Here is a 57,671-nt window from a genome sequence, read left to right as displayed (position 1 = left end):
CGCGGCGCGGCGGCGCCCGCCGTTCGCATCGCCTATGGCGCGATGCCCGCGCACCCGGCCGCATTGGCCGGCGCCACCATGGGCACCACGTGGTCCGCGCGCATGGCGTTGCCCGCAGGCGTGGCCGACGCGGCGGCGCGGCAAGCCATCCAGGCCGCGCTGGACGAAGTGGTCGCGCAGATGAGCACATGGGAGGCGGACGCCGACATCAGCCGCTACAACCGCGCCGCGCCTGGCTGGCAGACGCTGCCGGCCGAATTCTTCCATGTGCTGCGCCATGCGCTGATGCTGGCCCAAGACAGCGGCGGCGCCTACGACCCCACCGTGGGACCGCTGGTCAATGCGTGGGGCTTCGGTCCGCACCAGCGCGCCTTCGAACCGCCCTCGCCCGCCGCCATCCAGGCGGCGCGCGAGCGCTGCGGCTGGCAACGTGTGCCGCTGGACGAAGACCGCGGCGCGGCGTGGCAGCCCGGCGGCGTGTATCTGGACCTGTCGTCCATCGCCAAGGGCTTCGGCGTGGACCGCGCGGCGATGGCGCTCGATGCCCTGGGCATCACCGATTACCTGGTCGAAGTCGGCGGCGAATTGCGCGCGCGAGGCAAACGCCCCGACGGACAGCCGTGGCGCGTGGCCATCGAGGTGCCGGACGCCAGCGACGACCATGCGCTGGCCTTGCCGCTGGAGAACTGCAGCATCGCCACGTCCGGCGACTACCGGCGCCACGCGGGCGACGGCGATGCGCGCTACGCCCATACCATCGACCCGCGCACCGGCCGGCCGGTGCGCCATGCGGTGGCGTCCGTGACGGTGCTGCATCCTGTCTGCATGCAGGCCGACGCGCTGGCCACCGTGCTGACGGTGCTGGGCGACACCGATGGACTGGCCTACGCGCGCCGCCATGGCCTCGCGGCGCTTTTCATTCTGCGCGGGGAAGACGCCTGGCGCGTCGTGGCCACGCCCCAGTTCGAGGCGCTGGCCCTTGCGCCCTGAATGCTGATGCCTCATACCCGGTTGATTGCAGCGGCGTGCGTGGTGCTGGCCTGGCTGCTGCTGTGCCTGTGGGCCTGGCGGCGCGCCCGTCGCCAAGACGCGCAACATGCAATGGCGCTGCAGGCCCTTGGCGCCCCCGCGCCCGAAGACGCCCTGCTGGTCGCCTATGCCAGCCAGACCGGCTATGCCGAATCCCTGGCCACGCAGACCGCGGAATCGCTGCGCGCCGGCGGCCTGACCGTGCGCGTCGCCTCGCTGGACCAATTGGATATTGCACGGCTGGCGGCGTACCGGCGCATGCTGTTCGTCGTCAGCACCTACGGCGAAGGCGATCCGCCCGACGCGGCGGCCGCCTTTGCCGGCATGATGCAAGCCACGCCGCACGGCGCCGCGCTGGCGGGCGCGCATTACGCCGTGCTGGCGCTGGGCGATAGTGAATACGCGCAGTTCTGCGGCTTCGGCCACCGGCTGGACGACTGGTTGCACGCGCACGGCGCGGCGCCGCTCTTCGACCTGGTCGAGGTGGACAACGACGACGCCGCCGCGCTGCGTCATTGGCAGCATCACCTGGGCTTGCTGGCGGGCCGCAGCGACCTGCCCGACTGGGAAGCGCCGGCATACGACACCTGGCGCCTGGCCGGCCGGACGTTGCTCAATCCCGATAGCCAGGGCGGCCCCTGCTACCTGCTGACGCTGACGCCGCCTGCCGGCAGCCCCGCGGCATGGCAGGCGGGGGACATCGCCGAGATCGGCCCCCGGCGCGAACGCGGCGGCGAATTGCAGGCGCATCGCGAATACTCCATCGCTTCATTGCCCGCTGACGGCGCCATCGAACTGCTGGTGCGCCAGATGCGCGGCGCGGACGGCGCGCTGGGGCTGGGCAGCGGTTGGCTCACGCACATTGCGCAGCCCGGCGACGACATCGCGCTGCGCGTGCGCGCCAACCGCAATTTCCATCCGCCCGAGGACGGCCGCCCGCTGATCCTGATCGGCAATGGCACGGGCTTGGCCGGCCTGCGCGCGCTCATCAAGGCGCGCCGCGCGGCCGGCCACCTTCGCAATTGGCTGGTTTTTGGCGAGCGCAATGGTGCTCACGACCGGTTCTGCGGCGACGAGATCGACGCGTGGTTGCAAGACGGCACGTTGGCGCGCGTGGATTGGGTGTTTTCGCGCGACCAGGCCGAACGCCGCTACGTGCAGCATTGCCTGCGCGAACAGGCCGGCGCCCTGCGCGACTGGGTGGACGCAGGGGCCGCCGTGTATGTCTGCGGCAGCCTGCAAGGCATGGCGGGCGGCGTGGATGCCGCGCTGCGCGAGATCGTGGGCGAGGACCGCCTGCAGGCGCTGCAGCATGCCGGGGGCTACCGGCGCGACGTGTACTGAACGCGCGCCGGATTGCCCGGACCGGTTACTGCAGCTTGATCTGCGCGCGGTCGATCACCGTCTTCCAGCGATCGCGTTCGGTGCTGATCTGCTCGCCAAACTGCGCCGGCGTGTTGCCCAACGGAAACGCGCCCGTCTCTTCCATCTTTGCGGCGGTCGCCGGGTCGCGCACCGCACGGGCAAAGGCATCGGCCAGCTTGTCGCGCACGTCGGCCGGCATGTTGGCCGGACCCACCACGCCGTACCAGGCCGTCACGTCGTAATCCTTGTAGCCTTGCTCGGCAAAGGTCGGCACGTCCGGCAGGCGCGGGTTGCGCGCCGTGCCGGTGATCGCCAGCGCCTTTAGATGATTGCTCTTGACGTAGGGCAGCGACGACGGGAAATTGTCGAAGATCACCGGCACCACGCCGCCCACCGTGTCGGTCAGCGCAGGCGCCGAACCGCGGTACGAAATGCTGTTCATCTTGCCGCCGATGATCTGCAGGAACCAGATCATGCCCAGGTCGTTCACGCCGCCCGCCCCCGCATTGGCGTAGCCGTCCTTGCCGGGATTGGCGCGCACGTGAGTCACGAATTCGGCCAGCGTCTTGGCCGGAAAATTCGGATTCACGCTGAGGATGTTGGGGCTGGTCACCAGGTTGCTGATGGGCGTGAAGTCCTTGACCGGGTCATAAGCCAGGTTGGGAAACAGGTGCGGCGCCGTGCCGTGCGTGCTGACGGTGGCCAGCCCCACGGTGTAGCCGTCCGGCTTGGCGCGCGCCGTGGCGGTCATGCCGATGGTGCCCGACGCGCCGGTGCGGTTTTCGACCACGATCTGCTGGCCCAGGATCTCGCCCGCCTTGGCGGCCGCCACGCGGCCGACGATATCCGTGGGGCCGCCGGCCGGGAACGGCACGATCAGAGTGATCGGACGATCGGGAAAAGCAGCATGGGCGGCCGGCATCGCGGCGGCCAGCGCCAGGACGGCGCAAGTCTTGCGGAACATGATGGTGGATCTCCTGGAACGGCTGTTGTTATGAAAGGGGTTGCGCCGCGGCCGGATCGCGGCGAAGGATGCGGCCGGGCCGCGGCATGTTCGGCGCGGTGGGATATACCGGTGTGCCATTGACCAGCACATGCGCCACGCCATCGGACGCCAGCGTCGGCGCCTCCCACGTGGCGCGGTCGATCACCGTCTCGGCATCGAACACCACGATGTCGGCCCACGCGCCCACGGCGATCCGGCCGCGGTCCGTCAGGCCGAAAACGCGTGCGGGCAATGCGGTCATCTTGGCCACGGCCGCCTCCAGCGTCACCAGACGGGCCTCGCGCACATATCTGCCCAGGACCCGCGTGAAGCTGCCCCACAGCCGGGGATGCGGATGCGCGTCGTTCGGCAGGCCGTCGGAGCCCACCATGCAGCACTCGTGCTGGAAGATGCGGCGCACTTCGTTCTCGTCCATCGCGAAGTAGATCGCGCCCGCCGGGCACAACCGTTCGGCCGCCGTCGTCTTGTCGCACCCCCAACGCGCGGCGATATCGCTCAGGTATTCGCCGTTGCACTCGGGATGCGGGACCGACCACGTGATGCGAATGTCGTCGATGGTGTCGGCGCGCTCGGGGATCAGGATGGTCGAGCTGCCGGGATACGGATAGATGTCCAGCGCCACGTCCACGCCCTCGGCACGGGCGCGGTCGATGTTGGCAAGCGTGGCGGCGCTTTTGCCCCAATTGCGCGGCATCATGCACTTGTGATGCGACAGCACGGTGGCGCAACCGGTGTTGCGGCCGATGCTCAGCACCTCGTCCACGGCGGCCTCGACCGCGTCGCCCTCGTTGCGGATATGGCTGGTGTGCATCGCGCCCCGTGCCGCCGCCACGCGGGCCAGGCCTTCCAGTTCGGGCGGTTGCGCCACGCCCCCTGGCTGATAGGCCAGGCCGGTGCTAAAGCCCACCGCGCCGGCGTCCAGCGCGTCGGCCAGCATGCGCTGCATGGATTCCTGTTCGGCAGGGGTCGGTTGCGCCGCAGGGTCGCGCATCGCGGCAAGGCGCAGGTTCGCGTGCCCCACCAGCGCGGCCACATTGATCACCGGCTGGCGCTCGCGCAATTCGTCGAAGTAGGCCTGCATGCTGGCGAATAACGGCGTCTCGCCCAGCAGCGCCAGCGCGGCCGCGGTATTGCCGGGCAGCGGTGCGGGCGCGCCGCTTACCCCACAGTTGCCCACCACCACCGACGTGACGCCCTGGCTGGTTTTCCAGGCAAGGTCCGGCTTTTCCACGAACATCAGATCGTCATGGCCATGCACGTCGATGAAGCCAGGCGCCACGATCTTGCCGGCAGCGTCCACGCGCCGGGCGGCCTTGACTGCCGACAGGTCGCCGATAGCCACGATGCGTTCACCCGCCACGCCCACGTCGGCGCGCTGGCGCGGACCGCCCAGCCCGTCGATGAGCCAGCCGCCTTCGATGATCAGATCCAGAGTGCCCTGCATGGTGTTCCTGCCTTGATGAAGGCCCTAGTATCGTCGGCGCGATCAATCTGGAAAAATTGTTTTTATTGATCCATCTATCGCGTTTTGAAATGCATCGTCTACCCAAGCACGTCACGTTGAAGCACCTGACCGCGTTCGTCGCGGTGGCGCAGGAATCCAGTTTCACGCACGCCGCCAAACGCCTGTTCCAGACGCAGTCGTCGGTTACCAGCCTGGTGCGCCAGCTTGAAGACGCGCTCGGCACGCAGCTCTTCGCGCGCACCAGCCGGCGCGTGCTGCTGACCCCGGCTGGTGAGGAATTCCTGCCGCGCGTCATGCGGCTGCTGGCCGATTTTGACGGCGTGATCGAGGACGTGGTGCGTTTTGGCGCGCTGGAACGCGGGCGGGTGGGCGTGGCCGCCGCGCCGTCCGCCATCACGCAGCTCATCGCGCCAGCGGCCGCCGTGTTCGCGGCGCAGTATCCTGCGGTGCGCGTGTATCTCAGCGACGACAACTCCGGCCGCATCCAGCGCAAGGTGGCCGCGCGCGAGGTCGATTTTGGCCTGACCAGCCGCTGGGCCGACGCGCCCGGACTGCAGTTCGACGCCTTGCTGGAGGACCGCTTTGGCGTGCTATACCGGCAGGACGACGCCAGCCTGCGCCCGGGCCGCGACGGCGCGATGCGCTGGTCCGATCTGGCCGGCCGCAAGCTGGTGGGTGTGGTGGATGAAACAGGGATCATGGCGCTGTTGCGCGCCCGCGCGGACCTGCCGATCGAGGCCGCGGCGCCGTTCTACGAAGCGTCCAGCACCACGTCGCAGGCGGCGCTGGTCAAGGCGGGAATGGGGGTGGCGCTGCTGCCGGCATTGGCTGCGCAGCGCGTCATGGAACCGGGCCTGGCCTACGCGTTGCTGGCGCGCCCGACCGTGGTGCGCACGCTGTGCATCATCCGCAACAAGGAATACCCGTTGAGTCCGGCGGCACAGGCATTGATCGCGGCCATCCACGACTACCTGCGAACGGCCCCACTCCCCCCGGGCTGCCGCCGACTATCTGCGGGGCGGCAGAAGCACTAATCGCGCCAATAGGTGTCTGACACCCTCACTTCGCGCGCAGCTTTTCCTCCAGCGCAGCCAATCCCGCCGCGAACACGTTCTGTCCCACGGCCTCGGCCACATCGCTGAGCCGCGCGCCTTCCACGCGGAAGTCGGCCCACCACTGCACCAGCGTGCCGCCGCCCTCGGTGATGGGGTGCAGCGATACGCCCGCGACGTAGTCGCGCATGGGCAGGTCGGTTTCGATGATCGAGTACCGCAGTGCGGTGTTGGGATCGTCCAGCATCAGCAGCTGCTCACGCACGAAGCCGGACGGCTTGAGCGTCAGGTGCCGCACCGAGCCCACGGCGTCGTGGCGGCCGCCCTCTTCCAGGCGGCTTTGCGCCACGCCGGGATGCCAGCCCCCAAGACCATTGAAGTCGCGGAACAACGGCCAGACCTTGTCCAGCGGCGCGTTGACGATGGCGGTGATGTGTACGGTGTGCGGCATACGGGCTCCGGCGGACGCGATGCGCGTCGAATCAGGGGGAAACTGCGGCAATGCGGATCAGAAGGTCAGGTTCTTGAATTCACGCGTGGCGGCCGTCAGGGCCTGTTCGGTCGGCAGGCGCTCCATCGAGCTGGCGCCGTAGAAGCCGTGGCAATGCTTGCAGGCGCGCAGCACGTACGCGGCATCCTCGGGCATTGCAATCGGACCGCCATGGCAAAGCACGATGATATCCGGGCGCACGGCCAGCGCGGCCTCGGCAATACGGTCGATGGCGCCCACGCAATCGTCCAAGGTCAGGGCAGTTTCGGCGCCGATGGACCCGCCGGTGGTCAGGCCCATGTGCGCCACGATGATGTCCGCGCCCGCGCGGGCCATCGCCACCGCATCGTCCTCGTTAAAGACATACGGCGTCGTCAGCATTCCCTTCTGGTGCGCCAGGCGGATCATGTCCACTTCCAGCGCGTACCCCATCCCCGTCTCTTCAAGATTGGCGCGGAAGTTGCCGTCGATGAGGCCGACGGTGGGAAAGTTCTGCACGCCGGCGAAGCCCTGGCGTTTCAGATCGTCCAGGAAGACATCGAAATCGCAGAAGGGGTCTGTGCCGTTCACGCCGGCCAGCACCGGCGTCTTCTTGACCACCGGCAGCACTTCGCGGCCCATGTCCACGACGATCTCGTTGGCGTTGCCGTAGGCCAGGAGGCCCGCGAGCGAGCCGCGGCCGGCCATGCGGTAGCGGCCCGAGTTGTAGATCACGATAAGGTCGATGCCGCCTGCTTCCTCGCACTTGGCCGACAGCCCGGTGCCCGCGCCCCCGCCCACGATGGGCGTGCGGGCGCGCACCATGGCGCGAAACTTGTCCAGCAGTTCGTGACGGTCAAAACGCGGCATGGCGGCAATCCTCAATGTGCGGCAATTTCAAGAAAGTGGTCGACCGCCGTTTTCGCGAACAGCGGATCGTTGATGTGGCAAGGCACGCGGATCAGCCGGCGGTCTGCCGTCTGCCGCAGGTTGGCTTCAAGCGCGGCAAACAGCGCGGCATCGGCCTCGGGGTCCCAAAACGCCTGGCCCGGCGCGTCCAGCGCGGACACGCCACCCTCGGGGATCAGGAAACGCACCGGCCCGTCGCAGCGGTTCAGCCGGTCGGCAATCCATTCGCCCTGCCGGGTGTTTTCCTCGGCGGTCGTGCGCATCAGCGTGACCTGCGGGTTGTGCGGGTAGAACAGCCGGCTGCGGTAGCGCTCGGGCACCGTGTCCATCGCGCCGAAATTGACCATGTCCAGCGCACCGCACGAGCCAACATACGGCGCGCCCGTGCGCGCCACCGCGCCGAAGCGGTCTTCAGTGCACGCCAGCACGCCGCCGAACAGCAGATCGCAGACCTCGGTGGTGGTCAGGTCCAGCACGCCCGCCAGCAGGCGGCTGTCCAGCAGCTTTTCCATCGACTGGCCGCCCGTGCCCGTGGCATGAAACACCAGGCAGTCGAACTGCGATTCCAGCAGTGGCGTGACCTGTTGCACGCAGGCGGTGGTGACGCCGAACATGGTGATGCCCACGGCGGGCCGGCCGTCGCCGGCGGCCGCATTCGCCGCCTGGCGGAACGCGCCGCCGATCGCCCCTGCCGCATTGGCCAGCACGCGGCGCGAAATTCGGTTCAGGCCCGCCACGTCGGTCACGGAATACATCATCGCGATGTCGGACGGTCCCACATAGGGTGCGACATTGCCCGAGGCCATCGTGGACACCATCACTTTGGGCGTGCCGATGGGCAGCGCGCGCATCGCGGGCGTGATGAGCGCGGTGCCGCCCGATCCGCCAAGGCCCAGCAGCGCGCCGATCTCGGCGTTGCCGGCGGCATAACGCTCGAACGCCAACGCCATGGCCGCGATGGCCGAGCCCCGGTCGCCGGTGAAGACCGCGCCAGCGCCCTCCGGATGGCTGCGCGCGATCTCCTGCGCCGAGACGTTGGCGGCGCTGGGCGCGCCCGAGGTCGACACGTCCACCGACACCACGTCCAGCCCGTCGCGCCGGAGCACTTCCACCACGTATTCGGCCTCGTGGCCCTTGGTGTCGTAGGTCGCGGCCACAAACACCCGCTGCTTGGTATGCGTCATGACTCCTCCGCGGGCGGCTACACTCCGTGCGCGCCTCGATATGTGAGGCCAAAGGCCTGTAGAATCCAGAAATGAGACGAAAGAATCATAATGAGACATCTGTCTCACGTCAATCCGACTCCCCTGTCCGCAAGGGGCACGCGTCCGCAGGCGGCGCCAAGCTGATCGCCCCGGCCAGCCCGCAGGCGGCCGCCAGCGGCGAACCGCCCCACGGGCCGCGCGCCCGGATGCGCAAGACGCTGCTCGAGGCCGCCCAGCAATTGATGGCGCAAGGCGTCACGCCGTCCGTCGCCGAACTGGCCGAGCACGCCCGCGTCTCGCGCGCCACCGCCTACCGCTATTTCCCCAGCCAGAGCGCGCTGATCGCGGCCGTGGTGGACGAAAGCCTGGGTCCCATCCTCGCCTGGAATTCCGATGCGCCCGACGCCGCGGCCCGTGTCGACGAGCTGCTGCGATTCGCCTATCCGCGGCTGGAGGCCCACGAAGCACCCTTGCGCGCCGCCATCCTGGTGTCGCTGCAACAGCACGCGCAAGCCAGCGCCGGCAAGGCCGACGCCGAGCCCCGGCTGGTGCGCGGCCATCGGGTCGACATCCTGAAACGCGCCATCGCCCCGCTTGCCGCCGACCTGACGCCGGCACAACAGGAGCGCGTCGCGCAGGCGCTGTCGCTGGTATACGGCACCGAGGTGTTCCTGGTGCTCAAGGACATCTGGAAACTGGACCTGCCCGGCGTCACCGACGTCGTGCGCTGGACCGCCAACGCCATCATCACCCAAGCCTTGGCCGAAGCCAAAGCCGGCAAAAAATAGGCCGGCCCGGACAGCGCACCAGATCCGCGTCCGCGCCCGCCGCTGTCATTCCCACGTCATTCCCCGCCCGCATAGTGGCGCGCTTCGCGGCAGTGCGTGTTGCACGCCGCCATGACGTTGGAGTGTTGTAGATGCAGTTCGAAGTATCCCGCCTGCGGCGAGCCCTCATGCCTTTGTCGCTGGCTTGCGTGACCCTGTTGAGCGCTTGCGGCGGCAGCGATGACGATGACGAAGTCGCCCCCGAACCGGCGCCTCCCGTCGTGACCGATCCCACGCCGCCCGCCGAGCAGCCCAAGCCGGTCGAGACGGGCGCGTGGTCCACGGGCGACCTGCACGTGCATACGTTCCAGTCGGACGACGCCCAGGTCAGCCTGGAAAGCGCGCTGGACCAGGCGTTCGACCGCTACAAGCTGGATTGGGCCGCGATCTCGAATCACCTGCGCCTGTCCGCGCGCGACCATACGGGCGTGAACCTGGCGGGCGGCTCGATCCCGTTTTCGCAAGGCATGGCGCAATACGAGGTGCCCTTCATCAAGCAGGCGCAGGCCGCGGGCCGCTACGCCGGCAAGATCATCTTCTCGTCGTTCGAATGGGACATGCCCACGCACGACCACGTCAACATCGGCATCGGCTACAACGATCCGCAGTCGGCCAAGTCGCTGGAGGCGGTTGCCGAGTTCGAATACCTGTTCACCAACCGCGATCCCAACCTGTTCGACCCGCTGCTGGTTTCGCGACTGTCCGGCGAGACGCGCGCCTACACCACGCACGCCGACGCGCTGGCCGCGCTGAAGTGGTTGCGCGACAAGCACCCCGACAGCTACATGCTGCTGAACCATCCCTCGCGTTACGCGGGCAAATACACCATCGCCCAACTGCGCGAGATGAACGACCTGGCGCCCACCGTCTTCTTCGCCATCGAAGGCATGGTCGGCAACCAGATGGAACCGGACCGCGGCGGTTACGCCACCGCGTACACCACGGCCTTCCTGCCCAACCGCACTTATGGCGGCACGGACTACCTGGTCGCGCACCTGGGCGGCACGTGGGACGCGCTGCTGGGCGAAGGCCGGCGCATCTGGAACGTGGCGGATTCGGACTATCACTTCCGCACGGCCTCGGGCCTGTACAGCAGCGGCTACGCGCCCGGCGAATACAGCAAGACGCACGTCTGGAAAGACGGTGACGACATGGCGGCGGTGGTGGCCGGCCTGAAGAGCGGCCGCATGTTCGGCGTCTTCGGAGACCTGATCGACGCGCTGGAGTTCCAGGCCAAGGGCTTGGCTGGCGCCGCGCACATGGGCGGCGAGCTGAAGGTGGCCAAGGGTGAAAAAGTGGAAGTCACCATCCGCTTTCGCAGCCCCGACAGCAACAACTACGAGTACCCGATCGAAAGCGGCAATCCGACCTACGTGAAGCCCACCGTGCATCACGTGGACCTCATCGTGGGCGACGTGACCGAACGCGCCCAGGCAGGCACGCCGGAATACGATGCCGACACCAATCCCACGACGCGCGTGCTGGCCCGCTTCACCAAGGCGGACTGGAAGGTGGACGACGAAGGCTACAACGTCATCACCACCACGATCACCGCCGACAAGAGCCAGTACCTGCGCCTGCGCGGCACCAATCTTGGCGTGGACGTGGCCGGCGAAACCGCAGCAGGCGAACCGCTGCCGGACGCCAAGATCGACCTGGCCGACAACGCGGCGCGCTTTAACGCGATCAACGCGCGCAACTACAACGACCTGTGGTTCTATTCGAACCCGGTGTTCGTGACCGTCGAAAACTGATCTGATCGACTCGCCTACGCCACCCTATTCGGCGGCGCGGCGCAGGCAAAAAAATGCCCGGCTCGCGCCGGGCATTCTGTTTGATGCAGCAGGCTTACTGCAAGGTGCGGGTGAAGACGAACTTGCCGTCCTGCCAGTCGACCGGCACCACGTCGCGCGGGCCGAACCTGCCTTCCAGGATCAGGCGCGCCACCGGGTTCTCGATCTGCTGCTGGATCGCGCGCTTCAAGGGGCGCGCGCCAAACACCGGATCGAAGCCGGAGCGGGCCAGTTCCGCCAGCGCCGGTTCGGTCACTTCCAGCCGCATTTCCTGCTTTTCCAGGCGTTCGCCAAGGCGGCGAAGCTGGATGCGGGCAATGGACTCGATGTGCTGCGCTTCCAGGCCATGGAACACCACCACTTCGTCGATGCGGTTCAGGAATTCCGGCCGCAGCGTCTGCTTCAGCTCGTCCCACACCACTTCCTTGACCACGTCGTACGGCTGGCCGGCCAGCGTCTGGATATGCTGCGAACCCAGGTTGGACGTCATCACGATGACGGTGTTGCGGAAGTCCACGGTGCGGCCCTGCCCGTCGGTCAGGCGGCCGTCGTCCAGCACTTGCAGCAGCACGTTGAACACATCCGGATGCGCCTTTTCGACTTCGTCCAGCAGCACCACGCTATAGGGCTTGCGCCGCACGGCCTCGGTCAGGTAGCCGCCCTCTTCGTAACCCACGTATCCCGGCGGCGCGCCGATCAGCCGCGCCACCGAATGCTTCTCCATGAACTCGCTCATGTCGATGCGGATCATGTGCTCTTCGGAGTCGAACAGGAACTCGGCCAGCGCACGGGTCAGTTCGGTCTTGCCGACGCCGGTCGGCCCCAGGAAGAGGAACGACCCATACGGACGCGCCGGATCGGCCAGCCCGGCACGGGAGCGGCGGATGGCATCGGACACCAGCCGCACGGCCTCGTCCTGGCCCACCACGCGCTTGTGCAGGAATTCTTCCATGTGCAGCAGCTTTTCGCGTTCGCCCTGCATCATCTTGGACACGGGAATGCCGGTGGCGCGCGAGACGACTTCGGCGATTTCCTCGGCGCCGACGCGGGTGCGCAAGAGGCGCGGACGGGTTTCGTCGCCTTCCGCGTTTTCAGCGGCCTCGGCGGCGCCTACCTCGGCGGCCTTCAGGCGCGCCTCAAGGTCCGGCAGCTTGCCATACTGCAGCTCAGCCAGCTTGTCGAACTGGCCCTTGCGCTGCAATTCCGCCATCTCGGCGCGGACGTTGTCGATCTCTTCCTTGATGGCCTGCGTGCCCTGCACGGCGGCCTTCTCGGCCTTCCAGATTTCCTCGAAGTCGTTGTATTCGCGCTGCAGCTTTTGCAGCTCGTCCTCGATGACGCCCAGGCGGCGCTTGGACGCGTCGTCCGTTTCCTTCTTGACGGCCTCGCGCTCGATCTTGAGCTGGATGATGCGGCGGTCCAGCTTGTCCATCACTTCCGGCTTGGAGTCGATCTCCATGCGGATGCGCGCGCCGGCCTCGTCGATGAGGTCGATGGCCTTGTCGGGCAGGAAGCGGTCGGTGATGTAGCGATGCGACAGCTCGGCGGCCGCCACGATCGCGGGGTCGGTGATCTCGACGCCGTGGTGGATTTCATAGCGTTCCTGCAGACCGCGCAGGATGGCGATGGTGGACTCCAAGTCGGGCTCGTCGACCAGCACCTTCTGGAAGCGCCGCTCCAGCGCCGCATCCTTTTCGATGTACTTGCGGTATTCGTCGAGCGTGGTCGCGCCAATGCAGTGCAGTTCGCCCCGCGCCAGCGCCGGCTTGAGCATGTTGCCCGCGTCCATCGCGCCTTCGGCCTTGCCCGCGCCCACCATGGTGTGCAGTTCGTCGATGAAGACGATGTTGCGGCCGTCGTCCTGGCCCAGCTCTTTCAGCACGGCCTTCAGGCGTTCTTCGAACTCGCCGCGGAACTTGGCGCCCGCCAGCAGCGCAGCCAGGTCCAGCGACAACACGCGCTTGCCGCGCAGGGTCTCGGGCACCTCGTCGTTGACGATGCGCTGCGCCAGGCCTTCGACGATGGCGGTCTTGCCGACGCCGGGTTCGCCGATCAGCACGGGGTTGTTCTTGGTGCGGCGCTGCAGGATCTGGATGGTGCGGCGGATTTCGTCGTCGCGGCCGATGACCGGGTCGAGCTTGCCCTGGCGGGCGCGCTCGGTCAGATCAAGCGTGTATTTGGACAGGGCTTCGCGGTTGGCCTCGCCTTCCGCGCCGGAGACGTTTTCGCCGCCGCGCACGGCGTCGATCGCGGCCTCCAGGGCCTTTTTCTGCAGGCCCGCCTCGCGCAGGATGCGGCCGGCCTCACCCTTGTCGTCGGCCAGCGCAAGCAGGAACAGTTCGCTGGCGATGTAGGTGTCGCCGCGGCGGGCGGCTTCCTTGTCGGTGCGCGTCAGCACGCCTTGCAGGTCGCGGCCCACCTGGACGTTGTCATCGCCCTGCACTTGCGGCAGGGACTTGAGCGCCGTCTCCAGGGCGGGGCCCAGACGGTTTACCGCAACGCCCGCCCGCGCCAGCAGGCTGCCGGCGCCGCTGTCGGAATCCGACAACAGGGCGGACAGCACGTGGACGGGTTCGATATAGGGGTGATCGTTGCGGGAGGCCAGACTTTGCGCGTCGGCCAGCGCTTGTTGGAACTTGGTCGTAAGTTTGTCGAATCGCATAATGGTCGTATTGGCTTGTGGGGAGCCTGACCGATACGTGCCGGCTGGCTCGATAACCTGAATATGTGGCCGGATGAGACAATTTCAACACCCGGCGCCCCTCATGGTCGTTTTCGACGTGCAGCAGCAAACTTATCGATGAGCATATACGTTTTTGTGTACGGAACCCTACGGGCAGGCGAAATCAACGACCTCGCCCGGGCCGCCGCACGGCGCGGCCTGCCCCCGGCCAGCCATGTCGGCGCCGCCAGCGTGCCCGGCATGCTGGTCGATTTTGGCGACTGGCCCGGACTCATCCCCGTGGACGACGGCAGGCGGGTCCGCGGCGACGTCTTCCGCGTCGGCACGGCGCTGCTCGCCCTGATGGACGAGATCGAGGAATACGAGCCCGGCAAGCCTTGCTGCTTCGTGCGCAGGACGGTCTGCGCCCGCCTTGAAGGCCCCGGCGAACCCCTATTGCTGCACTGCGAGTACTACCCGATCGATCCCGCGTGGCGGGCCACGGCGATCGATATCGCCGGGGACGACTGGATCGTCCACCGTGTTTCCCGGACAACGCCGGACGACCGGAAGGGCCCCTCGTAAGACGTCCGTAGTAACAACGGACTACAATAGACGCCTGTCTCGTGCTTCACACCCGTTCCGGCGCCCGCCGCGCAATGGGCACTCTAAAGGTCATCGTATGCAAAAACGGGTCCCCATTGCCCCTGATGCCGCCCACTGTTCCACGTGCATGCTGGGCCATGTCTGCGTCCCCGTGGGCATGGCAGCGGCTGAAGTCGAAAAGCTGGACGAGCTGGTGAAAGAACGCGTCCGCGTCGAAAAAGGCAAGACGCTCTACTCGCTGGATCATCCGCTGGACGCCGTATATGGCGTGCGCTTCGGCAGCCTCAAGACGCAACTTGAAGACGCCACCGGCCAGATCCAGATCACGGGCTTTCACCTGCCCGGCGAGATCGTCGGCATGGACGGCATGCTGGACGGCAAGCACGTGTCGGCCGCCGTGGCGCTCGAAGACTCCGAGGTCTGCGTCATCCGCCTGAACGAAGTCGATCGCGTGGCCTCGCACCTGCCCTCGCTGCAGCAGCAGTTCCGCCGCCTCATGAGCCGCGAAATCATGCGTTCGCACCAGATGCTCGCGTCGCTGGGCTCCATGCGTTCGGAACAGCGCCTGGCCGCTTTCCTCCTGAACCTGTCGCAGCGTTATGCCTCGCTGGGCTATTCCTCGACCGAGTTCGTGCTGCGCATGAGCCGCGAAGAAATCGGCAATTACCTGGGCCTGACGCTGGAAACGGTGAGCCGTCTGTTCTCGCGTTTTGCGCGCGACGGTCTCATCAAGATCAACCAGCGCGAAGTCCGCATCCTGGACCTGCCGGCGCTCAAGCAACTGCTGGGACACGAGAGCTGCTGAGCATTCGCCGCGCCATGCGCCGCGCGCCTGCCCTCCTGCCTGCCGCGCTGGCGGTGGCTGCCGTGCTGGCATTTGCCAGCGCGCATGCCCAGACGCCGCTGCCGGACCCTTACGATTACGACGAAGCCACGCCCGCGCCCAAGCGCGCGGCGCCGCTGCGCTGGCAAACCGTTGAACTGGGCCGGCCCGGCCACCGGTACAAAATGCCGGTCTACGCCAACCGCGACCTGACCAAGGACGACCTGCGCGGCATCAAGCAGGTGCTCATCGTCATCCACGGCGTCAAGCGCGACGCCGATCAATACTTTGAGACCGCCGCGGCGCTGGTCGCCGCCGACCCGGCGCGCGCCGGCGACACGCTGGTGCTCGCTCCCCGGTTTTCCGGCTCCATCGACTCCGGGTTTGCCGGCATGGCCGCCTGGCGCAAGGCCAGCTGGGAAGACGGCCAGGAAAGTGTCCAGGCCGCAGGCCGCCCCGCCCCCGTCGCCTCGTTCCAGGTCCTGGATGATTTGCTGCGCAGCCTGAACGACCGCAAACGGCTGCCGTCGCTGACCGGGCTGGTGCTGGCCGGCCATTCCGCCGGCGCGCAACTGGTGCACCGGTACGCGGTGCTGAACAATCTGGATGGCGCACTGCGCCGCGACGGCCTCACGCTGCGCTACGTGATTGCCAATCCGTCGTCCTACCTGTACCTGACCAACGAACGGCCCCGCGCCGACGGCAAAGGCTATGCGCCGTACGAGCGCGGCATCTGCCCGACCTACAACCAGTACAAGTACGGCACCGACAAGCTGCCCGCCTACGCCCGCGAAACCGACGACGCTACGCTCTTCGTGCGCTACGCCGCGCGCGATGTTGTGTACCTGCTGGGCGGCGCCGACAACAACCCCGAACACCGCCTGCTGGACAAGGCCTGCGGCGCCGAAGCCCAGGGCGCCACCCGGCTGGCGCGCGGCACGGGCTACGTCCAGTACGAACACGTGCTGGCCGCGCGCGGCGGCAAGCCCGTCACCCTGCGCCACACCGCCTTTGAAGTTGGCGGCGTCGGCCACGACGGCAAGCGCATGTTCGGGTCGATCTGTGGCGTTCGGGCGCTGCTGGGCAGCGACGCCCAGGCTAGCCGCACCGCCGCGGCCTGCGACATCATCCAGCCTCGCGCCAAATAACCGCTCCCCCCTAGGGAAATTCCGCAGCCTCCCGGCTTGACAGGCGTTCGTGGCCGGCCTAAACGTTAACCTTATGGTTAAGTTAAATGATGACGCCCTCGATGCCATCTTTTCCGCGCTGGCCGATGGCACGCGGCGCCGGGTGCTGGCCGACCTGGAAAACGGCACGGCCTCGGTCAGCACGCTGGCCCAGCCGCATGCCATGTCCCTGCCCGCTTTCATGAAACACCTGCGGGTGCTGGAAGACGCCGGACTCATCGCGCGTGCCAAGGACGGCCGGGTCGTGAGCTGCACGCTGTCGGCCAAACCCCTGGGCGACGCCGCCAACTGGCTGGCGCGCTACGAGAAGTTCTGGACGGGCCAACTGGATTCGCTGGCGCGATACCTGTATCACGAAGAGGAAATCCATCCATGGAAAACCGACTCTCCCCCATCGAGTTGCGGCTCCAGCGACGCTTTGACGCCCCCGTCGAACGTGTCTGGCGCGCCTGGACGGACCCGCAAGCGCTGATGCGCTGGTTTGGCCCGGCAGGCACGCAGCGCGTGCTGCTGGCCGAAACCGACGTGCGGGCGGGCGGCGCCTATCAAGTGGGCTTCGTCACCGCCGACGGCGCGGAGCACCACGCCAGCGGCCGCTATCAGGAAGTCGCGCCGCATCGCCGCCTGGTGTTCACCTGGGCGTGGCGCGACACCCCGCAGGAAGTCTCGTTGATCACCCTGGAATTCACGGCGGCGGGCGCCGGCACCGACCTTGCCTTCCTGCAGACGCCCTTCGTCGACGAAGCCACGCGCGACGGCCACGAAGACGGCTGGTCGGGCGCCCTGGACCGGCTGGCCAATCACCTGGCCGGCGCGGCCTGACGCTGAACCCGAGCCCGGGCCAACGCGCCCGGCACGAGGAGGAGACGTACGATGCAAACCGATCATCCCGTCGTATCCCGCAACGAATGGCATATAGCGCGCGAGGCGCTCTTGCGGCGCGAAAAGGAACTGACCCGCGCCACCGACGCCCTGGCGCGCGACCGCATGGCGTTGCCATGGGTGCAGGTCGACAAGTCCTACACATTTGAAGGCGCGCAGGGGCCGCAGCGCCTGCAGGACCTCTTTCACGGCAAGCGCCAGCTCATCGTCTATCACTTCATGTTCGGTCCGGACTGGGAGGAAGGCTGCGTGGGTTGCTCGTTCCTGGCCGACCACCTGGACAGCGCAATCATGCACTTGCGGCACCACGATGTCTGCGTTGTAGCCGTCTCTCGCGCGCCCCATGACCGGCTGGCCGCCTTCAAGGCGCGCATGGGCTGGGACTTTGACTGGTATTCGTCCGCGGGCGCCGACTTCAATTTCGACTTTGGGGCGTCGGTGCCACTGGCGGACGGCGCGGTCGAGGAACGGTCCGGCGCCAGCGCCTTCTTTCGCGACCCCGACGGCGAGATCTTCCACACCTACTCGGCCTTCGAACGCGGCGTGGAGCGGCTGGCGGGCGCTTACAACTACCTGGACATCGCGCCGCTGGGCCGCAATGAACAGGGACCGCATTTCAACCTGGGCGACTGGGTGCGCCACCATGACCGGTACGGCGATGCCGCGCGCCCTGGCTGCCACGGCCAGCGCTAAGCGCCCCTTGGCCGCCGGCATGGCTGGCTTGTGGCTGGCCTGCATGGCAGGCATGGCAGGCATGGGCATCGGGCTGGTGGTGGACACGTGGCGCACGCCCGCCGCCCTGCTTGCCAGCGAATGCGGTGCACCGGGCACACTGGCGCAACTGGCCTGGCGGCACGCGGCGCTGATGCCCGCCAGCCTGGCCGCGATGACACTGGCGGCCCTGCTGCCCTGGCCACGGCCTTCGCCGCTTGCCGAACGCCTGTTCTGCATGGCGCTCATGGTCTGCGGAATGGTGCTGGGCGCGCGCCTGGGCGTTCAAACGGCGCAGGCGCTGCAGATGGGGCCCTTCGCGGGAATGGTGTTGGGCATGACCGCCGGCATGGCCGCTGCGCTGCTGCCGGTGGCCGCGCTCAGCGCCTGGCGCCGGTAAGCGGACGGACCGCGGGCGGTTGCGCCTCGATTGGCGCCGCGCCTGGCGCCTGGATCTCCAGCGCGGACGTCGCCTGCGCCACGCACGGCAGGATCCAGCCCTCTTCTTTTTCGTCCCGCGACAGACCGGGCCATTCGATGCCATACACGACGGATCCCTCGACCAGCAGGCACATGCAGGCACGGCACGTGCCATTGCGGCACGAACTGGGCAGCTTGATGCCCGCCGCCTGCGCGGCCAGCAGCACGGACGTGCCGGCGGGCGCCTCAAAGCGCAGGCCTGCCGGCTGGACAAGAACGGGGTACGAGGACATGGGCGTTGGGACGGCAGCCGCCGTTCAGGCGGCGTTGTCCTGCCAGTCCAGCTTCCAGGCACCGGACAGCACGTTCTGCATCCACAGCACGCAGGTCAGGGTCTTGGCGTCCGTGACCTCGCCCTGGCTGCAGGCCGCGATCAGGTCTTCGGGGCGAGTGCTGATCACGTCCAGGAATTCATCCTGGTCGAGCTGGCGTTCCCCCGCCTGCAGGCCGCGCGCAAAGAAGATGTGAATGATCTCGGTGGAATAGGCGATCGCCAGATGCAAGGCGCCCGCATGGGCCCATTGGGCGGCCGTATAACCGGTTTCCTCTAGCAGTTCGCGCTTGGCGCACACCAGCGGATCCTCGCCCGGATCGAGCTTGCCCGCCGGAAACTCCGTCATCACGCGCCCGATGGGATAACGGAACTGGCGCTCCAGCAGCACCCGGCCGTCGTCCAGCAGCGGAATCACCACCACCGCACCCGGGTGCACCACGTACTCGCGGATGCCGGTGTGGCCGTTGGGCAGGCTGACGGTGTCGCGGCGGATCTTCAGGAAGCTGCCGTCGTATGGCGCCTCGCTCGCGAGCAGCGTTTCGACGAGATGGGTATCGGCGGGTCGGGTCATGAGGACGTCTGGATCATGGACAGGAAGGGGCGGATGGCCGTGCGAGGCACGCCTGGCAGCTTACCATCGCCCCGCCGGCCGCCGGTCAGCCGAACTTGCGCGCCGCGTCCAGCGCGAGGCCCGCCCCGATGCTGCCAAACAAATCGCCTTCCACGCTGCGCGCCTCGGGCACCAGCCGGGACACGCTTTCGCGCAGGCGCGGCACGCGGCTGGAGCCCCCGGTGAAGAACACGGTGTCCACGTCCGCCGTGGACACGCCCGCATCGCGCAGCAGCTGGCCCACGGTGGTCTCGACCTTGTCGATCAATCGCCCCACGCACGCGTCGAACGACGGGCGCGTCACCTCGACGCCCAGGTCCGGCGAGACACGCGACAGGTCGATACGCGTGGCGGGCGCATCCGACAGCGCGATCTTGGCTTCCTCGACCTGCACCGCCACCCAGTGGCCCGCACGCTCCTTGACCAGGTTCAGCAGCAGGTCGATCTTCTGGCGGTCGCCGGCCTCGGCGCGGATGTAGGCAAAGTGCTCGGCCGCCTTGCGCGTGTAGGCCTGGTTGATGGTGTGCCAGCAGGCCAGATTGCCGTACTGCGTCGACGGCACGTCCTTGCCGCTGCGCAGCTGGCTGCCCAGGCCCAGCAGCGGCATCACATGCGCCAGGCTCAATTGCTTGTCGAAATCGACCCCGCCGATATGCACACCGCCATAGGCCAGGATATCGTCGCGGCGGTCGGGCTTGGGTGCGCGGTCCGGTCCCAGCCGGATCAGCGAAAAGTCCGACGTACCGCCGCCAATGTCGATCACCAGCACCAGCTCTTCACGGCTGATCTGCGACTCGTAGTCAAACGCGGCCGCCAGCGGCTCGAACTGAAACTCGATGTCGGTAAAGCCCACGCTGCGCGCGATCTCTTCCAGCGTGTCCTGCGCCGTCTGGTCGGCGGCGGGATGGTCGTCCACGAAGAACACGGGACGGCCCAGCACGGCGCGGGTAAAGCCGCGCCCGGCGGCCGTTTCGGCGCGCGCCTTCAATTCGGCGATAAAGCGCGTCAACAGCACACGGAACGGAATGGAGCGGCCCTGCACTTCGGTCGAGCCGTCGATGAGCGAGCTGCCCAGCAGGCTCTTCATCGAGCGCATCAGGCGCCCGTCGTAGCCGGCCAGGTAGTCGGAGATGGCCGCCCGGCCATAGCTGACCTCGGCGTCCTCGTCATGAAAGAAGATGGCCGACGGCAAGGTGGTCTTGCCGTCTTCCAGCGACAGGAGCGCATGTTGGTCGGGACGGCTCCAGCCGACGGTGGAATTGGAGGTGCCGAAGTCGACGCCGCAGGCGGTGGAAATCATGGGAATTCAGGCGCTTAGAGCAAAACGGCGCACAAGTGTACCCGCTCTGGCTCCGGCCCTGGATTCCCACCCGCTTCTATTGCTGCTGGCGGCGCTGCTCCAGTTCGCGCAGGCACTGCTCCAGGCCGGCCTGCATCTGCGTGCGCGACGTGGCGGCACGGTCAGACACCGTACGGCAGCGCTGGAATTCGGCCTGGCTTTGCGGCGTATCGCGGATCACCACCGGCGGCGTCTCGGGCGTGACCGTCATGCGCAGCGTCGATGGCGGCGACAAGCTGCCCTGGCTGGACGGAAACTGCATTTCCTGCGTCGTGCCGGGCACGGCGTTCTGGGCTTGGGCGGCGCCCGCCGCGCACAGGGCAGCAAGCAGGAAGGCAGAGACGTGGTGTTTGTTCATGGAAACCTCTTCGATAAGTCAGCGCCCGGTCCGATGGCCGGCTGCGACCCTATCGTATTACGCGGCGTGGCGCCCGCGTCGTGCCAAGACGCTACACGGAAGCCGCCAGTTGTTTCCTCGCATTTCCGGTCAGCCCCGCTTGCCGGATTGCCCTCAAGATGGGCGCCGCGATTGGCGCAACGGATCCAGCAGCGACGACAGCCCGTTATGGTCCAGTTCGTGCATCAGCGCCAACAGGCGCCCCAGCTCTCCAGGCGGAAAACCCTTGCGCGCGAACCACGCCAGATAAGGCCCCGGCAGATCGGCAATCAGCCGCCCCTTGTATTTGCCGAAGGGCATGTCGCGCGTGACCAGCAGCGACAGCAGTGCCGGATCCATCACGTTCATCGCGGCCCGCCGCCGGCAAAGAGTTCGGCGGACGGCACCGCGGCGATCTTCACGCCAAAGCTCGAAATGTCCGGCAGCGTCGCGTTGTGGTGCGCCCGGATCTGCGCGCCATCCGCGTGCGGCTTGTCGTGCGTGGTGTGCGCATCGGCCGCCAGCGTCACGGGCAAGCCCAGCCCCGCCGCGCGCCGCACGGTGGTGTCCACGCAGAACTCCGTGGCGTAGCCGCACACGACCAGTTGCGTCACGCCCCGGTCCGCCAGCACCTGCGCCAGATCCGTGCGCAGAAACGAATCCGGCGTCGTCTTGCGGATGCGGATGTCTTGCGCGGAAGTCGCCAGGCGCGTGTCCAGATCCCATCCCGGCGCGCCATGCGCAAGGTCCGAGCCGGGGCTTTCATGCTGAACATAGATGACCGGCACGCCGACCGCGCGGGCGCGCTCGGCCAGCGCGTTGATGCGCGACAGCACCTGCGCGGCCTCGAAAGGCGGCGGCGAGGTTTCGAACAACGCGCGCTGCACGTCGATCACGATAAGGGCGGTATTCATGGAATGTCGTCAGGAGGCGGACTGAATCACGATGCGCGGCTCGCACCGTACCGGAAAATTCACGGAATTGGCAATGAAGCAGAAATGGTGCGCGCGCTCGTGCAGCGCTTGCGCCAACGCGGCGTCGCCGCCCGCCGCGATCGTGACCTGGGGTTTGAGCGTGACCGAGGCAAACGCGCCGCCGCGCCTCGGGTCTTCCACCATGACGCCTTCGGCCTCGTCCCGGTAGGCCTGCACGGTCACACCTTCGACCGCGCAAAAGTGCAGATACCAGAGCTTGTGGCAAGCCGACAACGAGGCCACCAGCATGTCCTCGGGATTCCAGCGCGCGGGGTCGCCGCGAAAGGCCGGGTCCGACGATCCCGGCACGTCGGGCTTGCCCTCGGCCTGGATCAGGTGGTCACGCGAATAAGCTGCGTAGCCGGCCGTGCCGACGCCGGTGTTGCCGGTCCATTCGACGGAAACTTTGTAATGGTGTTCGCCTTTCATGCCTGTCGCCCTATCGCTGCGCCGACAGCCCGATGCCGCCTCCCGCGCAAGGAACGCCGAGCTTAGCGCACGCCTGCTTGTCCCAGTTGGCCAAATTGGCGGCGTTGCGGTCTTACATCCCGTTTCAGCATCGGACAGTTACTGTCCGTATCGTGAAAACGCGTCTGGCCGTCCGTCAGGCCGTCACACAGGAGCTCGCCATGATGAAAACCACCCTGACCTGCACCCTGAGTCTTGCGCTGCTTGCGGGCTGCGCCCCGTCCAAGCCGATCACCGCCCGCTCCGTGCCGGTGGACAACCACACCGCCCGCAATTCCCTGGATTGGCCGGGCAGCTATGAGGGCGTCCTGCCCTGCGCCGATTGCCCCGGCATCCGCACGCGCCTGACGCTGATGAAGGACGGCCGCTACGAAAAGCTGACCCAGTACCTGGACCGCCAGCCCCAGCCCGAAGTCGTGTCGGGCACCTTCAGCTGGGAGTCCGACGGCAGCACGATCCGTCTGGACGCCGCGGGCGACAGCCAGCGTTACTTCGTCGGCGAGAACCAGGTAACGATGCTGTACCGCGACGGCACGCGTCCCACCGGCCCGCTCGCGGGTCATTACGTGCTGCGCCGCGCGCAATAAGGCATCGCGCCGCTGCGGGCTTTGGGGCTATCCTCTGGCATCGACCGCGCCCGGCGGCGCGTCCCCTCCCGCAAGGAAGCCATGAAGACCGATCACGAACTGCTGTCTGCCTTCGCCCCCACGGGCGTGCTGCGCGCGTCCATCAACCTGGGCAATCCCATTCTCGCCAACGCCGATCCCGCCACTGGCCAACCCGGCGGCGTGTCGGTGGACCTGGCGACCGAACTTGCGCGCCGGTTGGGCGTGACGCTGGAACTCGTCGTCTTCAAATCGGCGGGCGAATCCGTCAGTGCGGTGGCCGCCGAACAGGCCGACGTCGGCTTTTTCGCGATCGACCCGCTGCGCGGCGAGCAGATCGCCTTCACGGCGCCGTATGTCGTCATCGAAGGCGCGTACCTCGTCCGCCAGGACTCGCCGATTGCCGCCATGGAAGAAGTTGACCGTCCGGGCCAGCGCGTCGTCGTCGGCAAGGGCAGCGCCTACGACCTGTACCTGACGCGCGAACTCAAGCAGGCCGAGATCTTTCGCGCCCCCACCTCGCCCGCCGTCGTCGACACCTTCTTGAAGGAAAACATGGAAGTTGCCGCAGGCGTCAAACAGCAGCTCGAAGCCGACGCGCAACGCCTGGGCGGCTTGCGCCTTCTGGACGGCCATTTCATGCTGATCCGCCAGGCGATGGGCGTGCCCAAGCGCCGCGGCGACAAGGCCAGCGCCTACCTGTCGGCGTTCGTCGAAGCCATGAAGAAATCCGGCTTCGTCGCCGAGGCGCTGGCGCGCCACAAGATCCAGGGCGCCGCCGTGGCGCCGCTGGAACCGGCCGCGTAGCCCTGGACGTAGTCGTAGGCGCGGGAACGCCGCACGGCCGGGTGTCTTCAAACAGCGGCCCGACCGGCAGCGATCGAGCTAGTGGCTGATCATCCAGGGCCTTGCGCCCGCGAATGACTTGGCGCCATCGCCTGACGTGCGCGTCCGGCCCCGCGAACGCCCGCTGCTGCAGCACCCGCAGTTCATGCCGTGCCCCGCCCGCGTGCTGCGCGGCTCGTTGGCGCTGCGTTCATTGGCCGCGTGCGCCCGGTTCATCGCCGAGGACAGCGCAGACACCGCCGGTGCACCCGCCACGATGCGGCCTGACAGCACTCCGCACTGCGGGCATGCGGCCGGATCCCGCCACTGCGCCAAGGGCCGCAACACCGCAAACTCGCCGCAATCCGCGCAGGCATAGTCATACATCGGCATCGTCGTCTCCTACAGATCGCGCGACAGCGGCATGTCGACGTCGCCCTTGATGTGCTTGACCGGTCCGCTGGCCGACGGCTGGATGTCGAAATCGAAAATCTCCGTCGGCAACCAGAGCGTCGCGCACGAATTGGGAATGTCGACCACGCCGCTGATATGCCCCTGCACCGGCGCGCAACCCAGCAGCGAATAGGCCTGCGCCCCCGAATAGCCGAACTTCTGCAGGTATTCGATGGCGTTCAGGCACGCCTGCCGGTAGGCCACGTTCACGTCCAGGTAATGCTGCTTGCCGCCCTCGTCGACCGAAATGCCTTCAAAAATCAGAAAGTCCTTGTAGGCCGGCGTTATCGGGCTGGGCTTGAAGATCGGATTGCGGATCGCATACTTGTCCATGCCGCCCTTGATCAACGACACGCGCATGTGCACCCAGCCCGCCATTTCGATCGCGCCGCAGAACGTGATCTCGCCGTCGCCCTGCGAAAAATGCAGATCGCCCACCGACAAGCCGCCGCCCTTCACATACACAGGAAAAAACACCCGCGCCCCGCGCGACAGGTCCTTGATGTCGCAATTGCCGCCATGCTCGCGCGGTGGAACCGTGCGCGCCCCCTCGCCCGCCGCCCGATCTCGGTCCGGGCCCTGCAACGCGCCCATGTGCGCGGTCTTGGGCGCAGGCGGATTGGCCAACGGCGGCACGCGATTCGGATTGGTATCGATCAACGCCTGCTCACGCCGGTTCCATTCGTCCAGCAGCTTGCGGTCCGGCAGGCACCCGATCAGTCCCGGATGAATCAGACCCGCGAAGCTCACGCCCGGAATATGCCGCGACGACGTGAACATGCCGTGAAAATCCCAAATGGATTTCTGCGCATGCGGAAAATGATCCGTCAGAAACCCGCCGCCATTGTTGCGGCTGAAAAACCCATTGAACCCCCACAGGCTGTCGGGCTTGGCGCCGATATCCAGCAGGTCGACCACCAGCAGGTCCCCCGGCTCCGCGCCCTCCACGCCCACGGGCCCGGACAGAAAGTGCACGGTGGACAGATCCACATCCCGCACATCGTCGGCGCTGTCGTCGTTCTTGATCGCGCCGCCCGTCCAGTCGTAGGTTTCCAAAATGAAATCGTCCCCGGGCTTGACCCACACCGCCATCGGAATATCCGGATGCCAGCGGTTATGGATCTGCTTGTTGTCGTAGGGGGACTGTTCCAGATCGACACTGATAAGCGTGTTGGTCATTCTCTTTCATCTCCGTTGTAGAGCGTTGATAAAACAGAAGATTTGACCGCTGGCTGTCTAAAATGAAGCGGCAACTTAGGCTTCGTAAGCCATTGATCTGTAAAGGACGGTAGGACAGTTTTAGACAGCGGTAAACTGGCTTTTTGAACAGTTGCCGTATCCCACGGCAGGCTATTGGAAGCGCATAATCATGACGCCGAAGTACGCGGTTGATACCCAGGTATTCAATTGGATTCGGGATTTCGGGTTTGAGCTTTCCGCTTACCTACCCGCACAATTCTTCATTTCGGCCGTGCAAGCGGCGGAAGTGCAAGCGGCCAAAGACGCCGCACTCCTCAATCTCGTCGAGGTTTGGGTTGACGACACTCATCCCGCCGAAAGCTTCGTTTTTGGCGCGAAGGGACTGGGGTTTGGGCAGTGGAAGTGGTCAGACGGTGTGACATACGAACGAATACTGGAGGCATTGAACTCGGCCAATCGAAAGGCGAATAACGTCGAAGATGCCTTAATTGGAGAGCACGCGATCAAGAATGGGTTGATCCTTCTCACCGGGGACAAAATCCTAGCGGAGACGATGAGTAGCTTAGGTGCACAGGTCCGCTTTATTGAGCATCCATCCAAGAGTGAACGCGGAGCGACTCCATGTGCAGCCACTACCAGACCCTGAAAGACGCCGAGCTGCTGCTGAAGAAGTTCGGAGTGACCCGGCCGGGCATCCTGGGCAGGTAGGACATTTGGCCGCGCTACCAGGGCATCTTCGTCCGCCGCCCGCCCGAGCATGACGCCGGCGACGAGGCCGTGCCCAGCATCGAAGCCGTGACGGGCCGCTGGGGCATGATCTCAGAATCCACCCGAACGGACGCGCTGGCCGTCGCGGAAAAGCTGTCAACCTTCAACGCTCGCGACGACCGCGTCGCCAACGCCTTCACCTTCCGCAATGCCTGGCGTCGGGCTCAGCACTGCGTCATCCCGGCCGATGCGATCTTCCAACCAGACTGGCGTTCCGGCAAAGCAGTGGCCACCCGGTTCACCCGGGCAGACGGCGCGCCGCTGGGCATCGCCGGGCTTTGGGATCGCTACCGGGACGCCACCGGTCAGTGGCACAAGAGCTTCACGATGCTCAGCGGCTTTGCCACCTTGCCCAGACCCTGCAGCACCTTGAACCCACCGGACAGCGCCTGGAACGTGTCAACGATGTCCTGCGTGTTCTGCCGGATCGTCTCGATTGACGACGTGTTCCGAGCCGTGGCCTCCGCGCTGCTCGCCATGTCCTGCTCCATCTGCACGACTCGCGCGTGCAGCGACTTTATGAAGGCGTCCGACAGATGTTCCTCAGCCATGGAATTTCCTTTGAAGCGACATCATCCCGTCCCCTATAGACGTAAAAAAACCCGCCTGGGCGGGTAAAATTCGAGGTTATGCACTGGCGCGGCCCTGAAGCGCCGCGCTCGACCGCTCAGGCGGCAGTGAGGCTTCCCGATCAATTATTAGACGCACCAAAGCGTGCGGCGACACATCGTCCCAGAAAGAGAAATGATTAAAACCGAGCGCTTCCCAGGAGCTGACGGAATACGCGGGTTGGCTTGCGTCGTCGTTTTGCTCACGCATGCGTTCGCTATGTTCTTCATGACCACCGCGGGCCTTTACCTCGCTGGTACGGGAAAAATTGGCGTTTGGCTGTTCTTCGTCCTCAGCGCGTTCCTCCTGACTCACAAGTTTCAGACTTCCGGTTTTTCAGCTTCCGTACTGGCCTCGTATGCTCTCGGCCGGGTGCTGCGAATTCTGCCGCTGTTCGCCATCGCTGTTGGCGTGTACTTCGTGCTGGGCACGGCCGGCATAGATTCCGCGCGAGACGTGTGGCTCGCTCTGACGTTTCAGAAAGGCTACGCGCATCTCTGGACCATCCCCGTCGAGTTCACCTTCTACGCATGGCTCCCCCTTGTTGCAGCCCTGCTCATAGCGGCGCGCAAGCACAGCATCCGAACCGTGACGGGTGCCGCCGTCGCTCTGATAGCGATCCAGCAAGCGCTGTGGCCCCACTGGCGCACAGAAATCAACGCCATCGGGACACAGTGGTATCTGTCGAGCTTCACGATCGGCTGCTACCTTGCCACCATCATCAACGACGTGCGCGGCCGCATTTCCGATCGGACCTCGAATGTCATCTGCGCTCTGGTCACTGCAGGGTTGGTGATGGGAAGCCCCGGCGCACGCCACGCACTTTTCGGCGTTCCCTACGACACGGCGCTGGCTGACAAATTCGTATATATCAGCGCCGCCTGGGGATTGTTCATTGTCGCGACGATCGACCTTAAGGGCGTCTTCGGCCGCTTGGTCGATTCGGCGTTCATGCGCAAGATGGGCGCCTGGAGCTATTCCGTCTACCTGTTCCACTGGCTGGTGTTCATGCACCTGCAGACGAGATTCCAGGGCAGCCCGCTCGCCATGATCGCTGCCGTGGTCATCTCAATCTTCGTTGGTGCGGCTGCCTATCGTTACTTGGAAATGCCGCTTGAACGCTTCCGCCACCGACTGCAAGCGCGGTTCCTCGCCCGCGGCGAACAGCCCCAGGGAATCGGTGCCCTAAAGCGCACGCCGCGCGCGTAGCCCCTCGTGTAGCCGCCTGGAGTCAGGCAAGAATCTCCGCACCAGCCCGGAACAAGTCGTCGAGCTGCTCGCTCGTCCAACCCAACGCCTCGGCACCCGCATTCAACGCCGGGCTGGTGCGGGAAAACTCGGCAGCTGTTTCAAATGCGAGCCGATGCAGAGGATGGGTGTTCGGGTCAGCGGCCCACGCTTGCACGTCGTGCAGCAAACCCGCTTGCATTAACGCTGCCAATGCTTGGAAGCGAGAAATGATTCGCGGTGCGGTCGAAGCCGAAGGTGGATCAATCAAGACGGGTTGCCCATTCTCGTCCGCGGTTATCAACTTCCCGGACTCTTGTCCGGACAGAAGTTCGATGTACCTTTCTTCGCTGATCCCAACCGCATTTGCCGGGATGTCGGCGCCGTGGATGTCTTCTCGGTAGAACCCAACGGGACTCGCAGAAAAATAAATCATGTTCAATACCCCAAAGCAATCCAGCGAACCGTGCCGTTCTGTCCGACGCCGGAAGGGTTATGCAAGTAAATTTCGCACTGTGACTTGCTCACCGATCGGTAAGCAGTGCACATCGCGGCTGCATCCGTGTCCGTAACACCGGTAAAGTTCGCAGTGGGAAACGCGATGGGAAATGTCACGATCACAGATCCGTTGACCGCGTTGGCGTTGCCCCATTGCATAATCAAAGCGTTGATAAAACAGAAGGGTTGACCGCTGGCTGCTTACATGGAAGCGATAAGCGCACACCCGGGCTTCGTGAGCCAATGATCTGGAAACGACGGTAGGACAGTTTGAGACATCGGCAAGCTGACTTTTTGCACAGTCCACGACGCATGTGCCGCAAGTGGCTGGGGCAGCGGACCAGGAATGCCGATCAAGCAACAGTTATGATGCAAGCCAATCATCGCGCTACATCAAGGTTTTCCAGCATGGCCGTACCGCATCACCCGTTCCTCGCCACCGTTCTACTCATCACCGCGTGCGCCAGCGCACCCGCCTTTGCCGACGACGGCTGCATCGCGCGTGTCGACGCCGAACTGGCCCGCATCAAACAGGCGCAAGACGTGCAACGCACGCGCGAGGCCGCCAATAATCTGGAATTGAATCGGGAGCTTTGCCAAGGCCGGTTGGACCTCTTGGACGCGCGCTTTGCGCTCAGCGACGACTTTGAAGCATGCCGCCGCGACGGCGTGCAGTTTTCGGATCAGGTCACGCGCACGCTGACGGGCGCGTCCGACGATCTCACGGACATGAAGGCGTCGTGGATCCGGACCTGCGGCCTGCACATGAAGAATTGAACGCGGGCCTGCGGTTGCGGTCGTTCAAGCGCCGCAACCGCAGTCATCCGCTAGCGCACGTCAAGCCGCCTTCTTTTGGACGTCATGCGGAAAGAAAATGGCGCGGCTGGGATCAAAGCCATAAAGGTGCGCGTATTCCGTGGCGTCGGCCGCCAGCGCCAACACCGATTCCAGAATGAAATCCGCCTTCGCGTCCGACAGCAACGCACTGAAGTTCAAGCGCACAAAGCCGGGTTTTTCGATTTCCCGGCCATCCAGAATGGCCTGACGCATCTGCAAAGACTGCGCGTCATCGATTTCCAGCAGCCGATGCACATACGGACCCGCGCACGCACATCCGCCACGAGCCTGAATGCCAAAACGGTCGCTCAGCATCCGCGTCACCAACTGCTGATGCACGAACCCGCCCTTACCGTCGCGCACCCGGAAAGAAAAAATCGGCAGGCGATGCGCCGTCAGCGACCCCAGCAGTTCCAGGCGCTCGGCGCCCTTCCACGCCGCCAGCGCGCGCTGCACGAAATGCGCGTGGCGCTGCTGCATGAAATCCGCGCCCAATGCTTCCTTGACCAGCACCGCCAACGCGGCGCGGATGTCCCCCACCACGTTCGGCGTACCTGCTTCCTCACGCGACTCCAGGCTGCCGCTGTAGTCATGGCCCACGGGCGACACGAACTTCACTGTGCCGCCACCCGGCCACGTCGGCGTCGTATCCAGCACCGCATCGCGGCGCACGATCAGGACGCCCGAGGCACCCGGACCACCAATGAACTTGTGCGGCGAAAACACGATGGCGTCGATCTGCGCATCAGGCGCCGGCGACATGCGGATCGGCAGGTACGGCGCGCCGCCTGCATAGTCCCACAACATCTTCGCGCCGGCTGCCTTCACCCGCCGCGTGATGCCTTCGACGTCCGCGACGATACCCGTCACATTCGACGCCGCCGACAGCGCGCACACGACCAGCGCGCCCGCCGGCGCGTCCAGCGCTTGCGCCAGTTGCGCCAGATCCGGCCCGCCTTCGGGGCTTTCTTCCAGTTCGACGATGTCAGCGCCGCATTCGCGCCATGGCAGGATGTTTGAGTGATGCTCGTAGGGTCCGATAATGACCCGGGCCTTCCGGCCAGCCGCCACCGCCGCCTTCACGCCAAACAGATTCACCAGCCGGTTGATGCCCGCCGTTGCGCCCGAGCCCGAGAAAATCACCGCGTGTTCGTCGCCCGCCCCGCAACCGCGCCCAATAGCCGCACGCGCCTCGCGCCGCAGCCGCGTAATGAAGCCGCCGCAGAACGAGGCTTCTGTGTGCGAATTGGCGTAATACGGAAGCACCTGTTCCAGCACAAAGCGCTCGACCTGCATCAGCGCCCGGCCCGACGCCACGTAATCTGCATAGACAAGCGGCTTGGAGCCAAACGGTCCGTCAATGCAGGCGTCCTTTCCGATAAGCCCATCGGCGAGCGCGGCCGCAATATCGGAAGTCTTCAAGCTGTCTTGGAACTGCTGCAAAGGCGAAGCCGGGGCGCCTGCGGGCGCACCGGCGAGGGTCGTGTTCATGAGGCGATAGATCCGAAAAGTTCGGAAATATCATACGATGGATACCCAGATGAAACATCACCGTTTTTTTGCTGTTTTTTCGCACAAACGGGTCATATGATCGAATCCATGGAAAAAATAGACAAGCTTGATCTAAGCATCATCAACTGCCTGCAAAAAGACGGTTCCTTGTCGCAGCGCGAGCTAGCCGATCGGGTCGGCCTCTCCCAGAACGCGTGCTGGCGCAGGCTTCAACGCTTGAACGCCTGCGGCATCATTCGCGGCACGCGCGCAGAGGTCAGCCTGGTCGCCCTGGGCCTGGATCTGACCGTCTTCGTCATGATCCGCACCAGCCACCATGCCAAGGCCTGGGCTGACGGATTCCGCCAGCACGTCGAACGGCTGCCCGAAGTCACGGAGTTCTATCGCATCGGCGGCGATTGGGACTACCTGATCAAAGTCGTCTGCCGCGGCATGGCAGGATACGACCGGTTCTATCAGAAGCTGATCACGGATTTTGAGCTGTCCACGGTGACGGGGTTCTTCAGCATGGAAGCCATTATCGAAAACCGACCGCCTGATTTGCGGCTGCTGGAGGATTGAGGGGAATCGGGCGGCGTCGCTGACGACCGCATGTTTTTTTTACCGGCTGCTTGAGCCTTAACGGTCATGTGTTTCAATAACGGCCGCATATGCCCTACCGTTCACAGGTTTAAATGGCAGCCGCCCTTTCAAAACGGCCCAGCGTTTCGCTTGCCCGTTGCCGGTGCAAAAACGGCAATGCGTCTACGGTGCCGCCAGCCCGTTAAAATGCTTCGCAGCGTGCAGCCCGGAACTTTCCCGCGGCACACTGCTCGAATTTCACTTATTCCCCCATCGCGGAGACTCGTCCGGCCATGACCCTCTAAGCCCTCCCCCAGATCACCGCTTGCGCTATGCGCAACGCGCCTTGTCGATTCCGGAGAGCTTTCCATGGCCCAGTCTTCTCACGCGCCCGCGCCGGCGCATCCTCAGCCGCCCGCGTCGGCGCCTTTCCTCAGCCTGCGTCACATCAGCCATGCGCTGCCAGACGGCCGTGTCCTGCTTCGCGACGTCAGCCACGACTTCGCCCCCATCCGCCACGGCCTCATCGGCCGCAACGGCGCGGGCAAGTCCGGGCTGCTGCAATTGGCGCAAGGCGTTATCGCCACACAAAGCGGCCGCATCGTGCGTCACGGCCGAATCGCCTACGTCCCGCAGGAACAACCACGATCGGACCTCGCCACCTTGGCCCAAGTCGCCGGCATCGCGCCGATTCTTGACGCCTTGTCCAACATCGAATCCGGCAGCACCCGCCAAGCGGATTACGACCTCGCCGAGGGCAATTGGCGCATCCGAGATGAATGGACCCGCATGCTTGCCGACGCGGGCTTACCTGCGTGGCAGACCAAACATCCCGCATCGGCCGCCAGTGGAGGCGAACTGACCCGCGTCGCGCTAGCCGGCGTCCTGATGCAAACCCCCGACGCCTTGCTGCTGGACGAACCCAGCAACCACCTGGACGCAGGCGCCCGCCGCTGGCTCATGGATCAGATCGCCGCCTGGCGCGGCGGCTTGATTGTCGTCAGCCATGACAGGACGCTGCTCGATGCCATGTCCTCCATCGTCGAATTGGATCGCGGCAACCTCAATGCCCATTCCGGCAACTATTCCGCCTACCGCGACCACCGCGACCGCTTGACCGCCGCGAACGAAGCGTCCCTAGCACACGCCCGCAACGAACGGGCCTCCACCCTGCGCACGCTGCGCCAGCAACACGATGCCCAACAACAACGCACCGCCCGCGACGCCCGCAAGGCCCGGGATGCGAACCAGGCGCCGATTCTGCTGGGAATGAAGAAGGCGAATGCCCAAGCCCATGCGGGCAGAGAGAACGTGCGGCGGCAGGATGCGGTTGCCGCGCTGGATGACGCGGTTAGGCAGGCAGCCGCACAGATTGATCAATCGGCCAACGTCGCACTGGCTTTGCCCGAAACAGCGGTGCCGCAGGGCCGCCGCGTACTGCATCTGGAGCATGCGAGACCGCCCTATCCAGCGGACGCTTGCGCGCTGACGATGACCCTGTCCGGGCCTTTCCGTTTGGCAATTCGCGGGCCGAATGGCTGCGGGAAGAGCGCGTTGCTATCGATGTTGGCGGGGGAGTTGATTCCGCACGAAGGCCTCTGCGACGTCCGCGTGCCGACCGCCATGCTGGACCAGCGGGCGTCCGTCATTCCGAAAGATAAGTCCCTGCTGGAGACGCTTCATGCGCTGGGCGCCACGTTATCGGAAGGTGAACTTCGCAGTCGGTTGGCGTTGCTGGGCCTGGGATCTGAGCAGGTCAATGCGCCCGCCGGGACCTTGAGCGGCGGGGAACGCCTCAAGGCTGCGCTGGCATGTGCATTGTGGCGGAAAGCGCCCGCGCAGTTGCTACTGCTGGATGAGCCGACGAATCACTTGGATATTGAGTCGATGGAGGCATTGGAGAAGGCGCTGCGAACGTATCCCGGGGCGATGGTGGTGGTGTCGCATGATGAGGCGTTTTTGGGGAGGATTGCGCCTACGCATGAATTGGTGCGGGGAGTTCGAGGCTGGCGGCTGACTGCGGTATGAAGGGTCGGCCGATGAGGGATCAATTAGCACCGTCGGCGCAGATATGACTGTGGGGAAGTTGCACAAACCTTTCACGCCTGCCGTCCTGAGAACGGCCCGGGAGTGTCAGTATTTTTGTGTTTGAGGCGTTAGAAGTCTGATAGTTGTTTCTATCAGGCTTATGGATGCTATCTCAGCGATACGGGTTGGTGAAGCGTTCTGCATAAATCACGGCGAACTGGTTCATAGCGGCCTTCCAGTCGTGCGTGGCGCTGCCCCAGGCTCCGGTGATGTTGCGCAAGACCAGCCACAGTAGCTTGGTGGCCGCTTCGTCGCTTGGGAAGTGACCTCGCGTTTTCACCGCGCGGCGCAGTTGGGCATTAATGCTCTCGATCGCATTGGTGGTGTAAATCACCTTGCGGATCGCCGGTGGGAACGTAAAGAACGGGATCACACGGTCCCAGGCCCGGCGCCATGCATCAGCGATCGGCGCGTAGCGTTGGCCCCAAGGGCCTTGCTCGAACTGCACGAGCGCGGCCAGCGCTGCCTCCACGGTCGCTGCCGTGTAGATCGGCCTTAGCGCCGCAGCCACCGTCCGGCGCTCTTTCCAGCTGGCGTATTCCAGGCTGGAGCGGATCAGGTGCACGATGCAAGTCTGCAGCGTCGTGGCCGGGAACACCGCGTTCAGCGCCTGCTCCATGCCTTTCAGACCGTCAGTGACAGCGATCAGGATGTCCTGCGTGCCGCGGGTCTTGAGCTCGTTGAACACCTTCATCCAAAACTTGGCGCCTTCGGTCTGCTCGATCCACAGGCCCAGGATGTCGCGCGTGCCGTCTGGCAACACCGCCGGCGCCAAGTAAACGGCCTTGTTGCGCACCACGCCGTCCTCGCGGATCTTGACCCGCAGCGCGTCGAAGAACACCACCGGATACATCGTCTCCAGAGGCCGCGTCTGCCAGGCCGTGACCTCCTCCATCACCGCGTCGGTCACCGAGCTGACGAACTCCAGCGAGACTTCCGTGCCGTACTGCTCGAGCAGAAACCCTTGGATCTCGCGCACCGTCATGCCGCGGGCGTACATGGCGATGATCTTGTCGTCGAACCCGGTAAAGCGGCGCTCGTGCTTGGGGATCAGGATCGGGGCGAAGCTGCCATCGCGGTCGCGTGGGATCTCCACCCGCAGCGGCCCGTCATCGGTCAGGACTGTCTTGGAACTCTTGCCGTTGCGTTGATTGGTGGCCTGCTCGGGGCGCTCGCCGCCGGCCGGATACCCCAGGTGGTGGCCCAATTCTGCTCCCAGGGCCCGTTCGATCAGCGCCTTCTTGAACGCCATCGACAGGTCCTGCACCGCCTCGGCGGTCATAGGGCCTTTGACGAATTGATCAACCAACTCTGCGGGAATCGCCGGCAGTTCCCTCAGCGGTGTCTTTTTCTTGGTAGCCATACATGCTCCTTGAGCAACATGTTAGGCCCCAAACACAAAATTTATGACACTCCCAACGGCCCCCCCAATTAGAGTTGGAAAGGTTCATGCTCAGCGAGAGGTACGAAAAGAATTGCTCAAACGACGAAAGCGCATGGAACGGGTTTTACCTGTGGAACATCCTCCACAGTACGTTCGACTACAGATCTGGCCTTTCGGGATCACTCTCACCTACGTCTTTGGCTGCCCTACGTTTCTTTAACCATCCGTCTGGATAGGGAGACGGGTCGAACGGCTTGATACCCAGCGAATGCGCCCTCGCGGAATACCCCCCTATCCCTCCCATCACAAACCCGAGGATTTTCAACCAGCCTGTGCGCCAAACATTCAAATCCAGAAAAATGACAGCGACACCGACAATCACAAAGAAGAATCGAAAAAACGGCTTGAAATTGCCGTCTCTGATCAATACAGACTTGAACGTTTCGGGCCATGTCTCTGACGAGTGATTTTTCATATTTCAGCAATTAAATGGAGTCGAAGCTAAAGCTGCGTACGCACTGGCCTGACTTCGCTTTGGCGCTGTAGCGGCCCCTATCCCGCCCAACACAAACCCACACAATTAAATCCCGCCTGTGCGCCAAACATTTAGTCGAAAGAAACATCGACCCCGGCAATCACAAAGACCAGTCGATAAAAAAAACTTGTGACTGGTCGACGCTCAAGAAACCTCCAGCTCCCCTTGCAGGTACGAAAGTCTTAACGCGGCAAGAGCCAAGCTTTACGCACCTTGTGAACTCTCAAAAACTTCCCGATGCGACGACCCACACACTTCGGTCATTCAACGAGACAGTTTTTTCTCCACTCAGGAAATTGAAAAGTTAGCATCTTGTAGACGTGATCTGCAGAATTACCAGATTTAAAGAATATATTGTCATTCAAATGATTCTTTACACGGTCTCGCACAGCATCAACCTCAACGCTATGCATACCCCCTCGCTTGCATAAGCAGCCGGATAGGCTGTCGTAGCACCCAAAATACCAACACCATCGATTTTCTTTTTGAAATCAAATCGGATGTATAAATCAGGACCGGGCTGATTTTCTCTTCTGGTGCAGGATTTACAGTCAACGCTGACGGAGGCGATCCATAATGAACGAGCAACCAGAAAGAGCAAGTAGCGTAAGTACCGCGCCAATCTTGTACGAATCGACCATATAATATTCATTATTATCATCGAAGAACAATTGCCAGGACTGAAACTTATGCTAGCCCATGGATATGCGCTTCCCGCAAAACCAACATAAATATTTCAATTTCCTTTGTTGACCTCCTCTTTTTGATCATTAATCCAATTCGGCGGATATGGCGGATCCTCAAAGGGGCGAATTCTAAGCATATAGGCCTGGGCAGAAAAACCACCAAAGGCCGCAATTCCCAACCCAACAATATACACCCACCCTGTATCCCAACGATATAGATCAGATATAACCAGCCCCCCCTCCGCAGAGAACAAGAATAATAATGTACCCATAACGCAAGTGCCCATCACGGACGGCAAGATTTTTTAGAAATCTCGACAATGTTTTGATCATTTCCAACACCTGCAATTTAGACACCCTCCCAGCACATTGAGCAGCAAAACTCCACTTGTAGCGGCGTTTCCTGCCGTTTTTCCGCCGATATCTATGAGTACTGAAACTCCGCATGCATGCGGATTCGGCATCAATAATTTCTTCATTATTTTGGACGCTCGCTTAGCGAAATGACCTAAGAAATGCGCTCCGGTTTCCGACAGCGCCAATTGCTGTACTAACCACGGCATCTCCAGCCCTCAAGGATCCGAGTACCTCGCTGCGGTGCCTTCGAACGTTACCAACCTCTCCCAGAGCGTGCGGAGAAACGGGACTATCTCCGTTTCTCGCACGCCGCGAGATTGGGCCGACTCGATTGATCTTCGATCTAATGACATTAATTAGAAGATCGAGTACACACCGGGACCCAATGTCGAGCGCTTGACTGACCATTTAAAGTCGCGGCGACTTATCCTTAAACGGCTTAACACCGACGCTTCCGGCCAAACCCGAGTATCCCCCAATCGCGGCAATGCAGAGACCGATAATCCCAAGACAAAAAGAAATTTCAGATCCGAAATATGCGCCCCCCCCAACCAACCCCTACAAGGAGCAACTGAATTGACGAACGAATATTTCCGTCCTTGATGATAATTCTCTTGATCGGTTTACTTGAAGGGGACCCCAAGATTCATTCCTTTAAGGAGATCACCAATTTCAGTAAATACCGGGGTGAGATTTTGGTATCGATACTGGCGCCAATAGAAGCGCTGCCAGTCATGGAGCCGAAGCTAAAGCTGCATCCGCACTGGCCTGACTTCGCTTTGGCGCTGTAGCGCCCCGTGTTTTGCTGGCTTGCTAAGGTCACGGGCGGCCGAAGTCGGCTCGGGTGTCCGGCAAGCACTACGACAGAACGAGCATTGGGCAGTCGCCGGATCATTCTCTTGCGCATGGTTTAGTTTAGCTTGCCTAACGATTATCGCCTCGGCCGAAGGGCTTTATCCGCACTGCGGCCGCTTTAGACGCATACATTCCGACGGCGCCGACCAGCATCCCTACTAATGCGATCAAATAGATATCAAGCCACAAACCAATCCCACACATCACTATTCCAAAAATCGAGAGCAACATACGATTCGGCCGCGTGAAATTGCCGTCCTTTATCAACGATTCTTTCACCCTGAACTTCCCTGCAAATTTATCTGCACACACACCTATCTTCAGCAGACTTTCCCAGTCGATTAAATACTAGACGAAAGACTGGAAACCTATCAGATTCCAGGCCGCTCAGCATTTTTTGAAAAAGGCTAGCCTGCATCAGGACACTTTTTTCAACACTGCGAAGGTGCGGGCGTCCGTTTGGTGTCACAGTCGAGGTTCATTAATTCACTTTGGAAACTCTAGGGAATATTCAAGGCTTCAGACCAGGCCCGGCATGCCTTTTCCGGCAGACTTTCGAGTTTCTAATTCCAGCAATTCAAACAATCTCTTCAAGCTGCTGGACATCCCCCACACCTTAACCGAAATACCATGAACGGAAAGCCGCAGTAACGGCGAACCGATCTGGTAAGGATGCACTTTTATATATTTAAACTCAAACTCATTTAGTGTAAAAAAACACCACACAAGCCGGTCATTATATACAGTCAATCTTGTAAGGATCTCGGTGGAATAAAGCACCCCTTTCCTGCACACAGTCGTAACGCGGACACTCAAGCGTTCAGAACGCCCTTTTTCCACCTTCCTCCTGCGACCAGGCACAAACCACAAAATCGAAAGCGCCAGAACCAGTAGCCCGAAACCTATCAAAATTGCATATTCTTGACCGACCTCGAAACGATATGCCTTCACTTTTCTCCTCCGCCAGATCTATAGGTCGGATCAACCGTCACATTTATCGGTAACACTTTTCCCACACCGACTCCACTCCCACTCCATTCACATATCTAGAAGGTAAGTACCACAACTTTTCGTCCCATGCTATGGGGTTACTTGGTGTCGTAAGGACCCCTGTCAAGTAGACATTGGCTGTTAGACGATCGGAGCAAGGGTTAACCGAAGCACGGGAAAGCCTTACCTGTCAAATCATAAAACAAATAACATTCATCCTCTCTTAAACTTCAAGTTACTCACTCACAAGCCCGAACGCCCCAGGGTCGAAATCAACTGGCCATATCGTTCCCGCATCATAAACCGCGCCATCCCAATCAGCACCTGTCGCATTAACGACGTCCATATTGGCGCGCTTTATGATAGCCCCTTTAAAACTGCAGAATCGAACATCCGCGTTTGAGAGATTTGCTCCTGTCAAATCAGCGGATGTCAAATCGGCCCCCACAAGCACAGCGCCTTGTAGATCGCAGTCTTTTAATATGGCGGACCTAAAGTACGCATTAATTAACTTAGCGAATCGAAATTTTGCACGAGAAAGGTCGGCACCTATAAATGCAGCATTTCTTAATAATGAATTGGAAAAATTACAGTCGTGAAGCACCTTGCCATCGAAAACTATTCGGTGCAGATTCTCTCCTTCAAAATTTGCGCCTACCAAGGTATCTAAATCCAATGTCAACGTTTCACCGGTCTGATAAATAAGAACAATCATTCATCCCCCCAATCCGTATAATCTACCTTTATCCCAGAAACCGACCTCACACTCCCTTTCATCGAGCTCGGCAGAACGCCTGGGGTCACTTCTATATCCCGCCCTAACAGACGGGACGCGATATATCTGTGATTGCCATCAATAATTACACCGCCGTCCATCTTAATGGGAGGCGGAGTTTCTCCCGCCAGCAGCCGATCAACATAACGCTGAATCGCTGGTAAGGAAACCGCTCCCTGCGCTCCCAATGCTGGGTCCCCACGCAGCGCTTCTTCTATTATTTCAGGTGTCACTTCCGCACCAGACCTAACGTGCGGCTTATCCGGCCTTTGTCCATCCCCATAATTAAATATTATGGTAGCGGAGCCAGGGGTTGAGATCGGCGAGGTTGTCGTAGTCCCGCCGATCGGCCCATTATTCTCCTGCCCCGGCACACCGGCCACGTTCGGCGCTTGGCCCGGCTGACCAGGCAACTGTGTCTCCGGAATCTTGCCGATGCCGTCACTTGGCGGAAGCCCGACCGGTGGAATTGCTTCGCCCGGCCGTCCCGGCAAACCCTCCGGCACATCACCCGCGATGAATTTCGTCACCGCAAGCAATAGCGCTTGGTTGTCCTGCAGCCCCGGCGCCTTGGCCATTAGTTCGGCCGCCAGAAGGTTGATCGTCAAATATTGTGCTGGACTGAGCACCGTTTCACGGCAAGTTGGCGAACGGAAACAAGCACTCACGCCCGCCATCCCTCCCCGCTTTAACAGAGTCCCCACACCGTTGTTCTCTGTCTCCAACCTTGCACTGCTAACCACCGTGGCAACGTCCGCCCCCAATCCGACAGACACTCCCGCCAACAGCACGGAAACCAAGTTGTTACGAGCCTCTTTGTCCTCACGAGACAACGCTGACCCGGCTTTTCCGCTGGCTGCGTCCAGAAGCGCGTTCAACACCGATGCCGCACCAGCCCCCAAGGCGGACGCCCCACAGCCATCAGCGTGTGCGGCACCGGCCGCGCAGCCCACCACCGTATGCAGTGCCGCGCGAGCGGCCTGCGCCTCAGCGCCATCTCCCAACATATCGGCGTAGAGTTTTACCTGCTGAGTCGTTAGTCCCTGCAGGTAATTCACAGCGCTGGCTCGAGCGAATTCGGAAGCGCCGCCTGTAACGTTGCCTGCCGCACCACCCAGGATCGCTGTGGCAATCAATCGATATTCGCCAGTTGGTCCCCACTTCGCTGCGTCTTCCAGCGCATCGGCTAGTCCGGCGATGCGTACAGGATCACCGCCGCCCACTTTCTTTAGCTCGTTGGCCAGTTCGCTTTCCAACGCATCCGCTTCCTTCGCCCGATTCGTCAAAAACTGCCCCATCTGCCGCTGGGCTTCCGACGCAATTTCAAACCCCGCTTCGATCTTCTCCTTGTCAAAGATCGGCTTGAGCGCATTCAGCGTGTCTGACGTGTCCCGGTTCAACGCCGAGATTGTTTCGGCAGCCGTATTACCGGTCAGCGCCAGTTGCCCCGCTTCATCACGAATGACGATCGTCCCGCCGCTGATGCCGCTTTGCGTCGTGGAACTGCTGTTGCCGCTTGCCGCGACCACGATCGGGGTGCCCATTCCAAAGCCGCTACTGCCCGTGGAAACGGACGTGCCCGCATCTTTGGACGCGCCCCCTGCGACTTGGCCGCCCTTGGTGGTGCCCAAGCCCGAGTCGCCTGACTTCCCACCAAACCCGAACCCGCCGCCGATGGACACCTGACTGCCGCTGTAGCGCGCCGTGTTCTTAAGATCTTCAGTGACCAGTGTTCCCGAGGTCAGCTTGTTCAGGCCGTCGGCTACCGCCTTATCGCTGCTGGCAATGACGCTGCCGATGAGTGTGGTGTTGTTCTTGACGTCAATCAGGAAACCGCCATCGCCAGCCCACAAGCCGGTTTGCTCAGTCACGGTATTGAAGTTGCTGTTTATCTTGCCGACGCCGGCGTTCGCCCAAGCATTGCTTGAGCCGTAGCAGTACGGCGGAATGCACAGACTTATGCCAAAACCCGCACTCTTGTTCTTCGAATCGTACTTACTGCTGTCTTGCAAGCTTTCCAGCAAGAGATTGCCGCCAACCGACGCGATGATCTGATCCGCCTTCGCGGCCGCACCCTTTAGCGTGGTGTCGCCGCCGGACTGGATCGCCAAGACATTGCCGGCGGTCACGTTGGTGTTGGTCCAGCTTTCGTCCTTGCCGTTGGCGTTGCCTCGACCCACCGAAGCGCCAAGTTCAAGCGTGAAGCCGTTTTGCTGCCCGCCGGAGGAGTAGCCGATACCGATACTGGCGCTGCTGCTCTTGCTGGTGGTCTTTTGCTCGAAGACGTTTCGCGCGGCCTCCAGCACGATGTCGCCTTCGGCTTTGAGCACCGCGTTGTTGCCAGCCGACAGCGTGGAGCCGGTGACCGTGATGTTCGAGTCCTTGCCCGCGCCTTGCGCAAGGACGGTCAGATCCTTGCCCGCGGCAACGGTCGACCCAAAGGCGCTTGAGGCGTTGCGGTCGGTTGTGCTGCTGCTCTTGCTGCTGCCTAGGCTGAGCTTGATGCTGACGCCGCCAGCTTGCTGGACCGCATTGGCGTCCTTCACATTGGCCGCTTGCTGGACGGCATCGTACGCGTTGACGGCTGCCAATGCAGTCGTCGCGCCCGCCAGCCCCTTCATCACGGAGTTGTCCGTTTTACCCGCAGCGTCAGCCATGCGCACGCCCGTCTGCACGGCATCGGCGATTGGAGTGCTGGCAGTAAGGGTCAGCCCAGACTGCTTGACCTCGTGAAATTCCCTTTCCTGTGTGGTGTCGAATGCCGCTCCGATGTTCACCTCTTTTCCGATCAAGGTGATATCGCCCTGGCGTGCAATGACGTTGCTGCCCGTGATGTTGAGCGACTTGCCGGCGTTGATCAGAACATCGCCTTCAACACTGCCAACGGTGCTGGCGTTGTGGAATACCTTTTTGCTGTCGAGCGAGTCCGTCTGTTTTCTGGAACCGTAGCTAAGACCCCCCATGGCGCCAAAGCCGGACTTCTTGACCATCTTGTAGTCGTAGCTGTCCTGGGCGTTCTGACCCGCTAGGATGTTGACGTCGCGCTCGGCGGACAGCACCAAGTCCATTTGCGCGCCGACGTTCGAGCCCGATACGTTCAGGTCGCGCCCTGCCATCAGGACAGCGGTGTCGCCGGTGAAGGTAGTGGCCAGGGACTGCTCCCAGTCAACTGCCTTTTTGATGTGCGTCGTCTTCGACGACATGAACCCTTTTTTCGTGTAGTGACTTTCGTCATACGCCGAGCCGGTCTGCACGCCCGCCATCAGGTTGATATCTCGTCCGGCACCCACGGCCAGCTGTTCGCCCGCCGTCACGTCCGCGCCACGCGCATTGACGTCCTGCCCGGCAATCAGCGTAAGGTTGCCATCCGCCGCAATGGACGAACCGACTTCCGAGCTGGTGCTCAGGTCGTGACGGTTCTTCTTGTTGCGGACCAGCGATTCACCGTGGCTTTCCTGCAGTGTGGCCAGGTTGATGTCGCGACCCGCCTGCAGGCGTGCGTCTTCCGTGGCGGTGACTTGCGCGGCCGTCAGGTTGATGTCGCGGCCTGCTTGCATGCTGAGGTTGCCGGCGTCGACGCGGGACACGCCCGAGATGTACGAACCCCAGGTGGCGCCGTTGTTCTCCGAGGCGGAGGTGGACGTAAGCGCGATGTCTCGGCCTGCGGACAGGGCGACGTTGTCGCCCTTGATGAGCGAGACCAGGTTGATCAGGTCTTCGCGTGCGGCGAGGTCGACGATGGCGCCCTGGATCAGGCCGCCGGCCTGGTTGACGATGTTGGCGGCGGTCATGACGGTGGCGTCGCGCGCGCCGATGGTGCCGCTGTTGGTGATGTCGCCGTCGGCGGCGAGTTTGACGTCGCGGCCGGCCATGAGCGTGCCGTCGCCCTTCAGGTCGCCTTCGCGCACCAAGAGGTAAACCTGCGGGACCAGCACAGTTTCGGTGGTGCCGTCGGGCAGCGTGATGGTCTGCTCGACCAGCCAGACCAGGTCGGTGGTGAGCTGGCGCTGCTGGGCGTCGGTGAGCGCGGCCCCGAGTTTGATGCCGTTGTTCAGGGCGAACTGTGCACCATCGGCGAGCAGTTGCTTGTACTGGCTGTCGTTGTCGCCAAAGCCGTCCAGGAAGCGCTGGCCGGTGGTGGCCAGGATTTGGTCGGAGACGAGTTTCTGTTCGTAGAAGCCGTCGCCCAGGCGACGGGATTCGCCGGACGGCGTGAGGAATTTTGCGCCGGCGGGAATCAGGGCGTTAAGACCTCCGGGGGTGTTGCCCAAGCCCGTCTTGATGGCGCCGGATGCGCCCGCGTTGCCGACGGGAGCGTCGGGCTGTTGCAGGAGGCCGAACAGGTAGTCTCTGGAGACGGACTCGCGGTTGCGACTCCAAAATAAATTCAACGCCGGACATTGGCTGCGGGATCGTATTCTTTTGGCAAGTACGGACTTTTCGGAGCACAACCAGCCACAAAACCGACTAGAACAATCATCGCCAACTTTGTTTTCACCGCGGACTGGCTCTTCATTCGCTGCCTTTCATCGTAAAAATTAATAATCGCGGTTTGCAAAAGACCTTTCGCTCTTGCAGTTTGCCTCATTTGCCGTACGCATCCCTCGGCTCTGCAAAGCGCATACCCCCAATATTTTCGCACTGATACGGGCACTTTTTTGTACACCGCTCTAGCATGGTTTGCGCCAACTTGTTCGCAATGCTCTCTGCAATGTTCTGCGCTGCCTGGGAAGGACCTCGACTGGAAAATTCGCGCAGCGATATCGGGAATGTGTCTTCGGCAAGGCCCCGATATTCCCCGGTCTCTGCGTCGTACAGTCGAATGTTGACGCCAACGCTGGGCTGGTACTGTTGATATCCGGCAAATCCGTTGGGCTCCCCAACTGCCACAACATACTTTGCACCGATGGTCGCAGCGTCTTCTTTCAGTGTGCTCGGCCTGGCCGATTTCGGGTCTGGCTTGCGGGTCCTAATTGTCGCTGCAATTCCCGCCGCATCCATTGCGATTGAAAGTTCGTTGTTCAACGCTATGCATACCGCTTCGCCTGCATAAGCAGCTGGATAGGCTGTTCTCGCACCCCAAATACCAAAACTATCTATTATCCTCTTGAAATTGCAATCAGATGCATAAATCAGAACCGGGCTGATTTTATCTTTGGGCGACGGGTTAGAATTTAAAGCTGCAGGTGGCGTACCCATAATGAATGAGCAACCGAAAAGGGCGAATGAAGAAATCTTTGCAAATGACTTCTAAATATCAACCATTGCAATCCCAGCATCCTCAACACCACATTTCAATCAGGACACCCCATCATTATCTGTACGTGCTCCCCACCATATTTCGGCAAATTTTTCATTAAAAAATCTGAAGATGAATTTCACTTCGGAAGCTGTCGGGAGGTTCATTCATTTCTTCGAATCAAAACGCGGCGTGCCTTTTCGGGCAGACTTCCGGTTTTCTAATTCCAACAATTCAAACAATCTCTTCAAACTGCTAGGCATCCCCCACACCTGAACCGAAATGCCATGAACGGAAAGCAGCAATAACGGCGAACCGATGCCGTAAGGATGCACTTTATATAATTAAAGTCGAACTCATTAAGCGTCAAAGAACACCACACAAGTCGTATTCGACTGACCGGTGGTTTGCTCCACCCTCCTTGCGACCGAAACAGTCAATTTCAAATTTTTCGGCCGATAGGCTCAATAATTTGTAACTTATTCACTTCAGCAGTACTTCTGAGCAGACGACACGGCTCATTTTCCTATATCGCTCGCGACAACCCAGGAGGAACACCAAGAGTTCCCCTATCCGAATCACTGAAGTCATCACCAACATTTTTTACCAACTGACTTCTTATGAAATTTACACTATTGGAAATGCTATTAACCTTGAAAAATCGGTTTTCCACACGTCCATTTCGAACAGATCACCATAGTTGTCTAGACTCAGCGTTACTAAAACGAGAATGCCGTCCTTATCGAAAAACTCTGTTTTAGCGATATCCTCGCCAAGCGCTCGACAACTTTTTTCAGAAACAAACGATAAGCTTCCCATATCACCATCATCCATTTCTTCCACAAGCAAATCCTCGAGCGGCCAAGAAATTTTTCTTTCACAGCCCGAGCATTCAATCATTTTTTTTAAGAAACCTATCTCAGCCGCCCGTAGCTTTCTCATCATCTAATCCTCGGGGGAGTTATCCGTCCCACATTAATTGTGCCGTCTGGCAATTTAAATGCGCTATATTCCAGCTTTGTGCCATTCACAGTCACGGAACCGGAATACTGACCTAGCCGCATTCCCGCACCGACCGTCGATATATCTGCCTGAATAGCAAGACGAACAACTTCGCGATCGAGTCCCGCCCGTTCCACGTGTCGAAAAGCGTGAAACGCTTGATTTTCTACCCTACCAAATGTGATGACAATATCATCCGCCACACCAGTGCGGATGGGTGCCAGGACCTTACCGGGAGCGCTCGGTATCAGTCCCCCAATTGGCGAGGGCGCAATCGCTCCGGTTTGGATCGCAACTGCCGTTTCAGTAGATATGACTCCTATGCTTACGGCATCGGCGGGATTAGCGATTGTCCAGCTTACTAGAGAGGGAGGAAGTCCCGCCAGCGCCGCAAAAGCAGCCACTCCTCCAGCGGCTACTGTCATATTGGCCATCAGATTTGCTACTTGAGCATTCCTTGTGGCCGCATCCGTTATCTTGGCGTCCTCCGGAAACTGAAGTCCATTTTTTGCGTAGAAATCAGCTACTAGAGGCAGATCTGCCTCGTACATTGCTGAATCGTTCCGCTGAAATGGGGGGGCGTAGAACATGTACCCACCGTCCGGGAGCATGCCGTGCGCCTGTTTCAAAAATGCCTGAGCTTCTGCATCCCAGTCTCCCGCTGCGCCCGTTTGCACCTGTCGGTAGGCTTGGGCGGCCAATTGCTGTATCGCATCCTCCTCAGATATCCCCTTCCTTGATGCATACAACTTGGCGTTCTTTTCAATCCATTCAGTCTCATCGGGATGGAGTTGGCGGTTGAACATGTTCGACGCAGCAGCTCCTCCTGCTCCGCTCAGGCCGCCCGTCCATCCCCCTGCCGCACTTGCGACCACATTCGTAATGACTTTCGAGACTTGGCTGCGGAGTTCGACAGGCAAGTCGGCCACCGCGAGAGCAATATGTTCCTGCACGAGATTGCTTGCTAGATCACCTGCAATAGTGCCGGCGATCGCCCCAGCGACGCTTCCTCCGCCTAACGCCGCTCCAATACCCGCAATGGCCGCGTGCAGAGCTATGGCACCAGGCTTACCTTCGCCCCAGAGCTCCTCATCCTTGCCCTTCAAATCCTTCAGCACATCCCCAGCAATCTGCATCCCCAACTGACTAAACGCCTGCTGGAACTCCAGTTGCTCGCGGACCTTGTCCTTGTCGAAGATCTGTCCGATGCTGCCATTCGCGCCCGCGGTATCGCGGCTCAGGCCCGCCGTGCTATCGCGGCCCGTCTCCTTATCTGAACGAACGTCAATCGTGCCCGGCGCAACGGCGGCGTAGGTGGTGCCCGAATCGCTGCCGCCCGTTTGGCCAAAGCTCAACCCCGACGGACCGAATCCATTGGCACCGCCTTTGTTTGCGATGTCGAAAGCGCCGGACATTCCCAGGTTCACGCCAGCCGTCGTGGACTTGTATGTCGCCTTGTTCTCAATGTTGGTAAAGCCGAACGTCTCGGTGGACAGCTTGTTCTTGGCTGCTTCCGCATCGCTGGCGATTACCGCCCCGTCCAGTTGCGTGTGCTTGCCGACGTAAATATCAAAGCCGCCGCTGCCCGCGTACAGGCCTGACTGCTCGATAACGCTGTCGTAGTTGGACTTGGTCTTGCCGATACTGGCGCCAATGTATGCGCTACCCGTCATGGAGCCGAAGCTGAAGCTGCCCCCCGCATTGACCTGGCTTTGCTTGGCGTTGTAGCGGTCTGTGTCCTGCTGGCTTACTATCGTCAGGTTGCGGCCAATGTCCGCGCGGATGCTGTCTGCGCGGGCTTGGGCACCCATCAGGGTGGTGTCCCGACCTGAGATCAGGGTCAAATTGTCGCGAGCGCTGATCTGCGACTCTTGGTACGTCGTGCCGTTACCGTTGGCGTTACCCTTTCCGGCGTAGCCGCTGGCGAAGATGTTAATACCACCGCCGCTGCCGCTGTCCGACACGCCGATACCGATGCCGACTTTCCAGCCGCTGTTCTTGTTGGTTGAGGTTTCTGTGGAAGTTTGCGATTGGCTAAGAAGGTGCAGGTCGTTGGTCGCCGCCAGCAGAACGTTCTTGCCGGTGACATCGCTTCCAATGATCGACAGATTGCCGGAGCCGGTGACACCCGTCTCGCCCAACGCAACGATGGAGACATTGCCGCCTGCCATGATGGACGACCCAAATGCGGTTTCCTGGCTGCGTTTCGTTTCGCTGACGGATTTGCTGGAGCCCACGCTGATTTGGATCTGCGCGCTTGCGGCTTCCTTCTGCGCTGCTTTGGCGTTGGGTGCATCGGCCGCGTCCATCATCCTGTCGGCTTGCACGGCCTGGTACGCTGCCTGCCCCACCTTGACCGCTGCAAGACGTCCGCTCTTGGCTTCTCCAGCCTGTTGTAGCGTGCCATGGATCTGTTGGGCTGCACCCAGCATGCCACCGGCCACGCCGATGGTGATTCCCGATTGCTTGAACTCGTGATACTCGTGCTGGCGAGCTTCGCCTACGCCTGCGACGATGGCCACGTTCCGGCCGGCGATTGAGATATCGCCATCCTGCGCCAGCACGCTGCTGGCGAACACACCGACGTCGCGTCCCGCATCGATGGTCACGTTGCCGCCGACGCTTCCTACCGTACTCGCGGAAAAGCCGCCGCTCTCTCCCTTCATCCAATCGGTCCTGGCCTGCTTGCTGTAGCCGATGTTGAAGCCACCGCCACCGCCAAGGCCCGATTTCGTGACCTTTTCGTATTGATAGTCCTTGTATGATTCTGCGGCCGCGGCGATCGAGATGTCCCGATTTGCCGCGAGCAACACGTCGTTATCTCCGACGACGTTGGAGCCTTGGACGCTCAGGTCCCGGTCGGCCATCAGCGCAACCGTGTCGCCCATGAAATTGGAGGCCTGAGCGAGCTCAAATTCACTGGCCGTTTTGGTATGCGTCGTCTTCGACGACATGAACCCTTTGGTCTTGTAGTGGGTCTCGTCGTACGCCGAGCCGGTCTGCACGCCCGCCATCAGGTTGATATCTCGTCCGGCACCCACGGCCAGCTGTTCGCCCGCCGTCACGTCCGCGGCACGCGCATTGACGTCCTGCCCGGCAATCAGCGTAAGGTTGCCATCCGCCGCAATGGACGAACCGACTTCCGAGCTGGTGCTCAGGTCGTGACGGTTCTTCTTGTTGCGGACCAGCGATTCACCGTGGCTTTCCTGCAGTGTGGCCAGGTTGATGTCGCGACCCGCCTGCAGGCGCGCGTCTTCCGTGGCGGTGACTTGCGAAGCCGTCAGGTTGATGTCGCGGCCGGCTTGCATGCTGAGGTTGCCGGCGTCGACGCGGGACACGCCCGAGACGTACGAACCCCAGGTGGCGCCGTTGTTCTCCGAGGCGGAGGTGGACGTAAGCGCGATGTCGCGGCCTGCCGACAGGGCGACGTTGTCGCCCTTGATGAGCGAGACCAGGTTGATCAGGTCTTCGCGCGCGGCGAGGTCGACGATGGCGCCCTGGATCAGGCCGCCGGCCTGGTTGACGATGTTGGCAGCGGTCATGACAGTGGCGTCGCGCGCGCCGATGGTGCCGCTGTTGGTGATGTCGCCGTCGGCGGCGAGTTTGACGTCGCGGCCGGCCATGAGCGTGCCGTCGCCCTTCAGGTCGCCTTCGCGCACTAGCAGGTAGACCTGCGGGACCAGCACAGTCTCGGTGGTGCCGTCGGGCAGCGTGATGGTCTGCTCGACCAGCCAGACCAGGTCGGTGGTGAGCTGGCGTTGCTGGGCGTCGGTGAGCGCGGCGCCGAGTTTGATGCCGTTGGTCAGGGCGAATTGCGCGCCGTTGGCGAGCAGTTGCTTGTACTGGCTGTCGTTGTCGCCAAAGCCGTCCAGGAAGCGCCGGCCGGTGGTGGCGAGGATCTGGTCGGAGACGAGTTTCTGTTCGTAGAAGCCGTCGCCCAGGCGGCGGGGTTCGCCGGACGGCGTGAGGAATTTTGCGCCGGCAGGAATCAGGGCGTTCAGGCCACCGGGGGTGTTGCCCAAGCCCGTCTTGATGGCGCCGGATGCGCCCGCGTTGCCGACCGGTGCGCCGGGCTGTTGCAGGAGGCCAAACAGGTAGTCGCTGGAAACGGACTCGCGGTTGCCGATGAAACGCGGGTCGGTGGCGACGACGTACGGGGCATCGGGTGTGCCGTTGACGGCGAAGAGTTGGCTGTCGGGAATCGTGGCCGGGTTGGAGACCGTGCGCACGACGTTGCCGCCGGGCAAGCCGAGGCTGGCAACCAGGACGGGGCCGGTCGCGGTGGCGGCGCTTGCGCCGGGCGCCGTGCCGCTGAGCGAGACCGACACGTTTCCGCCGGAAGTGCCAACGGGCAGCTCGATGGATTCGGCGGCGAGGGTGCGGTTGTAGGCTTCGGAGTATTCCTTGCGGTCGCTGTCGCGAGGCTGGGTGACGGTGGCCGTGCCGAGGCGTGTGATGACCCGCTGGCCGCCAGCGCCGATGTTGTTGATGGCCGGACCACTGACCGACAGGGTGCCGCCGGCCGCAATCTGGCTCTTGTCATTCGTAACGGTTCCAACCAGCGTCATCGAGCCGCCAGACAGAATCTGGCCAGGATCGGAAGAAAGGGTGCGGGTCTCGGTGATGGTCTCTTCGACGACGTAATACGTAAACGTGCCGACCAAGCGCGTACGGAAATCGGCATTGAACTCGCGAATGCGCTGATCCAGTTCCAAATACGCGGCCTTGTATGCAGCGTACGCATTCTCGTATGCGAGGCGCTGCTCCGCCTCTTGAACACACCGGGGTTGATTGCCGTAGCAAGGATTTGCGGGCTCTCTCCAGTAGGGAAGTGGCGCCGGAGGTGTCACGCCGAAAACAGACCACACTCGCGCGTCCAGGCTGTAGAGGAAATCCTCTGGAACGTCATAGCACTCACCGGCATCACCACCATTGCACGTATAGACGGCCGGTTTGTAGGCCAAGGAAATGGGCGTATTGACACCGGACTGGCCCCTGCCGCCGCGCGTGTAGTCGAACGGCGGACCGTAACGTTCGTAGGGATACCTTGTGGATGGAAGCAGAAACCTGCGCTCAGGATCGTCGTCCAGCCAATCTGGCGTTTTGCCGCAAAGCGCGGTGACCTTGTCGCACAACCAATGCGTTTCCATGTCGTACATGTCGGTCGTGCCAGCCGGGGTCACGTAGATTTTGGGGGCCTTCTGAACCGGCACAACTTCGCTGGCGTAATTTGTATTGATGTTCTGCAGCGACACCGCGGAAATCACCGCGTTGCCCGCAGCCTCAATCGTCGCCGACGCATTGACGAGCGACGCAGCCTGCCCGATCGCCTTGCGATTCGCGTCCAGCGCGCTCCCAATGCGCATATCCCCGGCCGCGTAGATCAGCGCATGTTCGCGATTCACGAGCGAACCCACGCCGATATCCAGATCGCCGCGGGACGCAATGACCGCGCCGCCGCCGGGCCCTGCTCCGTTGACGATTTCTCCCGCACGGATAGCGATGGTGTTGCCGTAGATGCGGCCGAAGTTGTCGACGCGGCCTGCGTTGATGTGGGTCGCGCCGCCGTCGATGAGGCCCGAGTTCGTGAGGCCGTTGGTGACGTTGATGGTGTTGTTGCGTCCGGCCAGCAGCTCACCGCTGGCCTGGTTGTTGAGCGCGTTGGCCGTGATGGTCAGGTCACGGCCAGCGCTGACGGTGGCGCTGTTGTCCATGTTGCCGCCGACCGACATCGTCAGGTCGCGGCCGGCGGCGAGGTCGCCGGTCTGGTTGAGCGATCCGGTGTAGGTGAAGGACAGGTCTTGCGCGGATTGCAGCAGGCCCAGGCCTTGCAGCGCCTGAATCGTGACCGCGAGGCGTTCGCCGGCCAGCAACTCGCCCTGGTGGTTCTTCAGCATTGCGGCCTTGATGGTCGCGTAGCGCTCAGCGGCGATGTTGCCGCCGGTGTTGTCCAGCTCGCCGGTATCCAGCGTCAGGTCCTGGCCCGCACTGATGGCGCCGGACTGGTTGTTGATGCCGCCGGCGACGATGGTGGCCGTTTTGGCCAGCACGCCTTTGGGCGGCGATCCGGATGCGGTCAGCGTGGCGCGGTTGTCCAGGCTGGCGGCGTTCAGGGTCAGGGTGTCGTCGGCCTGAATCAGGCCGCCCTGGTTGTCGACGGCGCCGGTCGCAACCAAGGTGAGATTCGCGCCGGCCAGCGTGCCGCCGGCATTGCCGATACGCGAGGCATCGATGCGTGCGTCGTTCGCGGCGGCGATCAGGCCGGCGGTGTTGTCCAGTTCGCCACCCAGTTTGACGATGGCCTCACTGGCAGACGTGATCTTGCCGTCTTGATTGCGCAAGTTGGAGGCGGCGATGTCGACGCTGCCGCCGTGCAGGACGGCGTTGCGCGTGGTGATGTCGCCGGAGGTTGTGAGCCCGAGCTTGCCGACGGCCGAGACGTTGCCGCCGGACAGATCCATACCGCCTGCCACCAGGGTCATGTCCCTTCCGGCCGCGCTGATGCCCGGGTGCGTGATGAAGGCTGCGGTCAAGTTGACGCTGCCGGGCAGGCTGAGCGTGCCGTCCTCGCCGACACCGGCGATGAAGCGGCCGCTGTTGTTCAGCGCGTTTTTTGCCGTGGCGATGACGTCGCCACCCGCGAGCACCGAGCCGGTGTTGGTCAGGCCGGTATCTGACAACAGCGAGGCTGCGCCTGCCGCGGACACAATGCCTGCGTTCTTCAAGAGGCCGCCGGACTGGAGGTCGATGTCCGCGGCGGATTGGATGCGGCCGTCGGCCGTGGTTGAGAGCGCGCCCTGGGCAACGATGGTGACGTTGCCGGCCTGGGTGGCCGCGACGCCGCCCAGCGTGGCGTCGCCGCCCGCGCGCAGCGTCATGGCTTGTCCGGCGGCAGCCGAACCCATGAGGTTCAGCGCGCCGCCCGCGGTGGCGGTCAGCGCTGCGCCCGCTTGCAGGCTGGACGCAGAACCCGTGTCGAGATTGCCGTTTTGCGTCTCCAGCTTCAGGTCGCCTTCCAACGCGGCCACGGTGCCGTTGAGGGTCATGCCACTGCCCGCGCTGAGGGTTTGCGTGATGCCTGCCAGCATGCTGCCGGCGGCAAGCAATGTGCCTTGCGCGGTGGACGTGAGCGTGCCGGCGGCTTGCGCCAGACCTGCCGCACCGACCGCGACGTTGCGGCCGGTCAGGGTCAGGTTCGCATCGCTGGCGGCGGTGCCGTCCACGCGCGCATCGCGCGCAGCCGACAGCATCATGTCGCCCACGGACGCCAACGCTCCGGCGGCGCTGACGTCGCGTTGGGCTTGCGCCGTGAGGGTGCCCGCCGCCTGCAACTGCGCGCCCTGCTTGGCGATCACATCGCGCCCGGTAACCAGCAAATTGCCCGCGCCCGCCTCGCCCAGCGCAGCAGCCGTGCCGCCCAGACGCGCATCGCCGGTCGCCGCCAGCGTCAGGCCGCCGCCCGCGACGATGACGCCGTCGGACGCCAGGTCGGCGCCCGATTGCGCGATGAGGTTCTGCGCGGCCTGCATGCGGCCGGTGGCGCCGACGCGCAATTGCCCGCCCGCGTCGGCGGTCAGGTTGCCGGCAAGCGCCGCCACGGTGCCGTCGACGCCCAGATTGCGCTGGGCCGTCAGGCTCGCGGGCGTGCCCGCCGTGACGAGGCCAGTCACAAAGAGATCCCGGGTGGCCTGGGCTTGCAGCAGCCCTGCCTGACCCGCGGCAGGCTCCGCGGTGCCTGCGGTGCCAGCGACGCGCAGGTCCTGGCCTGCACCGAGGAAGAGATTGGCGTTGCCTTGCGCCAGCCCGCCCTGGCCCACCGTCAGGTCCGTGCCCGCTTCGGCGCGCAGGGTGCCGTTGGCGACCGTCTTGCCGTTCAGTTCGGCGCGGGAATCTGCGGAAAGATGAATGTCGGCTTCACCGGAGACGGCGCCATTTGCGAGCAGGTTGCCGCCTGCCAGGGCCGTCAATTGCTGCGCGGCCTGCAGGGTGCTGGCCGACCCGAGCGTCATGTCGCCGCCGCTGGCGGCTTGAAGCGTGCCAGCGTCGGCCAGTAGCGTGCCGTCCACCCGGAGACTGCCTTGCGTAGTGACCTGCGCGGATTGGCCCGCGATGAAGGCGCCCGCCAGCGACGCGTCGCCTGCCATGGCGATCACCGAGCCGTCCGCTTGCTGGCGTGAGGCGGAAGATGTCGCTAGAGTTTCGCCCGCCTGCACCTGCAGATCGCCAGTCGCGAGCGTTGCGCCATCAAGCGTCATGTCGCGCGCCGCCTGCATCGACAGGTCTTTCAGCGACGTGACCTTGCCCAGGCTTTGCAGGCTGCCGCCAGCCGTCAGGCCAACGGGACCGGCCGCCGCCAACTGTGCATTCGCGCCGAGAACGACGTCGCCGTCGGTCAAGACGGTCATGCTGCCGGACGCGGCGGTGATCGTGCCGTCGACCGCCAGCGTCTGGCCCGCCGTCAGCGCAGTGTTGCCGTTGGCGCGGAGCGTGCCAGCCAGCGTCATGCCGGCGCCCGCCTTGGCGGCAATCTCGCCTTCGGCGTCCCATTGCGCGGGTGCGTCCATGCGCAGATCGCGCGCCGCGTCGATGCCGATGCGGCCGGTGGCGGACCCCTTGCCCGTCACCCGTGCGTCGCGCCCGGCCATCAGCGACAAGTCGCCGCGCGCGCCGACAAGTCCGCCCAGGTTCAGGTCCGCGCTCGCACGTATCTGGGCGGGTCCCCCTGATTGAATCTGAGCGGTCGCCCCCGTCGTCAGGTCGCCGCCAGCCTGCGCATGCAACGCGCCCGCGGCGGTGACTTGGCCTGGCAGCACCATGTCGCGGCCCGCCTTGAGCGCTACCGCGCCTGCTGCTGTGACCAGACCGCTGGAATTCGTGCCGACTTGCGCCGCGCCGGTGGCGGTGCCCGCCGCGCCGCCGTTGCCCGCGTTCGAACCGCCCGCCGCCGACCCGGAGCCAGACCCCGAACCGGAACTCGAACCACCGGAGCCCGCGTTCCCCGTGCCTGCGCCACCGCCCGGCGGCGTCCCTCCCGGCGCGATGTCGCCGCCGATCCGCACATTCCGCGCGGATTCAACCCGCACGTCTTGCCCGCCCATCAGCAGCGAGCCGCCCAACGACAGATCCTGCCCGGCCGCGACCCGCAGCGCTCCCTGCGTCTGCACCGCGGCTTGCGCGGCGATGCTTACGTTGCCTGCCGCGTTCACATCGATCGAACCGCCCGCGCCCACCGCCCCCGAAATCGCGGCATTGCCGCCGGCGGCCAGCGCCACGTTGCCCGCGGCTTGCGCGGCGCCGTCCACCGACACGTCACGCCCGGATGCCAGCCGCAGATCCCGCGCCGCCTGCACGGCGGCGCTGGGCGCGATACGGACGTCGCCCGATGCGCTGACTTCCAGGTTGCCGGTCAGTGCAACCAGGTTGCCGCCCACGTTCACGCCGACGCCGGCCTCGGTGCCGATCAGCCGGATGCTGTTGGCGTACATTCCGCCCAGCGCCGCGGTGTCCAGCGCCACGACGGGCGCCGAACCCTCGCCTGGGCCAGCGGTCGCGTTGCCGGTGGCGTAGTCCACGCGCGCCGCACCCGCCGTGACGTTGAGCCGGTCGGCCCAGACGCCGGCGTTGATTTCCAGCGTCCGCGCGATGAGGTCGACCTGGCTGGCGGCGGTGCCGTTCAGCCCCTGGCCCTCGACGCGCAGCTTGCCGCCAGCCACTTCCAGCGCGATGTTGCCGTCAGGCCCCACCTGCGGACGGCCCGTGGTCAGCGTGGCGCGATCGGCGTTCAGAAAGCCGCAACCGTTGCAGGTGATACCTGCCGGATTGGCGACGACGACGTTGGCGCGGTTGCCCGCGACTTCAAGCGTGCCCATCAGTTGCGACGGGTTGGGCGCGGTGACCTGGTTCAGGATGGTGGTGGCGCGCTGGTTGCCCAACATGACATTGCCGGCCACCTGGCCGGCCAGTTGCGTCTGGCTGGCGCCGCCGCTGTTGTTCAGCACCACGCCGGACGGTCCCACGTTGAACTGCGTGTAGCGGTTGTTGGACACGCCGCCCGCCGACGGCGGCGCGATGTTGACGACCGGCACGCCGTTGGTGACGCCCACGGTCGGCTTTTGCCCAGCCACGTTCTTGTCGACGGAGATCGGCAGCGTCTGCGCCAGCACGGGCGTCCAGACCTGCGTGAAGACGATGGACCAGACAATCAACGAACGAAGCTTGGACATCATGCGCACCTGACGGGGAACAGCGGATTTAGAACTCGAGCATCACGGCCATCGCGAAGACGGTGGACGCGGTTTTGAGCGATTCGGGTTTCTTGAGCGGCCAGCCGGCCGAAAGGTCGTAGCTGGCGCTGACATGGGGAATGGACAGACGGCCGCGCAGGCCTGCGACCGCGCCGACCAGCGTCCGGCCGGACAGGTACTCGGCGGACGGGCCGCCCACCCGCCCGACGTCCAAGCCGGTATAGAGCTGCTGGCCGGCAAGGCCGGTCAGATCGTCCAGGTTGAACGACAGATCGTTGCGCAGTGTCCAGCCGTCTTCGGCGGCGAGCGTCATCTGGCCATCGAAGCCGCGCACGGCGTAGCGGTTGCCGATCGTGAAGTAGTCAGCCGGCACAATGGCCGTCTTGGCGTGCTGGATCTGCCAGTTGGCCTGATAGGCAAGCGTTTGCCCGGCAACCTGGAACGGCAGATAAGCGCCCGCGCTCGCGGTAAGAATCGTGCTGCGCCCGTTCCAGTCCGGGTCGCCGTAGATGTAGCCGGGCTCGTCGGAGAACTGAGGCAGCGTGCCGCGCACGCCGCCGCCGATGTCCAGCACGGCCCGGCCGACGTAATGGCGATGCCAGTAGCCGATCTCGTAGCCCGTGACGTCGCGGCGCTGGACGTCGATGGCCACGTCGTTCAGGGTGCTGTCGGTGCGCTTGCGCAGCACGGTGAGCGACAGGTTGCCCTTGTAGGAGGTGCCCCGGTACGGCACGACCGATACGCCTGCCTGGATCTGTTTGGTGGTGCCGCCGTAGACGATGGGTTCTTCGAAGCCGGCGACCGTCTGGCGGTATGTGGATTTGCTGGCACCCGCGAAGACGGTCCAGTAGCCGAACGGCACGTTGTAGTTGATGGAAGCGGCGCGCGTGTGGGAGTCGGCGTCGCGCCAGTGCGCATTGCTGTTCCACGAGACCGACAACTGGTCGTAAAGGAACAGCGGGGAATCCAGGGTCAGGCCGGCATTGAGTTGGTACTTGCCCACCGTATCCATGCCGCCGTTGTCGCCACCCAGGTAGCCATGCCAGCGCTTGCCGGTGCCGGGCTTGATGAGAATGTCCGAGTCGCCCAGTTCGGGGCCCGGCGCGATATCGATGGCCGCGTCGGCCTGGCTGCCAAGACGGCGGATGTTTTCAAGCGCCTGGTCCAGATCACGCTGATTCAGTTCGCCGCCCGGGCCGGTCGGCAACGCCGTGCGCCACCAACCGATGCCGTCCTGGCTTTGAACAGCGGAAATGCGGCCTGGCAGATAACGCAGCGTCAGCGACCCCTCCGCAAGCGACTGCTCGGGCACCACGACGCGCGCGGTGACCAGGCCGTCGTCGATCAGCAAGCCGATCAGGTGTTCTTGAAGCGCCCGCAATCCGCGGCCGCCCACGCATTCGCCCAGCACGATGGCCGTGGCGCGCGCCAGGAGATCCGGCGGTTCGGCGCCTTCCCAGATGACTTCCCGCAAGACGAAGCACGGGGTTTCGGGGGGAAGGGTCAGCCCGCCCGGCTGGGCCACAGAGGGCGCTGACAGCACGTCGGGACGCTCTGCCGCCCGGGCGCGTTGAGCATCGATTTCCTGCTCCTGCCGGCGCTGGATTTCTGTGGCGCGCTGTGCTGCCTCAGGAGCGGGTTGCGCCCACGCCGAACCGATGCCCGCGCCGGCGCAAAGCGCCACCCAGATCAACCATGCTCCGTGAAAGTGCTGCGATCCGCTCATACGTCTGGACGCTTTCGGCCAAGCGCCGAGCGTCGTCTCCTGTTGATCGATGGGAGTGAATTTGTAAAACGCTCGCCAAGCCGCAGAAATCAGAGAACTCTGAAATATCGGGCCGGGTTAACCCGAATGCCGGCATATCTACAAATCGTCAATAATTCGCCAACGTTTTGTCATTGATCCGTC

47 protein-coding genes (1 of these 47 running past the window's edge) are annotated in these 57,671 nt (G+C 63.3%); 21 read left to right on the top strand and 26 right to left on the bottom strand.

The window, feature by feature from the left end; translation table 11 throughout:
• A protein-coding gene (locus KVT32_RS00525) for an FAD:protein FMN transferase (protein ID WP_152384831.1) crosses the window boundary here: on the top strand, positions 1-990 show its 3' portion. Its footprint begins 27 nt before the window's first position; the window shows 990 of its 1,017 coding nt (coding positions 28-1,017); its start codon lies beyond the left edge, outside the window; its stop codon occupies positions 988-990.
• Between the two features lie 6 nt (positions 991-996).
• Positions 997-2,373 carry a sulfite reductase subunit alpha gene (locus KVT32_RS00520; protein ID WP_217617499.1) on the top strand — a complete coding sequence of 459 codons (1,377 nt, stop codon included), beginning with the start codon at positions 997-999 and terminating at the stop codon, positions 2,371-2,373.
• A 25-nt stretch (positions 2,374-2,398) separates the two neighbouring features.
• Here KVT32_RS00520 and KVT32_RS00515 read toward each other — a convergent pair whose 3' ends face one another.
• Together KVT32_RS00515 and KVT32_RS00510 are read right to left on the bottom strand one after the other, a co-directional pair.
• Positions 2,399-3,358 carry a tripartite tricarboxylate transporter substrate binding protein BugE gene (locus tag KVT32_RS00515; protein ID WP_217617498.1) on the bottom strand — a complete coding sequence of 320 codons (960 nt, stop codon included), beginning with the start codon at positions 3,356-3,358 and terminating at the stop codon, positions 2,399-2,401.
• A gap of 28 nt (positions 3,359-3,386) precedes the next feature.
• A complete protein-coding gene (locus KVT32_RS00510; protein ID WP_217617497.1) occupies positions 3,387-4,844 on the bottom strand; it encodes an amidohydrolase family protein in 1,458 nt (485 codons plus the stop codon).
• An 89-nt stretch (positions 4,845-4,933) separates the two neighbouring features.
• Between KVT32_RS00510 and KVT32_RS00505 the strand changes: the two genes are divergently transcribed.
• Complete coding sequence (locus tag KVT32_RS00505) at positions 4,934-5,899, top strand: LysR family transcriptional regulator (protein WP_217617496.1); 966 nt, start codon at positions 4,934-4,936, stop codon at positions 5,897-5,899.
• Between the two features lie 25 nt (positions 5,900-5,924).
• Here the strand turns inward: KVT32_RS00505 and KVT32_RS00500 are convergent, their stop codons facing one another.
• The 3 genes from KVT32_RS00500 to KVT32_RS00490 are packed head-to-tail and all read right to left on the bottom strand — an operon-like array spanning position 5,925 to position 8,479.
• A complete protein-coding gene (locus KVT32_RS00500) occupies positions 5,925-6,368 on the bottom strand; it encodes an SRPBCC family protein (protein ID WP_152384835.1) in 444 nt (147 codons plus the stop codon).
• A 57-nt stretch (positions 6,369-6,425) separates the two neighbouring features.
• Positions 6,426-7,256: a phosphoenolpyruvate hydrolase family protein gene (locus KVT32_RS00495; RefSeq protein ID WP_056324151.1), complete on the bottom strand. Its 831-nt coding sequence runs from the start codon at positions 7,254-7,256 to the stop codon at positions 6,426-6,428.
• Between the two features lie 11 nt (positions 7,257-7,267).
• Entirely contained in the window at positions 7,268-8,479 is a 1,212-nt protein-coding gene (locus tag KVT32_RS00490; protein ID WP_217617495.1) for a Tm-1-like ATP-binding domain-containing protein, read from the bottom strand.
• A 161-nt stretch (positions 8,480-8,640) separates the two neighbouring features.
• Between KVT32_RS00490 and KVT32_RS00485 the strand changes: the two genes are divergently transcribed.
• A complete protein-coding gene (locus KVT32_RS00485; RefSeq protein WP_062840786.1) occupies positions 8,641-9,288 on the top strand; it encodes a TetR/AcrR family transcriptional regulator in 648 nt (215 codons plus the stop codon).
• A 131-nt stretch (positions 9,289-9,419) separates the two neighbouring features.
• Positions 9,420-11,081: an S-layer protein gene (locus KVT32_RS00480; protein WP_217617494.1), complete on the top strand. Its 1,662-nt coding sequence runs from the start codon at positions 9,420-9,422 to the stop codon at positions 11,079-11,081.
• Between the two features lie 94 nt (positions 11,082-11,175).
• Here the strand turns inward: KVT32_RS00480 and clpB are convergent, their stop codons facing one another.
• Positions 11,176-13,782, bottom strand: a complete 2,607-nt coding sequence (gene clpB / locus KVT32_RS00475; protein ID WP_217617493.1) for an ATP-dependent chaperone ClpB — start codon at positions 13,780-13,782, stop codon at positions 11,176-11,178.
• 138 nt (positions 13,783-13,920) lie between these two features.
• Between clpB and KVT32_RS00470 the strand changes: the two genes are divergently transcribed.
• From KVT32_RS00470 to KVT32_RS00440, 7 genes are all read left to right on the top strand, one after another.
• Entirely contained in the window at positions 13,921-14,367 is a 447-nt protein-coding gene (locus KVT32_RS00470; protein WP_152384840.1) for a gamma-glutamylcyclotransferase, read from the top strand.
• Positions 14,368-14,464: 97 nt separating this feature from the next.
• Positions 14,465-15,193 carry a fumarate/nitrate reduction transcriptional regulator Fnr gene (fnr, locus tag KVT32_RS00465; protein WP_152384841.1) on the top strand — a complete coding sequence of 243 codons (729 nt, stop codon included), beginning with the start codon at positions 14,465-14,467 and terminating at the stop codon, positions 15,191-15,193.
• Between the two features lie 14 nt (positions 15,194-15,207).
• Positions 15,208-16,359, top strand: a complete 1,152-nt coding sequence (locus KVT32_RS00460) for a hypothetical protein (protein WP_152384842.1) — start codon at positions 15,208-15,210, stop codon at positions 16,357-16,359.
• A gap of 73 nt (positions 16,360-16,432) precedes the next feature.
• Complete coding sequence (locus tag KVT32_RS00455) at positions 16,433-16,870, top strand: metalloregulator ArsR/SmtB family transcription factor (protein WP_152384843.1); 438 nt, start codon at positions 16,433-16,435, stop codon at positions 16,868-16,870.
• Positions 16,771-17,220 carry an SRPBCC domain-containing protein gene (locus KVT32_RS00450; protein WP_217617492.1) on the top strand — a complete coding sequence of 150 codons (450 nt, stop codon included), beginning with the start codon at positions 16,771-16,773 and terminating at the stop codon, positions 17,218-17,220. Before KVT32_RS00455 ends, KVT32_RS00450 begins: the two co-directional genes overlap by 100 nt.
• Positions 17,221-17,271: 51 nt before the next feature.
• Positions 17,272-17,973 carry a thioredoxin family protein gene (locus KVT32_RS00445; protein ID WP_217617491.1) on the top strand — a complete coding sequence of 234 codons (702 nt, stop codon included), beginning with the start codon at positions 17,272-17,274 and terminating at the stop codon, positions 17,971-17,973.
• Positions 17,924-18,391: a hypothetical protein gene (locus KVT32_RS00440; protein WP_227741255.1), complete on the top strand. Its 468-nt coding sequence runs from the start codon at positions 17,924-17,926 to the stop codon at positions 18,389-18,391. Before KVT32_RS00445 ends, KVT32_RS00440 begins: the two co-directional genes overlap by 50 nt.
• Here the strand turns inward: KVT32_RS00440 and KVT32_RS00435 are convergent.
• The 7 genes from KVT32_RS00435 to KVT32_RS00405 form a co-directional block, all read right to left on the bottom strand.
• Positions 18,372-18,704, bottom strand: coding sequence for a 2Fe-2S iron-sulfur cluster-binding protein (locus KVT32_RS00435; protein WP_217617490.1), 333 nt, complete (start codon positions 18,702-18,704; stop codon positions 18,372-18,374). The genes KVT32_RS00440 and KVT32_RS00435 overlap by 20 nt on opposite strands.
• 24 nt (positions 18,705-18,728) lie before the next feature.
• Positions 18,729-19,316, bottom strand: a complete 588-nt coding sequence (locus KVT32_RS00430; protein WP_062840630.1) for an NUDIX domain-containing protein — start codon at positions 19,314-19,316, stop codon at positions 18,729-18,731.
• An 85-nt stretch (positions 19,317-19,401) separates the two neighbouring features.
• Positions 19,402-20,655: an Hsp70 family protein gene (locus tag KVT32_RS00425; RefSeq protein ID WP_152384847.1), complete on the bottom strand. Its 1,254-nt coding sequence runs from the start codon at positions 20,653-20,655 to the stop codon at positions 19,402-19,404.
• Positions 20,656-20,731: 76 nt separating this feature from the next.
• Positions 20,732-21,052 carry a hypothetical protein gene (locus KVT32_RS00420; protein ID WP_056324115.1) on the bottom strand — a complete coding sequence of 107 codons (321 nt, stop codon included), beginning with the start codon at positions 21,050-21,052 and terminating at the stop codon, positions 20,732-20,734.
• Positions 21,053-21,205: 153 nt separating this feature from the next.
• On the bottom strand, positions 21,206-21,430 hold the full coding sequence (locus tag KVT32_RS00415) for a DUF3820 family protein (RefSeq protein ID WP_056324642.1): 225 nt from the start codon (positions 21,428-21,430) through the stop codon (positions 21,206-21,208).
• Between the two features lie 5 nt (positions 21,431-21,435).
• Positions 21,436-21,984 (bottom strand): cysteine hydrolase family protein, encoded by a 549-nt coding sequence (locus tag KVT32_RS00410; RefSeq protein WP_217617489.1) that lies wholly within the window; start codon positions 21,982-21,984, stop codon positions 21,436-21,438.
• Between the two features lie 9 nt (positions 21,985-21,993).
• Positions 21,994-22,473 carry an OsmC family protein gene (locus KVT32_RS00405; RefSeq protein ID WP_217617488.1) on the bottom strand — a complete coding sequence of 160 codons (480 nt, stop codon included), beginning with the start codon at positions 22,471-22,473 and terminating at the stop codon, positions 21,994-21,996.
• Positions 22,474-22,673: 200 nt separating this feature from the next.
• Here KVT32_RS00405 and KVT32_RS00400 point away from each other — a divergent pair, with 200 nt between their 5' ends.
• Positions 22,674-23,099, top strand: a complete 426-nt coding sequence (locus tag KVT32_RS00400; protein WP_056324109.1) for a copper resistance protein NlpE — start codon at positions 22,674-22,676, stop codon at positions 23,097-23,099.
• 81 nt (positions 23,100-23,180) lie between these two features.
• Positions 23,181-23,924 (top strand): ABC transporter substrate-binding protein, encoded by a 744-nt coding sequence (locus KVT32_RS00395; protein ID WP_152384849.1) that lies wholly within the window; start codon positions 23,181-23,183, stop codon positions 23,922-23,924.
• Between the two features lie 78 nt (positions 23,925-24,002).
• Here KVT32_RS00395 and KVT32_RS00390 read toward each other — a convergent pair whose 3' ends face one another.
• Both KVT32_RS00390 and fmdA read right to left on the bottom strand, forming a co-directional pair.
• Positions 24,003-24,335, bottom strand: coding sequence for a zinc ribbon domain-containing protein (locus KVT32_RS00390; protein WP_056324104.1), 333 nt, complete (start codon positions 24,333-24,335; stop codon positions 24,003-24,005).
• Between the two features lie 9 nt (positions 24,336-24,344).
• Entirely contained in the window at positions 24,345-25,574 is a 1,230-nt protein-coding gene (gene fmdA / locus KVT32_RS00385; protein ID WP_217617487.1) for a formamidase, read from the bottom strand.
• Between the two features lie 190 nt (positions 25,575-25,764).
• On the opposite strand from fmdA, the gene KVT32_RS00380 reads away from it, so the two are divergent.
• The 3 genes from KVT32_RS00380 (at position 25,765) to KVT32_RS00370 (ending at position 28,181) form a co-directional block, all read left to right on the top strand.
• Positions 25,765-26,241, top strand: a complete 477-nt coding sequence (locus tag KVT32_RS00380) for a hypothetical protein (protein WP_152384851.1) — start codon at positions 25,765-25,767, stop codon at positions 26,239-26,241.
• Between the two features lie 65 nt (positions 26,242-26,306).
• Positions 26,307-26,981 carry an SOS response-associated peptidase family protein gene (locus tag KVT32_RS32035; protein ID WP_312541866.1) on the top strand — a complete coding sequence of 225 codons (675 nt, stop codon included), beginning with the start codon at positions 26,307-26,309 and terminating at the stop codon, positions 26,979-26,981.
• Between the two features lie 126 nt (positions 26,982-27,107).
• Positions 27,108-28,181 (top strand): acyltransferase, encoded by a 1,074-nt coding sequence (locus KVT32_RS00370; RefSeq protein ID WP_152384852.1) that lies wholly within the window; start codon positions 27,108-27,110, stop codon positions 28,179-28,181.
• A gap of 22 nt (positions 28,182-28,203) precedes the next feature.
• Here KVT32_RS00370 and KVT32_RS00365 read toward each other — a convergent pair whose 3' ends face one another.
• Together KVT32_RS00365 and KVT32_RS32580 are read right to left on the bottom strand one after the other, a co-directional pair.
• On the bottom strand, positions 28,204-28,635 hold the full coding sequence (locus KVT32_RS00365; protein WP_152384853.1) for a hypothetical protein: 432 nt from the start codon (positions 28,633-28,635) through the stop codon (positions 28,204-28,206).
• Between the two features lie 2 nt (positions 28,636-28,637).
• Positions 28,638-28,856, bottom strand: a complete 219-nt coding sequence (locus KVT32_RS32580; protein ID WP_371825556.1) for a hypothetical protein — start codon at positions 28,854-28,856, stop codon at positions 28,638-28,640.
• A 249-nt stretch (positions 28,857-29,105) separates the two neighbouring features.
• Between KVT32_RS32580 and KVT32_RS00360 the strand changes: the two genes are divergently transcribed.
• Positions 29,106-29,474: a hypothetical protein gene (locus tag KVT32_RS00360; RefSeq protein ID WP_152384854.1), complete on the top strand. Its 369-nt coding sequence runs from the start codon at positions 29,106-29,108 to the stop codon at positions 29,472-29,474.
• Positions 29,475-29,534: 60 nt separating this feature from the next.
• Here the strand turns inward: KVT32_RS00360 and KVT32_RS00355 are convergent, their stop codons facing one another.
• Positions 29,535-31,025 (bottom strand): aminotransferase class V-fold PLP-dependent enzyme, encoded by a 1,491-nt coding sequence (locus tag KVT32_RS00355; RefSeq protein WP_217617486.1) that lies wholly within the window; start codon positions 31,023-31,025, stop codon positions 29,535-29,537.
• A gap of 108 nt (positions 31,026-31,133) precedes the next feature.
• On the opposite strand from KVT32_RS00355, the gene KVT32_RS00350 reads away from it, so the two are divergent.
• Positions 31,134-31,607 (top strand): Lrp/AsnC family transcriptional regulator, encoded by a 474-nt coding sequence (locus KVT32_RS00350; protein WP_056324093.1) that lies wholly within the window; start codon positions 31,134-31,136, stop codon positions 31,605-31,607.
• Between the two features lie 369 nt (positions 31,608-31,976).
• Complete coding sequence (locus KVT32_RS00345) at positions 31,977-33,635, top strand: ABC-F family ATP-binding cassette domain-containing protein (RefSeq protein WP_217617485.1); 1,659 nt, start codon at positions 31,977-31,979, stop codon at positions 33,633-33,635.
• A gap of 172 nt (positions 33,636-33,807) precedes the next feature.
• On the opposite strand, the gene KVT32_RS00340 is transcribed toward KVT32_RS00345, so the two are convergent.
• A complete protein-coding gene (locus KVT32_RS00340) occupies positions 33,808-35,058 on the bottom strand; it encodes an IS256 family transposase (protein ID WP_152384857.1) in 1,251 nt (416 codons plus the stop codon).
• Between the two features lie 2,213 nt (positions 35,059-37,271).
• Between KVT32_RS00340 and KVT32_RS00335 the strand changes: the two genes are divergently transcribed.
• Positions 37,272-37,448 (top strand): hypothetical protein, encoded by a 177-nt coding sequence (locus KVT32_RS00335; protein WP_217617484.1) that lies wholly within the window; start codon positions 37,272-37,274, stop codon positions 37,446-37,448.
• A gap of 583 nt (positions 37,449-38,031) precedes the next feature.
• Here KVT32_RS00335 and KVT32_RS00330 read toward each other — a convergent pair.
• From KVT32_RS00330 to KVT32_RS00300, 7 genes are all read right to left on the bottom strand, one after another.
• Positions 38,032-38,463: a hypothetical protein gene (locus KVT32_RS00330; RefSeq protein ID WP_152384858.1), complete on the bottom strand. Its 432-nt coding sequence runs from the start codon at positions 38,461-38,463 to the stop codon at positions 38,032-38,034.
• A 274-nt stretch (positions 38,464-38,737) separates the two neighbouring features.
• Positions 38,738-39,217 carry a pentapeptide repeat-containing protein gene (locus KVT32_RS00325; protein ID WP_217617483.1) on the bottom strand — a complete coding sequence of 160 codons (480 nt, stop codon included), beginning with the start codon at positions 39,215-39,217 and terminating at the stop codon, positions 38,738-38,740.
• Entirely contained in the window at positions 39,214-43,668 is a 4,455-nt protein-coding gene (locus KVT32_RS00320) for a hemagglutinin repeat-containing protein (RefSeq protein ID WP_254636710.1), read from the bottom strand. Before KVT32_RS00320 ends, KVT32_RS00325 begins: the two co-directional genes overlap by 4 nt.
• Before the next feature lie 193 nt (positions 43,669-43,861).
• Complete coding sequence (locus tag KVT32_RS00315; RefSeq protein WP_152384861.1) at positions 43,862-44,476, bottom strand: hypothetical protein; 615 nt, start codon at positions 44,474-44,476, stop codon at positions 43,862-43,864.
• A gap of 667 nt (positions 44,477-45,143) precedes the next feature.
• A complete protein-coding gene (locus KVT32_RS00310) occupies positions 45,144-45,461 on the bottom strand; it encodes a hypothetical protein (protein ID WP_152384862.1) in 318 nt (105 codons plus the stop codon).
• On the bottom strand, positions 45,458-55,681 hold the full coding sequence (locus KVT32_RS00305) for a hemagglutinin repeat-containing protein (RefSeq protein ID WP_217617481.1): 10,224 nt from the start codon (positions 55,679-55,681) through the stop codon (positions 45,458-45,460). The genes KVT32_RS00310 and KVT32_RS00305 overlap by 4 nt, the downstream gene beginning before the upstream one ends.
• A gap of 88 nt (positions 55,682-55,769) precedes the next feature.
• Complete coding sequence (locus KVT32_RS00300) at positions 55,770-57,488, bottom strand: ShlB/FhaC/HecB family hemolysin secretion/activation protein (RefSeq protein ID WP_217617480.1); 1,719 nt, start codon at positions 57,486-57,488, stop codon at positions 55,770-55,772.
• Positions 57,489-57,671 lie beyond the last annotated feature (183 nt).

The sequence above is a fragment of the Achromobacter sp. GbtcB20 genome (genome assembly GCF_019091095.1).
Taxonomy (GTDB): domain Bacteria; phylum Pseudomonadota; class Gammaproteobacteria; order Burkholderiales; family Burkholderiaceae_B; genus Achromobacter; species Achromobacter mucicolens.
Note: the sequence above shows the minus strand (reverse complement) of the source record. Positions and strands in the feature narration are given on the sequence as shown.

Excerpts from the sequence above, each read along its gene's own strand:
- KVT32_RS00520 (WP_217617499.1), top strand. The coding sequence starts at position 997 with ATGCCTCATACCCGGTTGATTGCAGCGGCGTGCGTGGTGCTGGCCTGG.
- KVT32_RS00515 (WP_217617498.1), bottom strand. The coding sequence starts at position 3,358 with ATGTTCCGCAAGACTTGCGCCGTCCTGGCGCTGGCCGCCGCGATGCCG.
- KVT32_RS00510 (WP_217617497.1), bottom strand. The coding sequence starts at position 4,844 with ATGCAGGGCACTCTGGATCTGATCATCGAAGGCGGCTGGCTCATCGAC.
- KVT32_RS00505 (WP_217617496.1), top strand. The coding sequence starts at position 4,934 with ATGCATCGTCTACCCAAGCACGTCACGTTGAAGCACCTGACCGCGTTC.
- KVT32_RS00500 (WP_152384835.1), bottom strand. The coding sequence starts at position 6,368 with ATGCCGCACACCGTACACATCACCGCCATCGTCAACGCGCCGCTGGAC.
- KVT32_RS00495 (WP_056324151.1), bottom strand. The coding sequence starts at position 7,256 with ATGCCGCGTTTTGACCGTCACGAACTGCTGGACAAGTTTCGCGCCATG.
- KVT32_RS00490 (WP_217617495.1), bottom strand. The coding sequence starts at position 8,479 with ATGACGCATACCAAGCAGCGGGTGTTTGTGGCCGCGACCTACGACACC.
- KVT32_RS00480 (WP_217617494.1), top strand. The coding sequence starts at position 9,420 with ATGCAGTTCGAAGTATCCCGCCTGCGGCGAGCCCTCATGCCTTTGTCG.
- clpB (WP_217617493.1), bottom strand. The coding sequence starts at position 13,782 with ATGCGATTCGACAAACTTACGACCAAGTTCCAACAAGCGCTGGCCGAC.
- KVT32_RS00470 (WP_152384840.1), top strand. The coding sequence starts at position 13,921 with ATGAGCATATACGTTTTTGTGTACGGAACCCTACGGGCAGGCGAAATC.
- fnr (WP_152384841.1), top strand. The coding sequence starts at position 14,465 with ATGCAAAAACGGGTCCCCATTGCCCCTGATGCCGCCCACTGTTCCACG.
- KVT32_RS00460 (WP_152384842.1), top strand. The coding sequence starts at position 15,208 with ATGCGCCGCGCGCCTGCCCTCCTGCCTGCCGCGCTGGCGGTGGCTGCC.
- KVT32_RS00455 (WP_152384843.1), top strand. The coding sequence starts at position 16,433 with ATGGTTAAGTTAAATGATGACGCCCTCGATGCCATCTTTTCCGCGCTG.
- KVT32_RS00450 (WP_217617492.1), top strand. The coding sequence starts at position 16,771 with ATGGAAAACCGACTCTCCCCCATCGAGTTGCGGCTCCAGCGACGCTTT.
- KVT32_RS00445 (WP_217617491.1), top strand. The coding sequence starts at position 17,272 with ATGCAAACCGATCATCCCGTCGTATCCCGCAACGAATGGCATATAGCG.
- KVT32_RS00440 (WP_227741255.1), top strand. The coding sequence starts at position 17,924 with ATGACCGGTACGGCGATGCCGCGCGCCCTGGCTGCCACGGCCAGCGCT.
- KVT32_RS00435 (WP_217617490.1), bottom strand. The coding sequence starts at position 18,704 with ATGTCCTCGTACCCCGTTCTTGTCCAGCCGGCAGGCCTGCGCTTTGAG.
- KVT32_RS00430 (WP_062840630.1), bottom strand. The coding sequence starts at position 19,316 with ATGACCCGACCCGCCGATACCCATCTCGTCGAAACGCTGCTCGCGAGC.
- KVT32_RS00425 (WP_152384847.1), bottom strand. The coding sequence starts at position 20,655 with ATGATTTCCACCGCCTGCGGCGTCGACTTCGGCACCTCCAATTCCACC.
- KVT32_RS00420 (WP_056324115.1), bottom strand. The coding sequence starts at position 21,052 with ATGAACAAACACCACGTCTCTGCCTTCCTGCTTGCTGCCCTGTGCGCG.
- KVT32_RS00415 (WP_056324642.1), bottom strand. The coding sequence starts at position 21,430 with ATGGATCCGGCACTGCTGTCGCTGCTGGTCACGCGCGACATGCCCTTC.
- KVT32_RS00410 (WP_217617489.1), bottom strand. The coding sequence starts at position 21,984 with ATGAATACCGCCCTTATCGTGATCGACGTGCAGCGCGCGTTGTTCGAA.
- KVT32_RS00405 (WP_217617488.1), bottom strand. The coding sequence starts at position 22,473 with ATGAAAGGCGAACACCATTACAAAGTTTCCGTCGAATGGACCGGCAAC.
- KVT32_RS00400 (WP_056324109.1), top strand. The coding sequence starts at position 22,674 with ATGATGAAAACCACCCTGACCTGCACCCTGAGTCTTGCGCTGCTTGCG.
- KVT32_RS00395 (WP_152384849.1), top strand. The coding sequence starts at position 23,181 with ATGAAGACCGATCACGAACTGCTGTCTGCCTTCGCCCCCACGGGCGTG.
- KVT32_RS00390 (WP_056324104.1), bottom strand. The coding sequence starts at position 24,335 with ATGCCGATGTATGACTATGCCTGCGCGGATTGCGGCGAGTTTGCGGTG.
- fmdA (WP_217617487.1), bottom strand. The coding sequence starts at position 25,574 with ATGACCAACACGCTTATCAGTGTCGATCTGGAACAGTCCCCCTACGAC.
- KVT32_RS00380 (WP_152384851.1), top strand. The coding sequence starts at position 25,765 with ATGACGCCGAAGTACGCGGTTGATACCCAGGTATTCAATTGGATTCGG.
- KVT32_RS00370 (WP_152384852.1), top strand. The coding sequence starts at position 27,108 with ATGATTAAAACCGAGCGCTTCCCAGGAGCTGACGGAATACGCGGGTTG.
- KVT32_RS00365 (WP_152384853.1), bottom strand. The coding sequence starts at position 28,635 with ATGATTTATTTTTCTGCGAGTCCCGTTGGGTTCTACCGAGAAGACATC.
- KVT32_RS32580 (WP_371825556.1), bottom strand. The coding sequence starts at position 28,856 with ATGCAATGGGGCAACGCCAACGCGGTCAACGGATCTGTGATCGTGACA.
- KVT32_RS00360 (WP_152384854.1), top strand. The coding sequence starts at position 29,106 with ATGGCCGTACCGCATCACCCGTTCCTCGCCACCGTTCTACTCATCACC.
- KVT32_RS00355 (WP_217617486.1), bottom strand. The coding sequence starts at position 31,025 with ATGAACACGACCCTCGCCGGTGCGCCCGCAGGCGCCCCGGCTTCGCCT.
- KVT32_RS00350 (WP_056324093.1), top strand. The coding sequence starts at position 31,134 with ATGGAAAAAATAGACAAGCTTGATCTAAGCATCATCAACTGCCTGCAA.
- KVT32_RS00345 (WP_217617485.1), top strand. The coding sequence starts at position 31,977 with ATGGCCCAGTCTTCTCACGCGCCCGCGCCGGCGCATCCTCAGCCGCCC.
- KVT32_RS00340 (WP_152384857.1), bottom strand. The coding sequence starts at position 35,058 with ATGGCTACCAAGAAAAAGACACCGCTGAGGGAACTGCCGGCGATTCCC.
- KVT32_RS00325 (WP_217617483.1), bottom strand. The coding sequence starts at position 39,217 with ATGATTGTTCTTATTTATCAGACCGGTGAAACGTTGACATTGGATTTA.
- KVT32_RS00315 (WP_152384861.1), bottom strand. The coding sequence starts at position 44,476 with ATGGGTACGCCACCTGCAGCTTTAAATTCTAACCCGTCGCCCAAAGAT.
- KVT32_RS00310 (WP_152384862.1), bottom strand. The coding sequence starts at position 45,461 with ATGATGAGAAAGCTACGGGCGGCTGAGATAGGTTTCTTAAAAAAAATG.
- KVT32_RS00300 (WP_217617480.1), bottom strand. The coding sequence starts at position 57,488 with ATGAGCGGATCGCAGCACTTTCACGGAGCATGGTTGATCTGGGTGGCG.